This is a genomic window from Microbulbifer variabilis (genome assembly GCF_056232115.1).
Window position 1 is genome coordinate 1557611 of record NZ_CP174325.1, and the last position, 57671, is coordinate 1615281.

Annotated in this window: 49 protein-coding genes (1 of these 49 cut by a window edge); 26 read left to right on the forward strand and 23 right to left on the reverse strand. The window is 50.5% G+C overall.

The annotated features are described in order from the left end of the window. Window positions 1–58 precede the first annotated feature (58 nt). A complete protein-coding gene (gene recF / locus ACJJI7_RS06810; protein ID WP_282952042.1) occupies window positions 59–1165 on the forward strand; it encodes a DNA replication/repair protein RecF in 1107 nt (368 codons plus the stop codon). A gap of 18 nt (window positions 1166–1183) precedes the next feature. Continuing rightward, window positions 1184–3604: a DNA topoisomerase (ATP-hydrolyzing) subunit B gene (gene gyrB, locus ACJJI7_RS06815; protein WP_282952041.1), complete on the forward strand. Its 2421-nt coding sequence runs from the start codon at window positions 1184–1186 to the stop codon at window positions 3602–3604. Between the two features lie 258 nt (window positions 3605–3862). On the opposite strand, the gene ACJJI7_RS06820 is transcribed toward gyrB, so the two are convergent. After that, the gene (locus ACJJI7_RS06820) at window positions 3863–4756 is read right to left on the reverse strand and encodes a LysR family transcriptional regulator (RefSeq protein ID WP_444902426.1); all 894 of its coding nucleotides are present in this window, start codon (window positions 4754–4756) and stop codon (window positions 3863–3865) included. A gap of 97 nt (window positions 4757–4853) precedes the next feature. On the opposite strand from ACJJI7_RS06820, the gene ACJJI7_RS06825 reads away from it, so the two are divergent. Beyond that, window positions 4854–5360, forward strand: coding sequence for an SRPBCC family protein (locus ACJJI7_RS06825; RefSeq protein ID WP_282952039.1), 507 nt, complete (start codon window positions 4854–4856; stop codon window positions 5358–5360). Window positions 5361–5582: 222 nt separating this feature from the next. On the opposite strand, the gene ACJJI7_RS06830 is transcribed toward ACJJI7_RS06825, so the two are convergent. Next, window positions 5583–6263: a phosphoadenosine phosphosulfate reductase domain-containing protein gene (locus tag ACJJI7_RS06830; protein WP_282952038.1), complete on the reverse strand. Its 681-nt coding sequence runs from the start codon at window positions 6261–6263 to the stop codon at window positions 5583–5585. 140 nt (window positions 6264–6403) lie between these two features. Then, window positions 6404–6847, reverse strand: coding sequence for a GNAT family N-acetyltransferase (locus tag ACJJI7_RS06835; protein WP_282952037.1), 444 nt, complete (start codon window positions 6845–6847; stop codon window positions 6404–6406). A 230-nt stretch (window positions 6848–7077) separates the two neighbouring features. On the opposite strand from ACJJI7_RS06835, the gene ACJJI7_RS06840 reads away from it, so the two are divergent. Continuing rightward, window positions 7078–9246 carry a TonB-dependent receptor family protein gene (locus ACJJI7_RS06840; RefSeq protein WP_282952036.1) on the forward strand — a complete coding sequence of 723 codons (2169 nt, stop codon included), beginning with the start codon at window positions 7078–7080 and terminating at the stop codon, window positions 9244–9246. Window positions 9247–9329: 83 nt separating this feature from the next. On the opposite strand, the gene ACJJI7_RS06845 is transcribed toward ACJJI7_RS06840, so the two are convergent. Beyond that, window positions 9330–10514, reverse strand: coding sequence for a class I SAM-dependent rRNA methyltransferase (locus tag ACJJI7_RS06845; RefSeq protein WP_282952035.1), 1185 nt, complete (start codon window positions 10512–10514; stop codon window positions 9330–9332). A 396-nt stretch (window positions 10515–10910) separates the two neighbouring features. Between ACJJI7_RS06845 and ACJJI7_RS06850 the strand changes: the two genes are divergently transcribed. Together ACJJI7_RS06850 and ACJJI7_RS06855 are read left to right on the forward strand one after the other, a co-directional pair. Then, on the forward strand, window positions 10911–11897 hold the full coding sequence (locus tag ACJJI7_RS06850) for a GlxA family transcriptional regulator (RefSeq protein ID WP_020413870.1): 987 nt from the start codon (window positions 10911–10913) through the stop codon (window positions 11895–11897). A 472-nt stretch (window positions 11898–12369) separates the two neighbouring features. Continuing rightward, entirely contained in the window at window positions 12370–13701 is a 1332-nt protein-coding gene (locus tag ACJJI7_RS06855) for a serine hydrolase domain-containing protein (RefSeq protein ID WP_444902425.1), read from the forward strand. Between the two features lie 73 nt (window positions 13702–13774). Here the strand turns inward: ACJJI7_RS06855 and ACJJI7_RS06860 are convergent, their stop codons facing one another. The 5 genes from ACJJI7_RS06860 to glyQ all read right to left on the reverse strand — a co-directional run bounded on the left by ACJJI7_RS06860 (window position 13775) and on the right by glyQ (window position 24805). Continuing rightward, window positions 13775–16756: a S8 family serine peptidase gene (locus ACJJI7_RS06860; protein ID WP_444902424.1), complete on the reverse strand. Its 2982-nt coding sequence runs from the start codon at window positions 16754–16756 to the stop codon at window positions 13775–13777. A 578-nt stretch (window positions 16757–17334) separates the two neighbouring features. Continuing rightward, window positions 17335–20316 carry a S8 family serine peptidase gene (locus ACJJI7_RS06865; protein ID WP_444902423.1) on the reverse strand — a complete coding sequence of 994 codons (2982 nt, stop codon included), beginning with the start codon at window positions 20314–20316 and terminating at the stop codon, window positions 17335–17337. An 847-nt stretch (window positions 20317–21163) separates the two neighbouring features. After that, a complete protein-coding gene (gene gmhB / locus ACJJI7_RS06870; RefSeq protein WP_020413866.1) occupies window positions 21164–21712 on the reverse strand; it encodes a D-glycero-beta-D-manno-heptose 1,7-bisphosphate 7-phosphatase in 549 nt (182 codons plus the stop codon). A gap of 55 nt (window positions 21713–21767) precedes the next feature. Beyond that, window positions 21768–23849 carry a glycine--tRNA ligase subunit beta gene (gene glyS / locus ACJJI7_RS06875; RefSeq protein WP_444902422.1) on the reverse strand — a complete coding sequence of 694 codons (2082 nt, stop codon included), beginning with the start codon at window positions 23847–23849 and terminating at the stop codon, window positions 21768–21770. After that, complete coding sequence (gene glyQ / locus ACJJI7_RS06880; protein ID WP_020413864.1) at window positions 23849–24805, reverse strand: glycine--tRNA ligase subunit alpha; 957 nt, start codon at window positions 24803–24805, stop codon at window positions 23849–23851. Before glyQ ends, glyS begins: the two co-directional genes overlap by 1 nt. 159 nt (window positions 24806–24964) lie before the next feature. On the opposite strand from glyQ, the gene ACJJI7_RS06885 reads away from it, so the two are divergent. Beyond that, window positions 24965–25852, forward strand: coding sequence for a lysophospholipid acyltransferase family protein (locus tag ACJJI7_RS06885; RefSeq protein WP_020413863.1), 888 nt, complete (start codon window positions 24965–24967; stop codon window positions 25850–25852). A gap of 44 nt (window positions 25853–25896) precedes the next feature. On the opposite strand, the gene ACJJI7_RS06890 is transcribed toward ACJJI7_RS06885, so the two are convergent. The 9 genes from ACJJI7_RS06890 to def all read right to left on the reverse strand — a co-directional run bounded on the left by ACJJI7_RS06890 (window position 25897) and on the right by def (window position 35979). After that, window positions 25897–27084 carry an ABC transporter permease gene (locus ACJJI7_RS06890; RefSeq protein WP_444902421.1) on the reverse strand — a complete coding sequence of 396 codons (1188 nt, stop codon included), beginning with the start codon at window positions 27082–27084 and terminating at the stop codon, window positions 25897–25899. 74 nt (window positions 27085–27158) lie between these two features. After that, window positions 27159–28319 (reverse strand): ABC transporter permease, encoded by a 1161-nt coding sequence (locus tag ACJJI7_RS06895; RefSeq protein WP_020413861.1) that lies wholly within the window; start codon window positions 28317–28319, stop codon window positions 27159–27161. Then, window positions 28316–29011, reverse strand: a complete 696-nt coding sequence (locus ACJJI7_RS06900) for an ABC transporter ATP-binding protein (RefSeq protein ID WP_444902420.1) — start codon at window positions 29009–29011, stop codon at window positions 28316–28318. The genes ACJJI7_RS06895 and ACJJI7_RS06900 overlap by 4 nt, the downstream gene beginning before the upstream one ends. Window positions 29012–29059: 48 nt before the next feature. Then, window positions 29060–30094 carry an efflux RND transporter periplasmic adaptor subunit gene (locus tag ACJJI7_RS06905; RefSeq protein ID WP_353375837.1) on the reverse strand — a complete coding sequence of 345 codons (1035 nt, stop codon included), beginning with the start codon at window positions 30092–30094 and terminating at the stop codon, window positions 29060–29062. A 98-nt stretch (window positions 30095–30192) separates the two neighbouring features. Beyond that, the gene (locus ACJJI7_RS06910) at window positions 30193–31644 is read right to left on the reverse strand and encodes a TrkH family potassium uptake protein (RefSeq protein ID WP_020413858.1); all 1452 of its coding nucleotides are present in this window, start codon (window positions 31642–31644) and stop codon (window positions 30193–30195) included. 85 nt (window positions 31645–31729) lie between these two features. After that, window positions 31730–33115: a Trk system potassium transporter TrkA gene (gene trkA / locus ACJJI7_RS06915; protein ID WP_020413857.1), complete on the reverse strand. Its 1386-nt coding sequence runs from the start codon at window positions 33113–33115 to the stop codon at window positions 31730–31732. A gap of 30 nt (window positions 33116–33145) precedes the next feature. Further along, window positions 33146–34453, reverse strand: coding sequence for a 16S rRNA (cytosine(967)-C(5))-methyltransferase RsmB (gene rsmB, locus ACJJI7_RS06920; RefSeq protein ID WP_282952025.1), 1308 nt, complete (start codon window positions 34451–34453; stop codon window positions 33146–33148). Then, window positions 34450–35409 (reverse strand): methionyl-tRNA formyltransferase, encoded by a 960-nt coding sequence (fmt, locus tag ACJJI7_RS06925; protein ID WP_282952024.1) that lies wholly within the window; start codon window positions 35407–35409, stop codon window positions 34450–34452. Before fmt ends, rsmB begins: the two co-directional genes overlap by 4 nt. Window positions 35410–35472: 63 nt before the next feature. Further along, the gene (def, locus tag ACJJI7_RS06930) at window positions 35473–35979 is read right to left on the reverse strand and encodes a peptide deformylase (RefSeq protein WP_020413854.1); all 507 of its coding nucleotides are present in this window, start codon (window positions 35977–35979) and stop codon (window positions 35473–35475) included. A 182-nt stretch (window positions 35980–36161) separates the two neighbouring features. Between def and ACJJI7_RS06935 the strand changes: the two genes are divergently transcribed. The 9 genes from ACJJI7_RS06935 (at window position 36162) to ACJJI7_RS06975 (ending at window position 43831) form a co-directional block, all read left to right on the forward strand. Continuing rightward, window positions 36162–37232 (forward strand): LysM peptidoglycan-binding domain-containing protein, encoded by a 1071-nt coding sequence (locus ACJJI7_RS06935; RefSeq protein WP_020413853.1) that lies wholly within the window; start codon window positions 36162–36164, stop codon window positions 37230–37232. Between the two features lie 70 nt (window positions 37233–37302). Continuing rightward, window positions 37303–38445, forward strand: a complete 1143-nt coding sequence (gene dprA, locus ACJJI7_RS06940) for a DNA-processing protein DprA (protein WP_444902419.1) — start codon at window positions 37303–37305, stop codon at window positions 38443–38445. 250 nt (window positions 38446–38695) lie between these two features. After that, window positions 38696–39916, forward strand: a complete 1221-nt coding sequence (locus ACJJI7_RS06945) for a tetratricopeptide repeat protein (RefSeq protein WP_157533529.1) — start codon at window positions 38696–38698, stop codon at window positions 39914–39916. 169 nt (window positions 39917–40085) lie between these two features. After that, window positions 40086–40601, forward strand: a complete 516-nt coding sequence (purE, locus tag ACJJI7_RS06950) for a 5-(carboxyamino)imidazole ribonucleotide mutase (protein WP_020413850.1) — start codon at window positions 40086–40088, stop codon at window positions 40599–40601. 9 nt (window positions 40602–40610) lie between these two features. Continuing rightward, window positions 40611–41177, forward strand: coding sequence for an L-threonylcarbamoyladenylate synthase (locus ACJJI7_RS06955; RefSeq protein WP_020413849.1), 567 nt, complete (start codon window positions 40611–40613; stop codon window positions 41175–41177). A 28-nt stretch (window positions 41178–41205) separates the two neighbouring features. Then, the gene (hemF, locus tag ACJJI7_RS06960) at window positions 41206–42111 is read left to right on the forward strand and encodes an oxygen-dependent coproporphyrinogen oxidase (protein ID WP_282952021.1); all 906 of its coding nucleotides are present in this window, start codon (window positions 41206–41208) and stop codon (window positions 42109–42111) included. Window positions 42112–42141: 30 nt separating this feature from the next. Further along, window positions 42142–42591, forward strand: coding sequence for a DUF6841 family protein (locus tag ACJJI7_RS06965; RefSeq protein WP_282952020.1), 450 nt, complete (start codon window positions 42142–42144; stop codon window positions 42589–42591). Beyond that, window positions 42588–43418 (forward strand): shikimate dehydrogenase, encoded by an 831-nt coding sequence (gene aroE / locus ACJJI7_RS06970; RefSeq protein WP_282952019.1) that lies wholly within the window; start codon window positions 42588–42590, stop codon window positions 43416–43418. The genes ACJJI7_RS06965 and aroE overlap by 4 nt, the downstream gene beginning before the upstream one ends. An 11-nt stretch (window positions 43419–43429) precedes the next feature. Beyond that, entirely contained in the window at window positions 43430–43831 is a 402-nt protein-coding gene (locus ACJJI7_RS06975; RefSeq protein WP_020413845.1) for a hypothetical protein, read from the forward strand. A 33-nt stretch (window positions 43832–43864) separates the two neighbouring features. Here ACJJI7_RS06975 and ACJJI7_RS06980 read toward each other — a convergent pair whose 3' ends face one another. The 3 genes from ACJJI7_RS06980 to ACJJI7_RS06990 all read right to left on the reverse strand — a co-directional run bounded on the left by ACJJI7_RS06980 (window position 43865) and on the right by ACJJI7_RS06990 (window position 45965). Further along, window positions 43865–44383, reverse strand: coding sequence for a hypothetical protein (locus ACJJI7_RS06980; RefSeq protein ID WP_282952018.1), 519 nt, complete (start codon window positions 44381–44383; stop codon window positions 43865–43867). An 87-nt stretch (window positions 44384–44470) separates the two neighbouring features. Further along, entirely contained in the window at window positions 44471–45385 is a 915-nt protein-coding gene (locus ACJJI7_RS06985; protein ID WP_020413843.1) for a LysR family transcriptional regulator, read from the reverse strand. A gap of 25 nt (window positions 45386–45410) precedes the next feature. Continuing rightward, a complete protein-coding gene (locus tag ACJJI7_RS06990) occupies window positions 45411–45965 on the reverse strand; it encodes a gamma carbonic anhydrase family protein (RefSeq protein WP_282952015.1) in 555 nt (184 codons plus the stop codon). Window positions 45966–46030: 65 nt separating this feature from the next. On the opposite strand from ACJJI7_RS06990, the gene ACJJI7_RS06995 reads away from it, so the two are divergent. Genes ACJJI7_RS06995 through ACJJI7_RS07005 form a run of 3 tightly spaced genes read left to right on the forward strand, consistent with a single transcriptional unit; the run spans window position 46031 to window position 49220 of the window. Continuing rightward, window positions 46031–48079: a M3 family metallopeptidase gene (locus ACJJI7_RS06995; RefSeq protein ID WP_444902418.1), complete on the forward strand. Its 2049-nt coding sequence runs from the start codon at window positions 46031–46033 to the stop codon at window positions 48077–48079. Window positions 48080–48114: 35 nt separating this feature from the next. Beyond that, window positions 48115–48393, forward strand: a complete 279-nt coding sequence (locus tag ACJJI7_RS07000; RefSeq protein WP_020413840.1) for a YheV family putative zinc ribbon protein — start codon at window positions 48115–48117, stop codon at window positions 48391–48393. Then, window positions 48390–49220: a hypothetical protein gene (locus ACJJI7_RS07005; RefSeq protein ID WP_444902417.1), complete on the forward strand. Its 831-nt coding sequence runs from the start codon at window positions 48390–48392 to the stop codon at window positions 49218–49220. Before ACJJI7_RS07000 ends, ACJJI7_RS07005 begins: the two co-directional genes overlap by 4 nt. A 153-nt stretch (window positions 49221–49373) precedes the next feature. Here ACJJI7_RS07005 and ACJJI7_RS07010 read toward each other — a convergent pair whose 3' ends face one another. Continuing rightward, on the reverse strand, window positions 49374–50762 hold the full coding sequence (locus tag ACJJI7_RS07010) for an MATE family efflux transporter (protein WP_444902416.1): 1389 nt from the start codon (window positions 50760–50762) through the stop codon (window positions 49374–49376). A gap of 875 nt (window positions 50763–51637) precedes the next feature. Between ACJJI7_RS07010 and coxB the strand changes: the two genes are divergently transcribed. The 4 genes from coxB to ACJJI7_RS07030 are packed head-to-tail and all read left to right on the forward strand — an operon-like array spanning window position 51638 to window position 55836. Then, window positions 51638–52783 carry a cytochrome c oxidase subunit II gene (gene coxB, locus ACJJI7_RS07015; RefSeq protein ID WP_020413837.1) on the forward strand — a complete coding sequence of 382 codons (1146 nt, stop codon included), beginning with the start codon at window positions 51638–51640 and terminating at the stop codon, window positions 52781–52783. Between the two features lie 20 nt (window positions 52784–52803). Beyond that, on the forward strand, window positions 52804–54354 hold the full coding sequence (ctaD, locus tag ACJJI7_RS07020; protein WP_020413836.1) for a cytochrome c oxidase subunit I: 1551 nt from the start codon (window positions 52804–52806) through the stop codon (window positions 54352–54354). A gap of 14 nt (window positions 54355–54368) precedes the next feature. Beyond that, entirely contained in the window at window positions 54369–54941 is a 573-nt protein-coding gene (locus tag ACJJI7_RS07025) for a cytochrome c oxidase assembly protein (RefSeq protein WP_020413835.1), read from the forward strand. Window positions 54942–54945: 4 nt separating this feature from the next. Beyond that, the gene (locus ACJJI7_RS07030) at window positions 54946–55836 is read left to right on the forward strand and encodes a cytochrome c oxidase subunit 3 (RefSeq protein ID WP_020413834.1); all 891 of its coding nucleotides are present in this window, start codon (window positions 54946–54948) and stop codon (window positions 55834–55836) included. Window positions 55837–55889: 53 nt separating this feature from the next. Here the strand turns inward: ACJJI7_RS07030 and ACJJI7_RS07035 are convergent, their stop codons facing one another. Beyond that, window positions 55890–56114, reverse strand: coding sequence for a DUF2909 domain-containing protein (locus ACJJI7_RS07035; protein WP_020413833.1), 225 nt, complete (start codon window positions 56112–56114; stop codon window positions 55890–55892). Window positions 56115–56146: 32 nt separating this feature from the next. On the opposite strand from ACJJI7_RS07035, the gene ACJJI7_RS07040 reads away from it, so the two are divergent. The 3 genes in view from ACJJI7_RS07040 to ACJJI7_RS07050 are tightly spaced (at most 22 nt apart) and all read left to right on the forward strand, a layout consistent with a single transcriptional unit that may run on beyond the window. Next, window positions 56147–56878 carry an SURF1 family protein gene (locus ACJJI7_RS07040; protein WP_282952009.1) on the forward strand — a complete coding sequence of 244 codons (732 nt, stop codon included), beginning with the start codon at window positions 56147–56149 and terminating at the stop codon, window positions 56876–56878. A 22-nt stretch (window positions 56879–56900) separates the two neighbouring features. Next, complete coding sequence (locus tag ACJJI7_RS07045; protein WP_282952008.1) at window positions 56901–57542, forward strand: redox-active disulfide-containing membrane protein; 642 nt, start codon at window positions 56901–56903, stop codon at window positions 57540–57542. After that, window positions 57532–57671, forward strand: the 5' end (the start) of a protein-coding gene (locus tag ACJJI7_RS07050; RefSeq protein ID WP_020413830.1) for a COX15/CtaA family protein. It continues 985 nt past the right edge of the window; the window shows 140 of its 1125 coding nt (coding positions 1–140); its start codon is at window positions 57532–57534; its stop codon lies off the right edge, out of view. Before ACJJI7_RS07045 ends, ACJJI7_RS07050 begins: the two co-directional genes overlap by 11 nt.

Here is a 57671-nt window from a genome sequence, read left to right on the forward strand (position 1 = left end):
CTTTGTTTTTTCAGAATCTTGCGGCTGGCATTCCCCCGGCTAGCGAGGAGAAGGGTCTATGGCACTGACCCGTCTTCTGATCTCCAATTTTCGTAATATCTCTCAAGCTGACCTGTTTTTGGACGCAGGAGTAAACCTGTTCTGTGGTGTAAATGGGAGTGGCAAAACTTCAGTCCTTGAAACTGTACATATGTTGGCTACAGGTCGCTCCTTTAGATCTCGTCAGCATAAATCTGTTATTCAACATGATCAGCCCGGACTTACGGTTTTTACCCAGCTGGATACGGGGCTCAACCTCGGTGTTGAACGTCTGGCCAACGGTAGTGGTCGTGTGCGTATCAACCAGACGGCAGCTGAGTCCAGTTCACAGCTCGCCAGTTGTCTGCCCTTGCAGTTGATCAATAGTGATAGCTTCTCCGCCCTGGATGGCGGGCCCGGTGTACGTAGGCGACTTCTGGATTGGACAGTGTTCCACGTGGAACATCTTTTTGCGCAGGAATGGAAAAACTACCAAATCGCATTGAAGCAGCGAAATGCCTTGTTGCGACGTGGTAAAATCGACGCTGATGCGATTGGGATTTGGGAGCATCAGTTGGCTCAGAGTGGCGAGAGGGTAGACAGCCTGCGTCAGGGCCAATTCCATGAGCTGCGAGCGGCTGTGACCGCGCTTCTGGTGGGGTTGCCTCTTAGCCTGTTACACAAAGTGGATATAAGCTATCGGCGTGGTTGGCGAAAGGAGGTCGAGCTGGCTGAGGCGCTTAGGGAGTCTCGGGAGGGTGATCTCAGTCAAGGGCATACCCGCACTGGGCCTCACAGGGCAGATCTCCGTTTTACCGTTGCGGGAGAGTCAGCGCACAATGTTTTATCCCGTGGCCAGCAGAAGATGCTGGTATGTGCTGTCCGAACGGCTATGGCGCAATTGGTGTGTCGTCACCGGGAGAAACCGGTATTCCTGGTTGACGATCTGCCAGCGGAGCTGGATGAATACAATCAACAGATTTTTGCGCACTGGGTAGGGCGTTGTGCCAGCCAGGTGCTTGTAACCGGAATTGAGGAGGGCACTACAAGCCGCCCCTGGCGGCAGCTAGATGCCCCTTGGAATTGCCCAAAAGTGTTCCACGTGGAACATGGGAAGATCAGTGCCGAAGCTTCGGCCGCACAATAAGTTGAATGGAGCGAATAAATGTCAGAGCAGCAAAGCTATGACTCAAGCAGTATCAAGGTATTAAAAGGCCTGGATGCGGTGCGCAAGCGCCCCGGAATGTATATTGGTGATACCGATGATGGCACCGGTCTGCACCACATGGTATTCGAGGTGGTTGACAACTCCATCGATGAAGCGCTGGCCGGCCACTGTGATGAGATCCGTGTAACCATCCACCCGGATGAGTCCATTTCTGTATCGGACAATGGCCGTGGTATCCCAACAGAGATTCACCCGGAAGAGGGGGTCTCTGCAGCAGAAGTGATTATGACCGTCCTTCATGCGGGCGGTAAATTTGATGACAACACCTACAAGGTCTCCGGCGGTCTGCACGGGGTAGGGGTATCGGTAGTAAACGCTCTGTCCAAGGAGCTGAAGCTGATTATCCGTCGCGGTGGCAAGATCCACGAGCAGACCTACCACCACGGTGTGCCCCAGGCACCTCTGGAAGTTGTGGGTGACAGCGATACCACCGGCACCACAGTGCACTTCAAACCCTCAGAGGATACCTTCAGCAATATCGAATTCCATTTCGACGTGCTGGCCAAACGCTTGCGCGAGCTGTCCTTCCTGAACTCCGGTGTGCGTATTGTCCTGAAGGACGAGCGCAGTGGTAAGGAAGAGGTCTATGAATACGAAGGTGGTTTGAGTGCCTTTGTGGAGTTCCTCAACCAGAACAAAACCCCGATTAACAAGGTTCTGCACTTCCAGAGCCAGCGTGAAGACGGAATTGCAGTAGAGGTGGCATTACAGTGGAACGATAGCTTCCAGGAAAGCATCTTCTGCTACACCAACAATATTCCCCAGCGCGATGGCGGTACCCACCTGGCGGGCTTCCGTGCAGCCCTGACCCGTGGCCTGAACAGCTATATCGAGCGGGAAGGCCTGGGCAAGAAAGACAAAGTGAACACCACTGGCGATGACGCCAGGGAAGGTCTCACCGCGATTATCTCTGTGAAGGTTCCGGACCCGAAATTCTCCTCCCAGACCAAGGACAAGCTGGTTTCATCCGAAGTGAAACCCGCTGTAGAGCAGGAGATGGGCCACCACTTCACAGATTACCTGATGGAGAACCCACAGGAAGCCAAATCTGTCGTCACCAAGATGATCGACGCGGCCAAAGCCCGTGAGGCGGCCCGCAAGGCCCGCGAAATGACTCGCCGCAAGGGAGCGTTGGATATTGCCGGCCTGCCCGGGAAACTGGCGGACTGCCAGCAAAAAGACCCGGCACTATCTGAAATTTACCTGGTGGAGGGTGACTCCGCTGGTGGTTCTGCCAAGCAGGGCCGCGATCGTCGCACCCAGGCGATCCTGCCGCTGAAGGGTAAGATCCTCAATGTGGAAAAAGCGCGCTTCGACAAAATGCTTTCCAGCGCCGAAGTGGGTACCCTGATTACCGCACTGGGCTGTGGCATCGGCAAGAGCGAATTCAACCCGGACAAGCTGCGTTACCACAGCATCATCATCATGACCGATGCTGACGTGGATGGAGCCCATATCCGTACCCTGTTGCTCACATTCTTCTTCCGCCAGATGCCGGAGCTGATCGAGCGGGGCCATATCTACATCGCCCAGCCGCCGCTGTATAAGATCTCCAAGGGCAAACAGGAACAGTACCTTAAGGATGAGGGCGCTCTAACCCAGTTCCTCACTAACGCCGCCCTGGAAGGCGCCACGCTGTTTGTGAACCAGGATGCCCCTGGGCTTTCTGGTGCCTCCCTGGAAAGCCTGGTAGGCGAGTACCGCAGCGTACTGGCGACAATCGACCGCCTGTCGCGTCTGTACCCTGAGGAAGTGCTGCGCAGCATGATCTACCTGCCCAACTTGTCTCAGGAAGACCTCCAGTCCCAGGAGAAAGTCGCAGCTTGGAGTGAGAAGCTCCAGGAGAAACTCGGTGACGAAGAGAGTGGTGGAACCCGTCGTCACGAAGTGACGGTTCAGGAGAACACCGAGCGCGGCCTATTCCTGCCCCATATCCATATCGTGGCCCACGGTGTTGGCAGTGACTACCTGATTAACCACGAGTTCTTCGATTCCGCTGAGTACGCATCTATCTGCGCTCTGGGTGAGAAAATGGTGGGTCTATTGGAAGAGGGTGCCTTTATCCAGCGCGGCGAGAAGCAGCACCCTGTTGGCAGCTTCCCTGAAGTGATGGACTGGCTGATGGGCGAGAGCCGCAGAGGCTACGGTATCCAGCGCTATAAGGGGCTAGGTGAGATGAACCCGGAGCAGCTTTGGGAAACCACCATGGACCCAGAGAGCCGTCGTATGCTGCAGGTAACCGTTGAAGATGCTATCGCAGCAGATCAGATCTTTACCACCTTGATGGGCGATCAGGTAGAGCCACGCCGTGACTTTATCGAGACCAATGCCCTGGCGGTAGAAAACCTCGACGTGTAATAGGATTCGATAAGCCCACAGTAATTCCTTACGTGAACAACATAAGGAATTACTGTGGAGTATTGTTTTCACCTGAAAAACGACTTCCGATCAATTTGATATTTATAATTTTCTCCCTATCAAAAGCCATGTAAAAGCTTAACAGCTGCCCTCTCAGACAAATTTAGATAATAATAAATAGTTAAAAAATCGAATAGTTCAATAGCGTCAGTCGGTAAAAGAGACTTACTATGTCCGGAAATATACCAATTGCCTCAACTAAAGCTTTCCTACCAGTTTATCTTCCAGCTTCCTAAATAACTCCACGATAAACTCCCTAAAAACCTTAAAACGCATAACATTGCGGTGCTCTGGATTGGAGACTAGCCACAGTTCATGCAGGCTGGATGGAGCAGCCCCAGGGACCCGAATGACTCCTTCAGCACCATCTGCAAGAAAGCAGGGCAGCCTAGCCAGCCCCAGTCCACTCTTAACTGCCTCTAGCTGTATCAAGCCGTGATTAATCTGGTGCTGATAAGGCATCTGTGGATAGGGTGTGTCTTTGGCCCAATTCAATATGGCGTCATCGCCACTCCAGCCGAGCCAGTGACCATCGTCAGGTACAGATTCCTCGATATACCTTGGAGAACCGTAACAGCAACTGGGTAGGTCGGCGAGCTTGCGAGCAACAAGTCGATCCAAAACATTTACGCCGCCTTTGGGGAGAATACGAAGTGCTATGTCGGCTTGGTGACTTTCCAAATCGAGAACGTGGCTAGTAACCAGTAGCTGTACGTTGATCTCTGGATACGCACGTGAGAAGTCATTTAGGTAGGGGATAATTAAGTGCGATGCGACTACATCCGGCATAGTGATGCGAACTTCCCCGGAGAGCTGGTTACTCCCTCCCTGTAAATGCTTTTGCGCGGCATTTAGATACTGCTCCGCCGATTGGGCATAGTCGAGCATCGCTTTGCCATCCTCCGTCAGCTGATAGCCTTTGGAGCTGCGATAAAACAGCTTGGCCTGAAGCTTTTCCTCCAGGGCATCAATACGGCGAGAAACTGTGGAATGGCTGACTTTAAAGTCGTCAGCAACGCTGCGAGCACTCTTACTCCTGGCTACCGCGATAAAGAACTGGATATCTCCCCAATCTATGGACTCTTTATGCAACACACTGTCCTATTTTGCTGTATTCCGTTGCATATAGTGTCCAGTTAATCTGTCTTCCGTCAATAGCACTCCCGTAGAGAAACCCAGGAGATCAGAGATGAAAGAAGCCCAAGTAAACCGAGAAATCGCAATCGACCGCCCAATTGATGAGGTCTGGAAGGTCCTTGCCGTTGATTTTGACACAGCCTCTGAGTGGATGACTTTAATCCCTCACTCCTTCGCTAAGGAAGGAAAACCTGTTGAAAATGCGAGTGTAGAAGGCCGGGTTTGTGTGCTGACAAATAAGGGACCGTCGGGTCTTGTCGCAGATGAAACTATTACAAGGTTTGATGAGAAAAACTATGAACTGGATGTCTCGGTTGAAACAAAAAATACGCCACCGGGATTCCCCGTTAAAAAGAGTTTATCTAAATTTAAATTAAGCCCCTCTGTTGGTGGAGGCACAACAGTGAATTTCACTGCAAATATGGAGTTAAATGCTTTAGGAGGTGTGTTGAGCCCTGTGGTGAAGAAGATGACCGGCTCTCAATTTGAGCAAATGCTGAAGGACCTGAAAATTTACATGGAAAAAGGAGGTCATCTCGCCAAAGGGGCAGTCGCCTAGCCTATCGCATGATAAGTAATTTAAGGACTCTTCTGGATTTATGCAGAAGTAAATAGAAGAGTCTCCTTTTTGAAAAAAATACAGCGAGTCGAGACTCGCCTTTTGTAATAGATTTTTTTATTCGTTAAATACGCAAAAAGTATTTACTTTATTAATGGCTGGGATAGAAGGCCTTGTTAAAGAGATAGGCGAAGCACGCTAGTCCTCACCGAGTATTCCACTCTATTTTTCCAACAGCAATCCGCACTCCCGGTGCTCCTCACCTTTAGTTGGATCAAAGTAAATATCGTTATCGGGAAGGTCATTCTCGTAAACGTACTCTTCAACATCAATTTCTTTTAGGTGGAACATCGGCGCTACGCGAATGGTGCCGTGATTGCCTTGAGTAAACACATCCAGATTTTTGCGATGGGCATTTTGATCGTGGCGGATACCATTCAACCAGACATCGGGTTGTAACTCCTGCATTGCGCGATTAAAGGGTTCAAGCTTTACCGTGCGTGAGAAGAAGTCATGCTCGGGGGTATCCAACTGCGGGATACCACCATAGACCGCATTGTAGTGAGCTGCCGATATCTTGGGTGAATAGGTACGCAGATTCAGGTTCAGCGTCCTCACGACATTTTCGATATGCCGGTAGGTTTCTGGTGTGTTGTATCCATGATCTACCCAAATAACTGGGATATCAGGCTTGGTTTTGGTGACCAGGTGCAGAAAAGCGACCGCAAGTGGGCGGAAGTTTGTAAAAACTACCGGGTTTTGTGCCTTTTCCATGGTGAACCGCATGATCTCGCTGGGCTTGGCCCCAACAAAAGACTTGTTCAGTGATGCCAAATCGGCACCGTGGTGAAAGAAGCGGTCGGAAAAAGACTGCACGGTGTTGGTGGAAGCGTGGTGTCCCATAAGAAATCAGCGCATAGGATAGTTAGGGTAGAACGCATGCTACCCGCTTAATTTGTCGCGTAGAAACAATAAAAAGAAGTGAATCAATAAGCTTCAGTTATAAGTAAAAGCTTTTGACTAGGGCTCATGGCTATAAAGAGCTAATCCAGGGTGCGATCGAAGCGCATCTGGATCAGGTGCTGGCCGTATTCAGCAATATAACGCCGCCCGGTTTCCACAAACCCTTGTTTTTGTAGGAAATAACGTGTGCGGAGGTTTTCCCTCAATACCTCAGTTTGCAGTTGGAGCCTACCTTTACCCGCTGCGGAGAGCAGGCTGGCGCCAATGCCGCAGCCCGAAAATATTGGACTGACACAGAGATAGGCTATGCGGTCCCGGTCAAGAAGAGTAATGAATGCTTCGGCTACGGCATTGTGGCGTCCTGTAAATACGAGGCAGAGACTGGCCTGGCGGCAGTCACGACGAAACTGCGCGACGTGATCGAGCCAGAATTGGCGGGACAAAGAGGGGTGAGAGTTGGCTGTCGCATGGAGCCAGAGTTGCTCCAGCCTGTCCAGTTCTTTGAGTTCTGCCTTTCGAATCATGGGCACCCCCGAGGCGGATACATGGGCCCAATGCTAGTCGGGTCAAAGGTTAGATCCTAGAAAACAACCCCTTATTAGGATAGAAACTATAAAGACAGCCATTTTTTCCTCATGAAGGCATCAAAAGGCAAGAAATAGTTCTGTTATGCCATTGGGTTTATAATGGTAAAATACAATCATTCTTATTAATAACAATAATTACAAAGCTATAACGACTCAATGGAGGGTTCATGAAGAAATTTTTCCTATCGCCATTGGCTATCGCCCTGGCAGCTGTTACAGCTGCACCAACCTTGGCTGAACAGCGCCTGGAGACGGTTACCGTTATTGGCGATTCCGAGTCCATTTCGACGCTACCGGGTTCCGCGCACCTGGTTGATGCTGATGAGCTGGCCGAATTCGAGTATGTAGATATCAACCGCATGATGCGCTCTGTACCGGGTGTCTACATCCTCGAAGAGGATGGCTATGGTCTGCGTCCGAATATTGGTATTCGTGGCGCACAGGGTGGCCGCTCTGCCAAGATCTCACTGATGGAAGATGGCGTATTGGTAGCTCCGGCACCTTACTCGGCACCGGAGGCTTACTATTTCCCGAGTGCAGGCCGTATGGATGCCATTGAAGTGCTCAAAGGCCCCGCCGCATTGCAATACGGTCCATTTACTGTTGGTGGTGCGGTAAATATGTTGAGCACACCAATCCCAACTTCCAGCCAGGGCATGGTGCAGCTAGAAGCCGGTGAATACGGTGAGACCCGTCTGCACGCACACTATGGTACCAGCACAGAAAATACCGGCTGGCTGCTGGAGACCCAGCAACAGTATGCGGACGGCTTCCGCGAAATCGATCGCGGGGACAGCGCGGATATTGCTAAAGAAGATTACCTGCTGAAAGGCCGCCTGCAGTCCGATGCGGATGCGACCTTTCGCCAGCAGTTGGATATCAAGCTGCAGTACTCCGAAGAGGAGTCAGGCATGAGTTATCTAGGCCTGACGGATGCCGACTTTAACGATGATCCTAATCGTCGCTATGGCATCAGTGCCCTGGATGAAATGCAGAATCGCCACAGCACCGTCCAGCTGAACCACAGCATCGAGTTGAGTGACAACTTTACCTTGCATACCCAGGCTTATTACAACAAGTTTAAGCGCGACTGGTTTAAGGTCAGCGAGGGTGAATTGATAGATGCTGTTAATACCGGCGGCGCTGTTGACGGAGTTATAGATCCTCAAGCGGTGTTGGATGGCACTGAGGATTACACCTTTGGTATCAAGCATAACAACCGCGAGTACGAGGCCAAGGGTCTGCAAATCAGTGCCGATTGGCGCTTTAACACTGGTGCTATTGCCCACGAGCTGACATTCGGCCTGCGTCAACATCAGGATGAAGTCGACAGATATCAACCTGTAGAAATTTACAACCAAATTGATGGCCAACTGGTATTTGATAGTGTTGAGCTGCCTAGCGCCAGCAATAACCGTGTCGAAGAAGCTGAGGCTACCTCGTTCTTTATCTACGACGATATCAAGCTGAACGAAAAGCTGACTCTCACTGCTGTTCTTCGCTACGAGGATATAGAGACCGAGCAGCAGCGTTATAACGACGCCGATCGTACTGAGAAGGGCAGCTACCGTTCCAATCAGGTGGATGAGTGGCTGCCCGGTCTGGGGGTTGTTTACCAGGCCAATGAGCAGTGGAGCCTGCTGGCAGGAGTGCACCGTGGCTTTGCTCCTCCCGGTGCAGGCGCAGCCGATGGCCAGGGCCCGGAGTTATCCACAAACTATGAATGGGGTGCGCGCTTTGATAACGGTAGCGTAAGTGCCGAGTTAATTGCCTTCTACAGCGATTATGAAAATGCTGTGCAGAACTGTTCGGTAGCTGTGGAATGCCCCAATGGTGCCGACAGTGGTACCTACCAGCTGGGTGAGGCAGAGATCAAAGGGTTGGAAGCTACCTTCGGCAGTGAGTGGGTACTTGCAAACGGTTGGACGCTGCCAGTAAGAGCTACCTATACCTTCACCGATGCTGAAATTACTGAAGACAGTGACGATGGAGGTCTAGTTGCCGGGGATAATCTTGAATACCTGCCGGAAAATGTATTTGCTGTATCTGCTGGCCTGGATAGTGGCGCTGCCTGGCGTCTAAACCTAACCGCAGCCTATCAGGACGAGATGTGTGTTAATACTAGCTGTAATCAGGGGAATACTGACCGCTTCGATTACACAGAGTCTCTGTGGGTTGTGGATGCGGCTGCGCACTACGACTTTAGCGCCGACCTGACCGGTTACCTGAAAGTGGATAACCTGTTTGATGAGCAGGTGATTATCAGTCGCAGCCCCGATGGTGCTCGTGCTAACCGGCCGCGTACTGCCGCTTTGGGTATGAAGTACACCTTCTGATCCGAGCTTCGGCAAAATCACTGGATAAGGGAAACCCCGGCTAGAACCGGGGTTTTTTATTGGGAGGTGTGAGTAATAGCCTACTAGCGGTCCCCACCCAAGTGCGCAAAATGGGCTTTGAGATAGCTCGTTTCGGGGATTGCCGGGTGTACCGGATGGTCTGCGCCTTGGCCACCACTGGCGAGGATGCGTGCACGTCTCCCCAGCCGATGTGCGGCGCCACGGACACAGTCCAGTAACTCGTCTGATTGCAGGTGCATGGAACAGGAAGCACTTACTAACAGTCCATCTTCGCCAAGCAGCCGCATGGCCAACTCGTTGATATGGCGATAGGCTGAGAGCCCGGCCTTGTGATCCTTGCGTCTCTTTATGAAGGCTGGAGGGTCCAGCACGATGACATCAAACTTTTCCCCTGCAGCAACCATAGCTTTGAGCACGTCCAAGGCCTTGCCATGGACAGTGTTGAGCTTATCCACAAGTCCATTGTGATCTGCGTTGACCTGACACCAGTCCAAGGCCTGTTGTGAGGCATCCACACAAGTTGTGCTGGCAGCACCGCTGGCCAGGGCCTGAATCCCCCAACCGCCGGCGTAGGAAAAGAGATCCAATACCCGCTTTCCCTTAACCCAGCGGTTGAGCAACCTGCGATTCTCGCGGTGATCGTAGAACCAACCCGTTTTCTGTCCCGCATGTATGGGTGCAAGTAGGTGGACGCCATTCTCCTCAAAAGGAACCATCTCGGGAACCTCTCCGAAAACAACTTCTTTGACCGGTGGCATTCCTTCTACGGCGCGCCCCTGGTGATCGTTGCGTAGCAATATGCCTCTTGGTTGGACTAACTCAATTAACTTATCCACAACCTGCTGCTGGAAGTGTTCCATTCCCCAGTTGCTCACCTGAACAGCCAAGTAATCACCAAACCTATCCACAACCAGACCTGGCAGACCATCTGAATCCCCATACACCAACCGGTAACTCGGATGCTCAAAGTAGCGTTGGCGTAGGCTCAAAGAAGATAGTAAGCGCTCACTGATATCGGAATCATCGAAACTGGATTTTCTAGTAACGAGACGTCCACAAATGAGCTGACTTGGGTTTATAAAAGCCGTACCGAGAAGCTTCCCTTGACTGTCGAGAACCTGGCACAGACTGCCGGGTTCGATTCCCTTAAGTGGAGATCGCTTGGTGTCCACTTCATTGCTGTAGATCCACAGGTGGCCACGTTTCAAGCGGCGCTCAGCACCGCGATTCAATATTAATTCCAGCAAAGAGAATCTCCCTGGGGTTGAACAAAATTGGTGGCAATTTTGCTTGGCTAGCCCTTTAGGTCAAGTGATAGTCCGTATGGAGAAGTACCCTGCTAATTGTTAGTAAGGAAAAATTATCCACAAACGCTACGCGAGGACTTAAGAAATCATGGTGATGTGGATAATTTTCGGGAACATGGCAAGAAGAAACAGGGGGAGCTAAAAGGGCTTAAAAAATGAGTCTGTGACCACTTACATTGGGCGCTCCCCTGGCGTATGGTAATACGGGCGCCAGGCAGGCTAAGAGCCGTTTGGATATCTAATGCAGATAAATGATTGGTAAATTATCAATTAGACGGCAGAATTCCCCACCAATATGTCATTTTTGCCTAATTGGTATTGTGGAACACTCCTGCAATGAAATTCCCAAAGGACCATTCTCTAAAAGTCTCCATGGTTATCTATCCCGGAGCTTCGAGTCTCGATGTTACCGGCCCCCTGGAAGTCTTCTCTCTGGCCAATCATCAACTCCGTGCAGAGGGGCGCTATACCTCTGACTTCTACGATACCCAAATTTTGGCTGACAGTGCTGGGCCTATAGTCACGGCTTCTGGAGTAAAGCTCTATGCAGATTATGGCTTCAGGGAAGTCGAGGATATCCACACCCTGTTGCTCAGCGGTGGGCCACCGAAAAGTTATGATATTTTGGGCAGCAATGTCGAGTTTATTCAGTGGCTGATCGATCAGGAGACACAGGTGGAACGACTCGGCTCCATTTGTACCGGAGCCTTGATACTGGCCAAAGCAGGCTTGTTGAATGGTCATCGAGCTACTACCCACTGGGCAAATGTGGCAGCACTACAAGAGTATGCCGACATAGAAGTGGACCCCGATGCCATTTATATACGAGATGGTAATCTCTACACCTCTGCGGGGGTTACAGCAGGTATCGATCTTGCGTTGGCACTGGTCGAGGAGGACCACGGCCGTAGCCTGGCATTGTCGATTGCGAGAATGATGGTGCTCTACTTGAAACGCGATGGCGGGCAACAGCAGTACAGCACCCACCTGATGAATCAGCTGCAAAGTGATCGATTTGCCGGGTTGGTGGAATGGATTTACCAGAATTTAAAGGAGCCACTTACCGTAGAGAGGCTTGCACAGGAGTCCGCCATGAGTCCACGTAATTTTGCTCGATGTTTTTCTCGGGAATTGGGCGTAACTCCGGCACGCTTTATTGAGAGTATCCGGGTGGAGAAGGCCTGTCAGTTGCTCTCAGAGCAAAACTTGTCTCAGGAAAGGGTGGCTTGTCTGTGTGGCTTCCAATCCCAAGAGCAGTTGAGACGAACATTCCGCAGGCACAAGGGAATTCTTCCAAGTGAATTCCGCCGCCGCTTTCATTAAGAGCCAAATTTTACGGATTAAATATTTTAGCGATTGTGACAAAGTAAATTTTTATTATGAACCATATAATTTTTTTATAATAATTAAAAATACCTGTACTTTAATGCGCAATGATTAACTTATCCTGGATAAACATAAAAAATTTAAAAAATATAGAAAGTAAAAATAGATATATCCTAACCTAATAAAAAAGATATTTTTGTAAATCATACTGTTTTTACTTTATCAAGATGCTACTTAATCTACTCATTTTGGAACTATTGATGAATAGTACTTAGGATAGAGTATGTATGTGATTTTCAGATAAAAGATAGCAAAGGTAAAAAGCGGCTAGTGTCAGTTAAAAAGAGTGAAAGTTTACTAAATAGTACCAGCCCCCTGTCCCAAGGTATGTGGTCTTTGCAATGTCAGAATTGGTCGTAACTGAGTCTCTTGATATACGGGTGGCAATATAACATTGAGAGAACCGGGCTTGGAGAGTTTTACTACAACTGTTACAGCCCATCCTTATGAATTTGGGAATAAGCTGATGAGTCATAAAAAATTCCTGCTGGGCAGTCTCGCTATTCTGTTATGCGTTGGTTACCTACTATGGCCTGTTTATCAATTTTATGCATGGTCACTTGACTCCCTGCCACTAAGCCCTTTTGGCTGGCGAGCCTTACCTGATAAGGCACCGTCGACACAGGTACTTTATAACGATGAATATAAATCCGCCGCAGAATATTCCCTAACCGTAATCGAAAAACACCGCGAGAAAATTGGTGCTCCGGCTATTTCTGCGGCAGTTTCAGCCTGCGGCGAGGTGGTCTGGGCTGGTGCATCCGGATGGGTGGATTTAGCAAGGCAAATACCAGTCTCCACTGAGACTCGTTTTCGTATCGGCAGCACCTCCAAGGCTTTGACTGGAACGGCTCTCGCAAGGTTGGTACAGAATGGGAGAGTTGATCTTGATAAATCAATCGCAAATTATTTTGAAGTGATGCCGAACTCGGGATGGGCGGATATAACGCCGCGTCAGTTGGCCGCACATATGTCAGGTTTGCCACATTATAAGAATAATTCTGACTGGCTCGGTTTATATAAAACTCTAGCACTGCGTAGTCATTACGAAAGTATGTACCAAGCCTTGAGGGTTTTTGATGATAGTGAATTGCTTTACAAGCCAGGGACAGAGTTCTACTACAGTAGTTTCGGTACCGTTCTTTTGGGTGCAGTCTTGGCTGAAGCCGAGGGGCAAAATTATCTGGAAGTGATGAGTAGGGAGGTTTTTAGACCCGCCTCAATGAAAAATACAGAGGCATCACCGGCAAATGGAGATCCGACTCGTAATATTGCTCGCTTTTATAAAAGTAATGGTTTAAGTGGAGAGGAGCTTCGTCTACGCGAGTGGCGTCCGGTGGATTTAAGCCATCGATTGCCAGGAGGTGGTTTTATTTCTACGCCAAGTGATTTGGTTAAACTCGGCGCCCTCTATCTCGACGATCGCTACTTAAGCCCTGAAACCAGGGAAATATTTTGGACGCCACAAAAGCTTGCGAATGGAGATGTGAATGAGCAAAACTACGCTTTGGGTTGGCGTGTTCGAGAAATGGAAATTTCTGAGGTGGGTTTTTTGCGTGTTGTCAATCATGGCGGCGTCAGTCGAGGCAGCCAGAGTTGGTTAATGATAATACCGGAATACAAACTATCAATTGCGGTGAATATTAATCGCAAAACAAAAGTTTTCTGGGATTTCGGTAATGTTTCTATGGATATCGCTGCGGCATTTATTCGACAACAAGAAAAACTGGTTTGTAAATAAAAAAACTGGCCGAGGTTTTATGCCTCGGCCAGTTTCTAAAAAATGAATGCCCATTATTAATGAGGATTCATTTTTACTGGGTATTCACCATGATCTCGGTTTCGGCAAATACCTGTTCACCGTTACCGTGGCTGAGGATACCCAGGGCTCGGGTACCGGGGGCGAGACCTATCCACTCTAGCCTGATATCGTCATTGCTGTTCATTTGTGCCTGAGACGGAGCTGTGAGCTGGGTGTTGCCACTGTCACCACTCAGGTTGAAGTTAAACAGGGTAAATGGCGTGGGGCCCTCTGCAGAGGCGTAGTCCACTACGAATACCGCATACTGACCTGCGGCGGGATTGACCAAATCGACAGATTCAGCGGAAGTCGGTGAGCCGCTGGTGCCCACTTCTGGGAAGTCGGGGCCGGGGCCATAGACTTGCAGGTCCAGATCATCGCTGCCACTCCCATCACCTACGTCAGCATCAAACAGAGCTACGCGGGCAAGCTCGGTGCCTTCAGGAATATCGAAGAAAATCAGCTGGTTATCTCCATCTTCAACGCTGCCGGGGAAAGCTACACCTTCAGCCAGGCCCTGAATACCGACTTGATAGTCACCGCTATAACCGAATGCCACGCCCAGGTCTAAGGCACCATCAGTACCTTCAGCTGTGACCAGCTGGGATGTGGATAACGGCACCGGGCGTACGGCAATGGGGCTGCGTACGTCCTGGCGTATACCAACAGATTTCCAGGTAAGATCACCAAACGCCCACTCGTTCATAGCCGCTTCTTCGGTAACCGTGAAAGTAACCTGAAATTCGGCACTTTCTCCTTCGCCCAGGCGCAGGACTTTTGGATTAACGCTAACCTCTACACCCTCAGGAGTGTTTACTGAGGCCCAATACCACTTCTGGCCGCGACCAACACTGGTAACACGTCGCTTGATGGTCTGGGTACCGACCAGATCACCGATGCCGATAGATGGCAGGTTCAGGTCACTGGAATCCAGTGAGTAGCCCTGAGAGACAAGCTCAGTACAGGTAGTTTCTTCGATAACCTCCGGTTGGTTTTCCGCACCACATAGAAATGCCAGGTAGTCGTTGAAACCGGCATCGTAGACTAACCCAGGGCGGAAGGCGGCGGCAGGTACAATTGCACCGGCCCCAATATCAAATGGATCTGCAGCTTCGGGTCCGAAGGACTTCAGCAGGTCAGTTCGCGCTGTGCTCATCAGGGCAGACTTGGCCATTGCCGGGCTCCAGTCAGGGTGAGCCTGCTTCAGTAGAGCCATAATACCGGCAACATGGGGGCTGGCCATGGAGGTGCCACTCTTGGTACCAAACAGGCTGCCACCGCTCAATACTGGAGAGGTACCTGCGAGGATGCCAACGCCCGGCGCGGCCACATCCGGCTTGATAATATCCGGCGCGCCGACGTTGTGGCCCCGAGAGGAGAAGCTGGCGATGCGGTCTTCGCGAGATATTTTCAACTCTGGATCCAGAATGCCAGCGGCCCCGGTATTTTCGACCAGCATGGCGCCGTCGGCATAGCGAATCATCACTCCGGGAATTGTGGTATCGGGGGCTGACATTACGATTGGATCCATACGATCCACGGCGGTGCCGTCGTTGTATACGACAATTGCTACAGCGCCGGCATCGGCCGCATTATTGTACTTCTCTGTGAAGGAGCAGCCGCCACGTTTTACCAGGGCAATTTTCCCTGCCATCTCCCCGGGGTTAGTGAGTTGGGAACAGGCTTCCAGTGGAGCACCGGCAACCAGGGCAGCAGACAGCAGACCGGTGTCCTCCATAGTTACCGGGCCACCCCCTTCACGGGCATCGTAAGTGCCGGAGACAGCTTCTGGTGCGTTTACTTGCAGGGCTGTGCCAAAACTCTGGTCATCTTCTGCGGCTGCTACCGCAGTGATCCAGGGTACGCCAGAGGGAGTTCCCATGGTCTCCGGAGCAGGTCCGCTGTTGCCAGCAGAAGTGGCGACAAATACGCCAGCGTCAGCAGCGAACAGGAAAGCGATATCGTCCGCGCCAGTGAAAACGGTACTGGAGCCGCCCACCGAGTAATTGATCACGTCGACGCCATCGGCTACGGCCTCGTCAATGGCCGCCATGGAGTCAGCTGATGAGCAGCCACTGTCATCGGGGTCTGGCGCATCCCAGCAGACTTTGTACGCCGCAACCCGGGCACGCGGTGCCATGCCGGTAAGGGTCTCACCTTCCGGTGTCACTACGCCGTAGTTACCGGCGGCAGTGGTAGCAGTGTGAGTACCGTGTCCGTCTGCATCGCGCGCAGACAGGAACTCATAATCGGCTAGGGTATTATTTGTGAGGAAGGCATCGGAGAACGATTTGGCCTTAATCAGCTTGTTGTTACAGGTAAAGGCGACGTCTTCCGGATTGAATTCGGTATTGCCAAATTCACAACCCTCGCCGATAAAGGATGCAGGTACGGGACCATAGGCAATATTTCGGCCGCGATTCCCCTGACGTGGGGTCGGGATATCGGCGAGACTTGGGTGCTCAGGATGGATACCGGAATCAATGACACCTACTATCACATCCTCACCTGTGATACCCCACAGCCAGGGGCTGGGGATACGGGTCAGGCCGAGAAAGTCCGCGGTGGAATCCGTGTGCATCTTAAGCAGGCGGTCCTCCCAAACACCCTTCACATCTTTGTGGCTACGAAGCGCTTCAGCTTCCTTCTCGCTCATCACTGCTGCGAAGCCGTTAAAGGCGGCTTCGTACTCATGCACCCTACGCGCGTCTGGAATAGATGAGAGCACTCGCTCGCGGCGGCTTTTAAGGAAGTTGGCGTAATGACGATAACTGCTGCTGCGAGGGTCCAGCTTGCGACGCACCTCCGATTTGGTGGCAGATAGTCCTGGAATGGTTCCGCTATAGGAAGAAAGTGGCTCGCCGTCCAACTGGACGATAAACACTTTCCTTTGTTTTTCCAGGCTGGGTACGAGTGTGTGTTTGGGTGTTTCTGCAAAGCTACTGGCCGAGGCCAGTATCCCTGCCAGAAGCGTGAAAATTATTTTTCTTTTCATCGATGTGTCCCGTTTTTATTTTTAGTGGCAGGCGGGATTTAGCATGAAGTAGGGACTATCCGCAGGTATAAACAAAATATATCTTGTTATATGCGGTACTGCAAAGTATTGCCTCCAAGCAGTGTGCACTTTTGGTTTGATGGTATTCCCCCAAGCCAAGATGGACAGAACCGCCCAGCTATATGCTTTTAAAGGAATATGTCGCGTAACTCAATGAGTGAACACTGAATTTAATACTTCACTCAAATTTGAACACAAAAGGATGAGAAATAAATACAGTTAAGTCATTTATGCCTGTTGGACTCTTTAATATTTGAGCGAGCTAAACCTGCCTATGGTACCGGTTCTTTTTAAATTCAGTTTTTAAAAGAAGTTTAGAGAACTCAGATAAATTATAGAATGCTGCTGTATTCATCTGGCACGGGGGAATGGTGGATATCTTTGTATTATGAATATAACAGGTGTTTTTGTTTATCAGGTGGGGTAGATAGCTTCCGTGTCAATAAAAAACCGACCAAAGCACAAGGCTTTGACCGGTTCCTAAAAGCATAATTCTTACCGCTTCTCAGCGAAGCGAATTATTGAGTATTAACCATAACCTCGGTCTCAGCAAAAACCTGTTCTCCGTTACCGTAGCTAAGGATTCCCAGAGCGCGAGTACCAGATGCAAGACCCATCCACTCTAGTTTGACGTTATCATTGCTGCCCACTTGTGCCTGGGAGGGAGCTGTCAACTGAGTATTGCCGTTGTCGCCGCTTAGATTGAAGTTGAACAGGGTAAATGGCGTGGGGCCCGCGGCGGAGGAATAGTCCACCACATGCACTTCATATTGACCTGAGGTAGGATTCATCATATTGACAGACTCGTTAGAAGTCGAAGATGTGCTGTCGCCTACTTCTGGACCATTAGGGCCGGGACCGTAAACTGTTATATCAAGATCGTCGCTGCCGCTACCGTCACCAACATCCGTATCAAAGAGGGCTATACGTGCCATCTTGGTACCCTCTGGGATATCGAAATAAATCACTTGACTAGCTTGGTCTTCAATACTGCTGGCTACTGTCTCAGCCTCAGCCAAGCCGCTTATGCTGACTTGGAAGTTGCCGCTATAGCCAAACACCACTCCCAAGTCATGGACACCATCAGTACCCTGTACATTCACTAGTTCGGAAGTAGATAGGGGGACAGGTCGCACAGCGATTGGGCTGCGTACTTCCTGGCGGGCACCTACGGATTTCCAAGTTAAATCGCCGAAGACCCACTTGTTTATAGCGGCAGTGTCAGTGGCACTAAAAGTAACCTTGAATTCTGCGCTCTCTCCTTCCCTAAGGCGTAGGATTTTTGGGTGGACATCCACTTCAATACCTTCTGGTGCATTTACCGATGCCCAGTACCACCTCTTTCCTGGGGCCACGCTGGTCACTCGGCGTTTCACTGTCTGGGTCCCGACTAATTCACCTATGCCGATTGACGGCAGATTGAGGTCGCTGGAGTCCAGGGAGTAATCCATGGATACCAATTCCTCACAGGTTGCAGGCTCTAGAATCTGCTCCTGGAACTCGGCACCACATAGAAATGCCAAATAATCATTAAGCCCTGCATCGTAGACTAGACCGGGACGGAAAGCTGCGGAAGGTACGATCGCGCCAGCACCAAAATCAAATGGGTCTGCGGCTTCAGGACCGAAGGACTTCAGCAGGTCGGTGCGTGCAGTGGTCATCAGTGCGGACTTGGCCATTGCTGAGGACCACTCAGGGCGGGCTTGCTTAAGAAGAGCCATAATGCCGGCTACATGAGGGCTGGCCATGGAGGTACCGTTTAATGATTCAAATAGGCTACCACCACTCAATACCGGTGAGGTACCTGCGAGGATACCGACCCCCGGTGCTGCGACATCCGGTTTAATAATATCTGGTGCACCAACGTTATGGCCGCGGGAGGAGAATTCGGCAATTCGATCCTCGCGGGATACTTGTAGCTCCGGATCAAGAATTCCGCTAACACCAGCGGTAGCGGCAATAAGCTCACCGTCTTTGTAGCGGATCATGACACCTGGGATAGTGGTATCTGGAGCAGACATTGAGAGTGGATCCATACGCCCATCGTCAGCCCCATCGTTGTACACTACGATAGCCACAGCCCCCGCATCAGCGACATTGTTGTATTTACTTGTGAAAGAGCAGCTGCCGCGTTTTACCAGGGCAATTTTACCTTCCATTACTTCGGGGTTTTCCAGCGCGGTACAGGCTTCCAAGGGCTCGCTTACAACGATAGGTCCTGACAAAAGGCCACTATCCTCAAGGGAGACAGGTCCACCACCTTCCATCAGTTCATAGGTACCAGCAATAGCCTTGGGTGCATCGACTTGGAGCACAGTTGCGAAGCTTTGGTCATCCTCAGATGCTGCTACTGCAGTGATCCATGGAACGCCGGAGGGTGTACCCATAGTACGTGGGCCGGGGCCGTCATTGCCTGCGGAAGTGGCGACAAAGACGCCTGCATCGGCGGCAAATAGGAAGGACATATCACGACCACGAGTAAATACAGTGCTTTCTCCACCCACAGAGAAATTGATTACGTCGACTCCATCAGCGACAGCCTCGTCAATGGCCGCCATAGAATCAGATGAGTAACAGCCGCTTCTGTCTGGATCTGATGCGTCCCAGCAAACTTTATATGCAGCAATTCGTGCTCTGGGAGCCATACCGGTGAGGGTTTGGCCATCTGGAGTTGCTACCCCATAGTTACCGCCGGCGGTGGTGGCAGTATGAGTGCCGTGCCCATCAGCATCTCGGGCGGACATAAACTCATAGTCTGCCAGAGTGTTGTTGGTAAGGAAGGAGGTGTTGAAGGCTTTGGCCTTGATCAATTTATTATTACAGGTAAAGGCAGCATCGCCCGGGTTGAATTCGGTATTACCAAAGTCACAGCCTTCGCCGGTGAAGGATTCTGGAATTGGCCCGTAGGGAATATCAACTCCTCGATTGCCCCGACGTGGCGTTGGTGTATCGGCAAGACTTGGATGCTCGGGGTGAATCCCTGAGTCAATTACACCAATAACAATATCTTCACCAGTGATGCCCCAGAGCCAGGGACTGGGTATTTGGGTCAATCCGAGAAAGTCCGCAGTGGAATCTGTGTGCATCTTGAGCAACTCATCTTCCCAAACACCCTTTACATCTTTATGAGCGCGCAGAGCCTCAGCTTCTTTCTCACTCATTACTGCGGCAAATCCATTAAAGGCTGCTTCATACTCATGTACTTTGCGGGCCCTGGGAACTGCGGAGAGTACCCGTTGGCGACGTGTTTTCAAGAAATTGGCGTAGTGGCGGTAACTGCTACTACGCGGATCCAGTTTGCGCTTTAGGGCCGGCTTAGTAGCAGAGAGGCCTGGAATAGTGCCACGGTATGCAGATAGAGGCTCTCCATCCAGCTGAACAATAAAAACTTTTTTTCGTTTTTCCAGATTGGGAGAGGGTGTATCGCTAGGGGCATCAGCGAAGCTGCCAGCTGAGGCCAACATTCCCGCAAGAAGCGAAGAAATAATTTTTCTTTTCATTGTAATTACCGTTTTATTTTTCTATCAGGAAGGATCTTTTTTTGAATAAAAAATTTTCTTCAGCTGCTTAATTTAAAAAATATTTTTTTAAATTGAGGTGGTGGAAGTTGCTCTTTCAAACTACGTCCATTTCTGATCTGCTGAATATTTAAAAAACCAGAAGAGAAATACCCGTCCTGCTATCAGCTTTTAAAGGAAAATGGCGTGTAATTCAATGCGGAGGTTCTGAATTTAGTACTCCAACTATATTTAAATGCGAAGTGGTGTGATAGAAAGACAGTAAAGGTATTAAGGTCCAGTAAATAACTCTAATTTTTATAATAAATAATTAGCAACAATGTTGTATTTAAAATTCACTCCTAAAAATAGGAAGCAACATTAAATTTACTAACACGGCAGCTGTTATCTCACAGGAAATTGCTACACGCTTTGCATGCCATGTGAACTGGTTGCTAAAAGTATAATTCTGATCCCTTCTCAGCGAAGAGAATTATTTTCTTTTGTGTATCTGCCATAACCTCGGCCTAAAAAAACCTGTTCGCTGTCGCCAAGATGCTCAGAGTACGGGTGTAGGGGGCGGGGTCCTTGCAGTCAAGGTTACTGTGCCCAGATTGTTAATTTGAGCCCGAGAGAGAGGGGGCGGTAGGTTGGGTATTACCCTCTTTACCGGTGAGGTCCAAAGTAAATAGTTTGGAGCCTTATACTAAGCGAAATCTTCGACAAATACGGTATATTGGCTCGTTGTAGGACTGTGATGGGGTTAGCACCCAGCTTACGAAAAACTAGTGTTTACAAAAGCGGCTGGGGAAAGCTTATAGTTAGGCAAAGCTCATAGATAGCGACACATTTAAACCAGCACAAATTGACTGAACTGTTTTAGGTCCCTGAAAACTTTAGTATCAGCCAGTCTAGGGTCCGGCTTTTCCACCAACTGTTGAAGAGTGAGTATACCTTCGCCGGATTGTACCAGTACTGGTTGGCAGCCTTTTTCCAGCGCCAACTGTAAATCCGCCAGCTTGTCGCCAATCAGATAGCAACCGTGCAGGCTGGTATCGAATTCCGCTTCGATTGCATCAAGCAGGCCCGTCAGGGGTTTGCGGCAACGACAGTTATCTTCAGGGCTGTGGGGACAGTAGAAAATCGCGGCGATCTCACCGCTGGCATCCTCTACCAGAGTACGCATTTTGGAATGCATCGCCTCTAGATCATCCAGATCAAATTGGCCCAGTGCCAAGCCGCTTTGATTAGTGGCAACTACCAGTTGATGGCCGGCCTGACTGAGCGCTGCCAGCGCCTCAATACTGCCGGGCAAGGGTTGCCATTCGTCGGCGGATTTGACGAATTTATCTGGATTTTCGTTGATCACCCCGTCGCGGCCGAGAATGATAATTGCCATATTCGTATCTCCCTAATCTGCGAGGCGGGGCTTAATGCCCCGCCTCAGCAAGTCATTACTTGGCAGGAACCAGCAGGGAAATATCGGCAACTTCGAGGAACAGTGCACGCAGCTGGGCCAGCAGCGCCAAGCGGTTGTTGCGCAGTTGCTCGTCGTCGCTCATCACCATCACATGGTCGAAGAAGTTGTCCACGGTTTCACGCAGCCCGGCCAGACCGGCGAGGCCTTCGGCGAAGAGTGCATCGCTATACAGCGGTTCAACTTCTGTGCGGGCAACCTGTACGGCGGCGAATAGGGCCCTCTCCGCCTCCTCCTGCAGTAGGGCTTCATCGACATTGCTGGGCACGGCGCCATCCAGTTTGGCGAGAATATTGGAGACGCGCTTGTTCGCTGCTGCGAGGGCACCGGACTCCGGCAGCTGGCTGAAGGCGTTGACCGCGTGCACACGATTGTCGATATCCAGCGGTCGTGACAATTTTCGCGCGGCAACCGACATAAAGACCTCGGCGGCAATGCCCTGATCCTCGTAGCGGGCGCGGAAGCGCTCAAGTACATATTGCAGAGTCTGCTCTACCACCTTGTCGTATTCACCCAGGGCGGTGCGCGGATAGTTGTCACGGGCCAGTTCCAGTAACTCGCGCAGGTCCAGATCGAGGCGCTTCTCTACGAGAATGCGGATAATGCCCAGGCTGGCGCGGCGCAGGGCGAAGGGGTCGCGGGAGCCGCTGGGAGGCTGGCCAATGCCAAAGATACCCACCAAGGTATCGAGTCGGTCTGCCAGGGCGATTACAGTACCGGTGTCGCTGACGGGCAGCTCGTCACCGGCAAACTTGGGCATGTACTGCTCGTACATGGCCTTGGCTACATCCAACGGCTCGCCATCATTTTCGGCGTAGTAGTAACCGGCGATGCCCTGCATATCGGCAAACTCGAACACCATCTCGGTAACCAGGTCTGACTTACACAGGCGGCCGGCGCGCTCGGCCCAGTCGCCGTTACTACCGGTTTTCTCGGCGATAGTGCGGGCCAAAGCGGAGACCCGCTCGGTTTTGTCGTAGACGCTACCCAAATGCTGCTGGAAAACGATCTGGCGCAGTTTTTCGCGGCGTGATTCCAGGCTGGTTTTCTTGTCAGTTTCGAAGAAGAAGGCGGCATCTGCCAGGCGTGGGCGGATTACCCGCTCGTTGCCGTGGATAACCTGGGCGGCATCCTGACTCTCGATATTGGACACGGTGATAAAGAAAGGCAGCAATTGGCCGTCTTCATCCACCACGTGGAAATACTTCTGGTGCTCCTTCATGGAGGAGATCAGGGCCTCGGCGGGCACTTCCAGGAAGCGCTCTTCGAAGCGGCCAGTAAGGGCGACAGGCCATTCCACCAGTGCAGTCACTTCGTCGAGCAGATCGTCGTCGATGACCGCTTCACCATTGACGTTGTTGGCTTCGGCAATCACCTGGGCACGAATGGCTTCACGGCGTTCGGCGAAGTCCGCCATGACGTAGCCGGGTTCGCGCAGAACCTGTGCATAGTCGTGGGCGGAGTGGATCTCCAGCTCCCGATTGCAGTGGAAGCGATGACCACGGCTGATGTTACCGGCTTTTAAGCCGAGTACTTCACCATCTACCACCTTGTTGCCGAACAGCATGACGAGCCAGTGTACCGGGCGCACGAACTCCTCGCGGCGTGCACCCCAGCGCATACGCTTGGGAATGGGAAGCTGGGCCAGGGCTTTCTCGACAATACCAGCCAACAGGGATTCAGTTTCAGCGCCTTTTTGCTCGCTGATAAAGGCCAGGCGCTCGCCTTTGTCGGTCTCTTTGCGCCCGAGTTCTTCAATGGTTACGCCATTGCTGCGGGCGAAACCCTCAGCGGCTTTACTGGGCTTACCCTCTTTATCGAAGGCGGCTTTGACGGCCGGGCCCAGCTTTTCAATTTGCTTGTCCTGCTGTTTGTCTGCCAAGCCAAACACCGCTACTGCCAGGCGGCGGGGGGCTGCGTAGGCTTTAACTTCACCAAAAGACAACTCGGCGCCTTTGAGGCCCTGGGTAATACCATCGGCGAAAGCGCTCATTAATTTGTGTAACGCTTTTGGTGGCAGCTCTTCAGTGCCCAGCTCTACCAGAAAATCCTGAGCCATTACTGCTTCTCCTCTTGCTCGATGTCTTCCACCAAAATATCTGCCCGCAGTGCTTCATCTGCCAGGGGGAAGCCTAAGGCGCGGCGCGCATCGTAGTAAGCCTGTGCCACGGCGCGGGCCAGGGTGCGTACACGCAGGATATAGCGCTGGCGCTCGGTCACTGAGATGGCGTGGCGCGCATCCAGCAGGTTGAAGGCGTGGGAGGCCTTCATGACTTGCTCGTAAGCGGGTAGTGGCAGGCCCAGCTCGATCAGGCGCGTGCTCTCGCGTTCGCAATGATCGAAGGTAGCGAACAGGAATTCCACATCGGCGTGTTCAAAGTTGTAGTGGGACATCTCCACTTCATTCTGGTGGAAAACGTCGCCATAGGTGACGGGGCTGCCATCCGGGTTGCGGGTCCAGACCAGATCGTAGATGGACTCGACACCTTGCAGGTACATGGCGATACGCTCCAGACCATAGGTGATCTCGCCGGTAACCGGGTAGCACTCGAGGCCACCGACCTGCTGAAAGTAGGTAAACTGGGTGACTTCCATACCGTTCAGCCAGACTTCCCAGCCGAGGCCCCAGGCACCCAGGGTTGGGGATTCCCAGTTGTCTTCTACGAAGCGAATATCGTGAATAGCCGGGTCCACGCCCATGGCGCGCAGGCTGTCGAGGTACAATTCCTGAATATTGTCCGGGGACGGCTTCATTACTACCTGGTATTGGTAATAGTGCTGAAGGCGGTTGGGGTTCTCTCCATAGCGGCCATCGGTGGGGCGGCGGCAGGGCTGTACATAAGCCGCATTCCAGTTTTCCGGGCCTATGGCGCGCAGGAAGGTCGCCGGATGAAAGGTGCCGGCGCCCACTTCCATATCCAGAGGCTGTAGAATGACGCACCCTTGGCGCGCCCAATAATCCTGCAGGGCAAAAATGAGTCCCTGAAAGGTACTGAGATCGTATTGCTTGGACACCGCTATCTCCGGATCAGTATCTGCTGTGGGCAAAGGGACGCAATTATAGCGGTAGCGGCTGCTGCGCTTAAAGCGTTGTGGTCACGCTGATGGTTTAAACCGCCATACTTGGCTTTAGGGCCGCCAAACGGCGGTATTTTTGTATAGGAAGTTGTTGCATTGGATATTAAGGGGCACCTGGCTGCAGGTGCACTGAAACTGATTGGCAGATTACCGCTGTCCTGGTCGAGGTGCCTAGGGCGCTTGGCTGGCAAGACGGCGGTGTTGTTGCGTACCGAAGGTCTGCGCCTGAGTAGAATTAATCTGGCGCAGTGTTACCCGGCGATGAACCCTAAGCAGCGGGAGAAGCTGGCCCGGGAAAGTGTGGTTAATACCGCTGTCACTGGATTCGAGATGGCGAGTATTTGGCACCATCCCTGGGCGGTCAATGAAAAGACCATAGTGTCGGTACGCAATCAACACTTGTTGTCTTTAGGAGAAGAGGGTGGTCGCGGCACCCTGGTATTAATGCCGCACACAGGCAACTGGGAAATTTTTGGTATGTACCTGGCGGCTATGGGGCCGTCTATGGCATTGTACCAACCGCCCAAAATTGCTGAGTTGGACCCGGTGATTCGCGGTGGCCGCGAGAAGACCGGCGCACAAATGGTACCCACCAATATCCATGGTGTGCGCTCCCTGCTCAAATGCTTGAAAGCCGGTCATGTCGCGATGGTATTGCCGGACCAGGAGCCCGATATGGGTGGGGATTTTGCCCCTTTCTTTGGGCGGCCGGCATTGACCATGACACTGGCTCACAATCTACTGCAACGCACTAAATGCCACGTGGTATTCGGTTTTGGCAAGCGTGTGGAAGGGGGGTTTGAATTGGTGTTTCTGCCCGCCGAGAACGCAATTTACAGTGAAGAGCAGAAGGTCTCCCTGGCGGCGATGAACCGTGGTGTAGAGGCCTGTATCGCCCAGGCACCGGAACAGTACCAGTGGGAGTACAAGCGCTTCCGCAAGCAACCGGAAGGCAAAAGCAAAATTTATCGCAAGAATAGATAGCGCTGCCGTGTGGCAGCCCTATCTAAGTGATTGTCGGACTGGTTTCAGGCAGCGTGACGAAATGCCACTATCACTGGCATACGCGCTGCGCGCCAAGCAGGGAAAAAGCCGCTGACAAAGCCGATCGCCAGAGCCAGTATGGCGCCCTGCAGGAACAGGTCCGGCGACATCTCAAAGCTGAATACCACTTGAGTGAAGCTACCACCCAAGGTTGAGGTATTCAGCCCATCGAAGAAGACAAATGCAGCTAGTGAGCCCAGAAGTCCACCCGTTACTGCCAGTACCATGGCCTCGGCGATGGTGCCGCAAAAAGCTGAAAAGTTGCTAAAACCCAAAGCGCGTAGTGTGGCAATCTCCTTTGCGCGATCTGCAACAGATGTATACATGGTATTAAGGGCCCCGGCGAGGGCACCGAGAGCCATTACCGCGCTGATAATCCAACCGAAAGTGGCTATGTACTGCAGTTGTTTGCCCTGGCTGGCAAAGTACTCCTGCTCTGTCTGCACCTCCAGATTTAAGCGTGGCTCTCGCTCAATACTATCCTGCAATGGCTTTATGTCGCTGTCATTTTGCAGCTTTGCTCGGATTGACTGGTAGCTATTTCCGCGATTGTAGTGGCTCTGAATAGTTTTTATGTCCGCCCAGAGTTCGCTCTCAAAAATATTACCTCCTGTGGAAAAAACACCAACGACTTTCCACAGGTTCTTGCCAAAACGTACTTCCTTTCCTATTTCGAAGCCATTGAACTCCCGCAGCACGCCTGCTCCCACAACCATCTCGTTGGTTCCAGGAGTAAACATGCGTCCCTCTACCAATTGCATATTCGTGCGCATATCCATGCCGGTCTTGTTGAGTCCGCGCAAAGGAATATTCGCCTCGGTACCACTGGATTTCTTAATACCATCGACAATCACATAGAGCTCTGGTGAAACCAGTGGACCATTGGCATCGCGGGCTACTCCAGCTGATTCCCCGATAAGATTGACCTGATCCTGCAAGATTACTGAATTGAGCTCGGTTGATGAGCCCTCCCGCATAAGGATAGCGATCTGGCTTGAGCCAGCTCCGCGCATGGTCTCCTCAAAGCCTTTGGCCATGGCGAGAAATGCCAGCAATATGGCTACTACAACTGCCGAGGCCAGTACCATGGCTAAAGACATCCACAGGCGCCGGCGCAGGCTGCCAAGATTCATGAGGGTCACTGAGACTATTTGTGCAATAAGAGAACCCATTATTTTCCCTCCATATAGGAGTTTTGCTGCGATTCGTAAAAAAGAAAAGACAGCGAAGCCGAGTATCAGCTGATTTATTGTTGACGGTTAAATGCCGTGACGATGTTTAGGCGCAGAGCATTAAATGCTGGCAGTAACCCGGTAATTAACCCTAGTAAAAGCATAAATACCAGCGCTTGCAGGGCGATATTTCCGTCCAGAATCAGGTTGGGTAGAAACCTGGCAAGGAAAGTTTTAACACCCTCGACCAGCAACCAGGCTGCGGCAAGACCCGAGAGTCCACCGACCAGCGCGACCAGCATGGATTCCGAAAGCACCATACGGAAAATTCTGCTACTGGAAAAACCTAAAGTTTTCAACACAGCAATCTCCCCGGTGCGTTCGCGAATAGCCAGTGCCATGGTGTTGCCGACCACAACCAGAATGGTGAAGAAAGCGGTAAATACAACTGAGAAAATGATCAGTCCAATATTTCCGATTTGTTCAATAAAAGCCTTATTAAAGGCCTTTTCAGTGCTGGTATCCGTTTCATTTTGAGAGTTGGCAAAAGTATCATCAATAGTTTTCGCCACTTTTTCATTGAGGGAAGAATCTTCAGTGGTAAGGGCCATCCAGCCGATCCAGTCACCACCAAATGTTTGGGTTTCCATAAAATACTTATAGTGGAAAAGCATCTGACGTGTATCGTATTGTTCAGTATCCCCTTTAAAAATTCCGGATACTACAAACTCCCAGGTGTAGCCACCGTCTTTGTGGGTGAAAATATTGGAGGAAATTGGAATCCGATCACCAATTTTCCAACCATAAATTTGCGCGAGTTTTTCACCGACTAAAACGCCCTGACGATTGTTGAACCAGGCCCTCTTTTGGTCTTCGGGAACAACAACTTCCTTGTAAACCCTTAGGTAAGATTCTGGTTCCACTGCCATAGAGACTACTTGTCTTGCCGGTTCCTGGTAATAGCCGCCAAACCAATTAAGATGGGTAACGTCCTTTACCCCCTCTACTGCGGCAACTTTTTGGTAGTACGCAATGGGTAGCGACTTGGTAAAATTTATACGATTAAAAACCACTAAACGATTGTCTGCAGAAAGTTCCACACTGGAATTTAGTGCAGTTTTTAAACTGGTAACCGCGCCAAAAATCAGAAAGGCAATAAATATGGCAAAACATGTGAGGAAAAGCCGTAGAGGCTTTCTCGTCATGTTTTTATAAATTAAATAAAATTCGTTCATGCCACTATTTCCCCCTGCACAAATTGCCCTTTATCGAGATGCAGGGTGCGTTTGGCGTATTTGGCTGCAGCGGGGTCGTGGGTGACCATGACGATAGTTTTTCCATGGTCGCGATTTAGCAACTGCAACATTTCCAGGATTTCATCGGCAGTAGCACGGTCCAGATCTCCTGTGGGTTCGTCACACAATATCAGTTTGGGATCGGAGACAATTGCGCGGGCGATGGCCACTCGTTGCTGTTGACCACCGGACATCTCGCTAGACATGTGTTTGGCGCGATCGCTCAACCCCACAAGAGCGAGTGCTGTTTCCACATTTTTACGTCGTTGCGCTTTAGATAGCTTGGTCAGCATTAGTGGCAGCTCCACATTGCGCTGCGCATTCAGCATTGGCATTAAATTGTAGAACTGGAAAATAAAACCAATATTTTCCGCTCTCCAGCGAGTCAGGGCACCTTCGCTAAGAGAATCAATACGTGTACCGTCAAACCAGACCTCGCCACCACTGGGTTGATCAACACCGCCTAACATGTTTAGCAGAGTGGTTTTACCTGAGCCGGATGGCCCCATGATAGCGACAAAATCCCCCCGATCTATGGTCATGTTGAGGTCGTCAAAGATAGAAATTTTCTCTTTGCCTTTGACAAAATTTTTACTGACGTTCTTTAATTGAAACAACACATCTTCTGACATCTAAAAATCCCTCTTAATATAAAATGAATGGTGATGTCGCCTGTGCCGCTAGATAGCCAATTCCTCCCCGGCCAGGAACCCAACTTTGACACCCATATCCGGCAGGATACGAGGGTCTTTGTCATCAATACCAATACGTACCCGCACAGTGGCCTTGGCGCGATCGGCGGTTGGAATAATGGCAATTACTGTTGCTGGAATATTCCATTCCGGGTAGGCGTCCAGATTGGCATTTACCCGCTGTCCAGTAGATACGCGGCCGATAAATGCTTCATTGACGTCTACTTCGATCTCCAGTGAGTTCATGTCCACGATGGTACAGATGCCTGTGCGGGTGAAGCCACCGCCAGCAGAGCTGGGGGCGACAATTTCACCAGGCTGCGCATTTTTTTGTGTGACGATCCCGGTGAAGGGGGCGCGAATAGTGTGATCTTCCAGCCGTTCGCGCTGACGTTCGGCTTCGAGTTTAGCGACCTCAATGTTGGCTCGGGCACTTCTTAAGTCGGCCCTGAGGCCCTCCGCACTTGCCTGGCTCTGGGTAAGCTGCGCTTTGCTCGAATAGTTCTTATCGCGCAGTCCCGCAAAGCGCTGATACTGTCGTTCGGCTTCTTTTAGTTTGGCGCTGATACTGGCTTCCTGGGCTTGCAGCACCTCTATCTGGGCTAAGGCAAAATCCAAGCTGACCCGTGCTTTTACATCATCGAGACGTGCCAGCACCTGGCCCTCACTGACTTGCATTCCCTCCTCGACATCCACACTGCTGATCAGGCCCATCACTTCTGCAGATACTGTGGCCATGCGCCGTGCTGTAATGTAGCCGGACGCATTGAGGACGGTTTCCATCCTTGCGGGGGAATTGTGTGTAGGTGCTGATGCAGTGGAGTTTTCTGGTCGAGCTTGCACTGGTGACTCAGGGGGCTGCTCTTCCGTCAGTAAGTTACCAGCGGCAAATCCTATTACCAGGCCGGCAATGGTGCCAATAGAGGCCGCCAAAAGGGTTTTCCGCGGTGATGAAGGTATTTCTTGAGCCGCATCCCGGTCAATTTTTAACTGACCGAGCAACTCACTGGTGTTTCTGCTCATACAGCCATGTTCTTATTCGTTACTTCCTGTAGAAGATAACTTTGGCAGAAACTAAAAAATATTGCTATGCGTCAAGCGTCCAAGGAGACGGGGCAGTTTTAATGGCGCCAGAAAGCCGGAGTCAGTAGTACCAGCAAGGTGAAAATTTCCAGGCGGCCCATCAACATGGCGAGGATCAGGAACCACTTCGCCACCTCATTGACGGAGCCATAATGGGAGGCCGCATCCCCGAGCGCGGGTCCGATATTACTGAGGCAGGAGGCTACGGTGGTCACAGAGGTAACAAAATCCTCGCCGGTGGCGATCACAATAATTGAGAGAATAAAAAACGACAGCACATAGACGGCAAAGAAACCCCATACGGCATCGGTTACGCGGTCGGGTACGATTTTGCGGTTGATCTTAATGGGGATCACCGCATTGGCATGTACCAGGCGGTTTAGCTCGCGCATGCCGGATTTCATGATCAACATGCCGCGCACGGCCTTGATACCACCAGAGGTGGAGCCGGCACAGGCGCCGAGAATCCCTAGGAGTAGCAACGCATAGGGAAGGAATACCGGCCAGGCTGAGAAGTTTTCAGAGGCAAAACCCGCAGTAGTACTGATTGAGACCACCTGGAAAAAGCCGTGTAGCAGGCTGTTTCCGGGCGAGAAAATATTCAATATCCACAGGTAGCAACTGATCAGCAAGCCGGCGCCCAAAATAAGCATCACGTAAAAGCGAAATTCGGAGTCGCGCCAGTAGTGCTTTATGGTTTTGTTACGAAAGGCGTAAAAGTGCAAGCCGAAGTTGATCGCTGCGGTAAACATGAAAATGATACAGATCACCATGATCGCGCGGTTGTGGGCGTAAAAGCCCATACTGGCATCATGGGTGGAGAAGCCGCCGTTGGCTACGGTTGAAAAGGCATGGCCAACGGCGTCGAAAACGGTCATGCCGGCCCACCAGTAACCGATACCACACAGGATAGTGAGGATTACATAAATCACGATCAACGCTCGCGCCGTTTCGGCGATACGCGGTGTTAATTTGGTGTCTTTCACCGGTCCGGGAATTTCCGCTTTGTATAACTGCATGCCACCAATACCGAGCATGGGCAGGATAGCCAGCGCAATAACAATTACGCCGATGCCACCAAACCACTGCAATTGCTGGCGGTAGTAAAGGATTGCTGGAGGCAGAGTGTCCAGGCCGGTAATTACCGTGGCACCAGTGGTTGTCAGTCCGGAAATCGATTCGAAAATCGAATCGGTAATACTCAGGTCTGGCTGTGGGCTGATAATGAAGGGCAGGGAACCAAAACTACCAAGGATCAGCCAAAATAGCGAAGTCACCACAAAGCCATCCCGTGTACGTAGATCCTGGCGCAGGTCATGCACAGGTAGCCACATAAACAGACCGGTAATCAGGGTAATAGCAAAAGCGGCAATAAAGGCACTGTGGGTGTCGTCGCTATACCATAGGGACACCACGATAGGCGGCAGCAGTGTCAGGCTGAACACCGTCAGTAGAATTCCAAAAACTCGCGCAATTACCGCTATTCGCATTGGCGCCTATTAGCCTGTTATCTGTAGTTTCTTTATGTGGACGAAAGGAGTAGTGATCGCCGGAGTTATAAATCGAATTCTGGCTTTAGAAAAAGCCGAAACCCACCTGGAACAGTTGTTCCACATGGCGTGTCTGGCGGCGATCTACCAGAAACACAATTACATGATCGTCACTTTGCACAATCACATCATCATGGGCCATCAAAACTTCACTGCCATTTTCTGTCTCACGCACAATGGCTCCGATAGAAGCGCCATCGGGAAGGTCGATGTCCTCGATTTTTTTACCAACCACCTTAGAGGTGCGTTCATCACCATGGGCGACAACCTCAATGGCTTCAGCTGCACCGCGGCGCAGGGAGTGGACATTAACCATGTCACCACGACGCACATGGGTAAGCAGGCTACCGATCGTATTTTGCTGTGGTGAAATAGCAATATCGATCTCACCACCTTGTACCAGGTCGACATAAGCACGGTTATTGATGAGGGTCATTACCTTGCGCGCGCCGAGCCGTTTAGCCAGTAGTGATGACATGATGTTAGCTTCGTCATCATTGGTGAGGGCGAGGAACACATCCGTATCCTCGATATTTTCCTCCAGCAACAGTTCCTGGTCAGAGGCACTACCGTGCAAAATAATGGTGTGGGAAAGCTCTTCGGACAGGAAGATACAGCGCTCGTGGCTCTGCTCAATAATCTTGACTGAATAGCGGTTTTCCAGCTTGGTGGCGAGACGCAGGCCGATATTGCCGCCACCGGCAATGACTACGCGTTTGTAGCCGTGCTCCAGACGGCGCAATTCGCTCATTACTGCACGAATATCAGCGCGCGCAGCGATAAAGAATACTTCGTCACCGGCTTCGATAACTGTGTCACCCTGAGGAATTATGGGACGGTTGCGGCGGTAGATGGCTGCCACCCGGGTATCCACCTTCGGCATATGTTCGCGCAGGTAGCGCAATTGGTGCCCCACCAGAGGGCCGCCCTGTACCGCTAATACCGTAACAAGCTGTACTCGGCCATCGGCGAAGTCCAGCACCTGCAGTGCGCCGGGGTGTTCCATCAAGCGTGCAATATATTCTGATACCAGTTGCTCCGGACTAATCAGGACATCAATAGGAATGGCCTGGTTATCGAACAGCTCTGGGTGACGCAGGTAGGAAGAGGCGCGAACCCGTGCAATTTTAGTGGGTACGCGAAACAGTGAGTGTGCAATCTGGCAGGCCGCCATATTGGTTTCATCGTTGTTGGTCACCGCCACCAGGATATCGGCATCTTCAATACCTGCATCCATCAGTACGTCAGGATGAGAGGCGTGGCCGATAACCACGCCGATATCGATACGATCACGAAGCTCGCGCAAGGTTTTCTCGTCGCTGTCCACCAGGACAATATCGTTGCGTTCTGAGGCCAGGGCCTCCGCCAGTGAGCCGCCCACCTGGCCGGCGCCGAGAATGACAATTTTCATATCGGATGAGACTCGCGGCCCGCGCCGCTGTTATTCGGCTTTGCTCAGCAGAGCGTAGTAGAAACCGTCGCCGCCACTGTTCTGGGGCAGAAGCTGTATCCCCACAGGCTGCTTTTCTCCCCAGGACTTGCCGTTTAGCAGTTCAGGAGTATTGTCGCTCGCATCTACAGTCTCCGCAATGAAAGCCGCGACAACTTCACTATTTTCCGTTGGTAGTACTGAGCAGGTAGCATAAACCAGGCTGCCACCGGGTTTCAGCAGACCCCAGCTGGAGCGTAATATCTCACCCTGCAGCCGAGCCAGTTCGGCAATATCTTCATCGCGTCGTAATAATTTGATATCTGGGTTGCGGCGGATCACACCAGTGGCGGAGCAGGGGGCGTCGAGCAGGATACGATCAAATTGCTGCCCATCCCACCAGGCCTCTGGTGCGCTCGCATCAGCACAGATTAACTGCGCACTCAGCCCACAGCGGTCGAGGTTCTCCCGCACACGATCAAGGCGATTTTCCTCGATATCCAGTGCACTTAGCTCAATAGTGGGCTGTTGTTCCAGCAGGTGGCAACTTTTGCCGCCCGGTGCCGCACAGGCGTCAAGCACCTTCTCGCCAGGTAGAGGATTGAGCAGTAGCGCCGCCAATTGAGCAGATTCATCCTGCACGCTAACCAGCCCTTCTGTGAAGCCCGGCAAAGCGCCCACCGATACCGGCTCAACCAGGGTGATACCAACTGGTGATACCGGGCAGGGTTCTGCGGATAGGCCGGTTTCAGCAAGCTCCTGCAAATAATCCGCACGGGAAATTTTGCACGTATTTACCCTCAGGGTCATAGGAGGGTTGGCGTTGTTGGCACGGAAAATTCCTGATGCCCGATCTGGCCAAGCGGCTTTGATACGTTGTTGTAGCCATGCAGGGTGTATGGAGCTGAATTGGGGGTTGCCGGATAGTTTGCGCTGTAGTTGTTCGCTGTTGCGTAGTGCATTGCGCAATACGCCGTTAATCACCCCGGTAGCTCGATCCAAGCCCAGACTGCGCGCGGCGTTTACCGTAGCTGAAATAGCCGCATGATCGGGAATACGAGTGTATTCCAGTTGATATAGGCCCAACAGAATCAAAGCGCTGACCAGGGTGTCTCCGGGCTTCCTGCGCAGCAGCTTGGCCGCGATTAATTGCAGTCGCGGTGCGTAGCGGGCGCTGCCGTAACAGAGTTCGCGTAGGAGTGCGCGGTCGCGCTCCTCTACCTTGTCTTCGGCCTTTGGTAACAGGCGTGCCAGCGAACCCTGCTCTTCCAGTAGGGCGGCGATAATTCGAGCGGCTTCGGCGCGTACATCTCTACTCATCGTATTGTTTCACCCAGCAGCGTGCCTGGGGCGAACTGCTCTCGATAGCCTTTCAGGATTTCTGCTGCCGGTAGGGCCTTTTTGCCAGGCAGTTGCAGGAGTTGTAGGCGCAGGGCCTCGCGGCCACAGGCAACCAGGATACCTTCATCATCGCTGGCGAGGATAGTGCCGGGTGCCTGATCGTGACAGCCGCGCTCTAGTGCGGCACTGTAAATACGTAACCGCTGCTCGCCTTTTTTATCGAGGTAGGTAGTCCAGGAAACCGGGAAGGGGTTAAAGGCGCGGATCTGTCGTTGCAGCTCCTCTGCGGATCGCCGCCAATCTAGACGTGCCTCTTCCTTGGAAATTTTATTAGCGTAGTTGGCCTGGTTTTCATCCTGGATTTCTGGCTTGGCTGTGCCGGAAGCCATTTTTGTCAGGGCTTCAATCAGGGCAGGACCGCCGAGCTCTGCCAACTTGTCGTGCAGACTTCCGCCAGTCTCATCCTGTTCAATGGCACAACGGCGTTCCACTATAACCGGCCCTGTATCAAGGCCAGCCTCCATTTGCATAATGGCCACGCCACTCTTGAGGTCCCCAGCTTCTACCGCGCGCTGTATGGGCGCGGCACCGCGCCAACGTGGCAATAAAGAAGCGTGTACATTGACACAGCCCAAACGGGGAGTATCCAGAACCGCCTGGGGAAGAATCAGGCCATAGGCCACCACCACCATTATATCTGCGCGTAAAGATGCAAGTTCGGCCTGGGCATCTTTGTCGCGCAGGTTCAGTGGTTGGTACACTGGAATATCGTAGGAAAGGGCTAATTGCTTGACCGGGCTGGACAGCAGCTTCTTGCCCCGACCCGCCGGCCTGTCCGGTTGGGTGTATACGGCAATGACATTGTGCTCACTATCTAGTAGCGCTTGCAGATGCACGGCGGCAAAGTCCGGCGTGCCGGCAAAAATGATATTCACTGGCTGATTCTCAAATCGGAGGAAATAGCTGGCGCCGGATATGCCGGCGGCCAGCCTTCTTTATCAGGCGCGTCGGCGCTGGGATTTTTCCAGCTTGGAGCGAATGCGGTTGCGCTTGAGTGGGGAGATGTAATCCACGAACAGTTTGCCATCCAGATGGTCGACTTCATGCTGGATACATACTGCCAATAGTCCCTCTGCTTCAATGGCAAAGGGTTCACCATTGCGATCCAGGGCCTTGATCCGCACTTTACGCGGGCGCTCCACGGTCTCGTAGAAGCCTGGCACGGATAGACAACCCTCATCGTACTGGTGGATTTCCTCTTCCAGTACTTCGATTTCCGGGTTGATAAAGCCGAGTGGCTCGCTTCCATCCTCGGATATATCCACCACCACAATGCGCTCCTGCACATTGACCTGGATAGCGGCGAGGCCGATGCCGGGTGCGGCATACATGGTTTCAAACATGTCGTCCAGCAACTGGCGATGTGCATCGGTCACTTCAGCGACCGGTTTTGCGACCTCGCGTAGACGAGGATCGGGAAATTCCAGTATCTCGAGTTTAGCCATAACACCTGTGACAAACTTCTAGTATTCGTTGAACGTGCGCTGATAACATTATGATCGCGCTCAATATTTACCGAGTGGACCCCTGATTTTCGCTGGCGCTTTGCGCCCGGGTCCGGCTACTTTCCACCAGAGAGTAGCCCGGCGCTGAGAATTATAGCGATAAAGAGCATAGGAATGCTTCCATGAAAAAAATAATCCTGGCCGCTGTTTCGATGCTGGCGGTTGCCCTGGGCACTGAAGCCCAGGATCAGGTACGCCTGAACCCCAGTCATCCCGATGCTTATGTAGTGCAGAAGGGCGATACCCTGTGGGATATCTCCAGTGAGTTTCTGGTACAGCCATGGTATTGGCCCGAGATCTGGCAGGTGAATCCTCAAGTGGAAAACCCGCACTTAATTTACCCCGGCGACAGCTTGCGCCTGGTCTATGTGGATGGACAGCCTCAGTTACAGCTCCAGCGCGGTCCACGGGCTTACCAGCTGTCACCAGGAGTGGATGGCAGTCGCCTGACGCCCCAGATCCGCCGTGAAGCGGTAGAAAATGCTATCCCTGCGATTCCTCTTGATGCAATAAATGCTTTTCTCTCGCGTACCCGTATCGTTGAACCCAACGCTTTTGAAGGTACGCCCTATGTGGTGTCCGGTTCCGATAACCATATCCTGATGGGCGCTGGAGATACCATTTATGCACGCGGTGACTTCGAGGCCCCCTTGGCCTCTTATGGTCTATACCGTCCCGGACCGGTTTATGCCGATCCTGTCAGTAATGAAACCCTTGGTCGCCAAGCGTTGGGTATCGGGGAAGTTGACCTGCTGCAGTTGGACCCGGATAGCCTGCCTGGATTCTCAGTAGCCACTTTGGGAGTGGCCAATACGGCTCGCGAGATTCGCCTGGAAGATCGCTTGATGCCGGTAGAGGAACGCTCAATCGAAGCATTATTTCATCCCAGTGCTCCAGCTCTTCCCATAGATGGATTGATTGTCGGAGTGGATGAAGGAGTTACCCAGATCGGTAAGTTCGATGTGGTTATCCTCAATCTGGGAGACCGCGATGGCATAGAGCCGGGTAATGTTATGGCTGTTTACAAGCGCGGCTCCGTTGTTCGCGATCGTATTGTCGGTGACAGTGTGAAATTGCCTGATGAACGCGCTGGTGAGATGATGGTATTTCGCACCTTTGAAAAGATGAGTCTCGCCCTGGTGCTTGAGGCAGAGCGCCCCCTGGCTGTGATGGATCTGGTGCGCAACCCTTAACGTAGCCCTATTCTCTGCGGCGGATCTTGCTGTTTGGACCGCCGCTCAACCAAAAAACAGAGTAAACGGCATGGATGCGTTAACCGCAAGCATGGCCCTACTACGCCTAGAGGGCATAGGCCCCGCCCGATATTGGCAATTGCTCGAGCACTTCGGTTGCCCGCTTCAAGCCTTGCAGCAACTCCCCAATACCCTGTTATCTAAACTCCCAGCACGAGCCCGATCCCAGTGGTATGAGTTCACCCGATTGCAGGCCCAGAGTGCCCTAATCAGTTGGGTTGAAGAAGAGCGTGCTCGCTGCGTAGAGAATGGGATTCATTTAATGTGTTATGGGGATACTGATTATCCAGTTCTATTAAGTGAAACTTCCCGACCACCTCCGGTACTTTATCTTCGCGGCAGGACAGAAAACCTTTGCTTGCCACAGATTGCTATTGTGGGTGCCCGCCGCGCTACCAGCGCCGGCTTGGATAATGCTCGCGCGTTTGCCGCAGAGCTCGCCACTGCCGGTTTCGCAATCACCTCTGGACTTGCCCTGGGGGTAGATGCGGCGGCGCATCTCGGAGCCCTGTATGGAAGGGGGGCAACTATTGCAGTGTTGGGAAGCGGTGTGGACCGAATCTACCCTCGTCATAACCAGAGGCTGGCAGGGGATATTCTCGAAAGGGGCGGAACGATTCTCAGTGAGCTGCCTTTGGGTAGTAGTGCCGAGGCCAAAAACTTCCCTCGCCGCAACCGTATTATTAGTGGGCTTTCTATGGGGGTGTTATTAGTTGAAGCTGCGTTGCGTTCCGGCTCCCTAATTACGGCGCGCTTGGCACTGGAGCAAAACCGAGAAGTGTTTGCCATTCCTGGCTCGATTCACAATCCGATGGCTCAAGGCTGCCACCACCTGATCAGGCAGGGCGCGACTTTGGTTGAGACCAGTGGCGACATCGCCTCCCAGTTGGGGGGGCTACTGTCAGAGCCTGTTTCAGCGGAAAAAAACCGTGAAGTATTAGAGGGGCGCCAACAGGTTATTGTGGATGCCCTCGCTGGCGGCCCCCGCAGTATTGAGCAACTGGCTATGGATAGTGGGGAAGGTTCGGGGGAGTTGATGGGGTTGTTGTTACAGTTGGAACTGGAGGGGCTTTTAGAAGAATTACCCAGTGGTTATCAGCTAACTGCCCGCGGTTCTGCTTGCTGTAGGTTGGCTGAGAAAGATCTAACTTAAAATGAAGTTGCTTGCCGATGCAGTGTAGCCATTTATTCAACAGGTAAAGTGCGAAATTGAACACTTGCAATGAATACGTTGGGTGGGTGCTGGACTGTACAAATAGTCATGGTCTTTTCTGCCGCAGGTTGGTCCAGCTGTGGTGAGTAAATGTAATTAATCTGATATTAACAATAAATTATCCTGACTTTTATGATAAAAATGTATTTCATGTTTTATGTATTTTGAAAATACGTAGAAGGACAAAACTATGAAAATACAATTTATAAGAATAATTATCCTTCTAATAATGATGCTGGGCTTGGCTGCATGTGCAGTGCAGCCCTCGATCACCGATTCTTTGCCACCACAAAACTTCACAAAAGAAAATTTACTCTCAGGTGCTGTTCTTTTGGGGCACCCGGTATCAGATACCGATCTTCCCGATATAGATATTTTGGCAGTGAATGATGAGATGCGGTTGCTTTTGGGGTCGGTCGATGGTGTAACCGATAGTGATCGCCTTAATACCCTGGTTGGAAGTTTACAAGGTAACAATTTCTCAATTTATTATGATGCTGATGCCACCCTAGAAGCTTCTAAAGTATTTGAAGAGCAGCGGGGTAACTGTATGGCGTTTAGTGCCTTTATGGTTGCTATGGCTCGAGAACTGGATATAGACATAAAATTTAATGAGGTGTTTATACCAGAAACTCGGTATTTTGAAGGTCAGCATACTTTTGTTTACCAACACATCAATGTCATTGCCGATGTTGGAAATGAGCACCGTGTCTTGGATTTCAATTTTGTTGATTACACTCCAGCCTATCGCCAAAAAACACTTGGAGATGATGAAGCATTTGCCAGATTTTATAGTAATCTGGCGATGGACTTTCTTTCTAAGCGAGATATAAATCGGGCATTTATTTACTTACGCAAAGCCTTATCCTTGTCTCCCGATGCGTCAGACCTTTGGAATAATTTGGGTGCAATCTATCGCTCTGCGGGGTATTCAGACCAAGCTGTCGATGCCTACGGGGTATCTCTTGGACTGGATAATACTAATTTGATTGCCCTGAGTAATTTGGAGAGAGCACTCAGAAACCGCAGTGATTTTGATTTGGCGAATATTCTCTCTGAGCGGCTACAGGGGTATCGAGAACAAAATCCCTACTACTGGTATGGCATGGCCTTGGCTGCCTATAAACAAGAGCACTTTGAATTGGCACTCAAGCGGGCCAAGGACGCGATCTCTCTGGAAAGAGCTGATCACCGTTTTCATTTTCTCCTGGGGATGGCCCGCTTCAAGGTTGGTGATGGTGGCTACCGGAAGAGTTTCAGGCAAGCGTTGACCCTTTCGGTAACTGATGGGGATCAAGAACGTTACAGGAAAAAACTGGATACTCTCGGAATAAGAGATATAAAGCCAGTATCTTCGATTGGAAGGGTCAGACATCCAGAAACCACACGCCCATGGTGGTGGAACCCGTGAGTCAGGCGTGGCTCTAACCAGGTAAAACTGGAAGAGACTCATCTCGGCAAAACAAGGATGTTCAAATATTAACCAGAAGGAGTTGTTGGTAGCGGCAACACCTTGTGCCCAACTGCACAATCGGCTAGATTGCCGCGCTTCCCCCGCTTCGACAGTAAAGAGAGTTGAAATGAGCAAGCCTTTTGTAGCAATCCTGATGGGTTCCGACTCCGATCTGCCAGTCATGGAAGCCGCCTTTGGTGTGTTGGAAAAGTTCGATATTCCTTTTGAGGTAAAAGTCACTTCCGCCCACCGCACCCCGGAAGCCACACATAATTACGTTACCGATGCCGACAAGCGCGGCTGTGCAGCCTTTATCTGTGCCGCGGGTATGGCTGCGCACTTGGCTGGTGCAGTGTCTGCCACCACCCTGAAGCCGGTGATAGGTGTGCCGATTAACGCTTCCCTGGATGGCCTGGATGCCCTGTTATCCACCGTACAAATGCCTGGTGGCATCCCGGTGGCAACTGTGGCGATTGGCAAGGCTGGTGCCAAGAACGCAGCCTATCTGGCTGCACAGATTATCGGTTCTTCTGATGCTGAAATGCACCAGAAGCTGGTAGATGAACGTCGTGCCAATGCCGAAGCGATTATTGCCAAGGATGAGCAGCTGCAAAAAGACCTGCAGCAGCGCAAAACCAAGTAATTCGTCGCTATGTTGTATTCACCGCTCGCTGTAAAGCAGGCCGCCCGAGCCCTGGCGGCGGGCGGTGTTATTGCCCACCCTACCGAATCTGTGTGGGGGCTCGCCTGTGACCCAAATAATTTACAGGCGGTTCGGCGTTTGTTGCAATTGAAGAACCGTCCACTGGAGAAGGGCCTGATCCTGGTTTCCGGAGAGGAGGCGAGTTTTAGCGAATTACTCGACCCCCTCAGTGATGAGCAGCGCCAGCAATTGCATGCAACCTGGCCTGGTCCGGTTACCTGGTTGGTTCCCCATTTGGGCCGCATCCCCTACTGGGTCTGTGGCGCCCATCCGTCAGTGGCCTTGCGTTGCACTGACCACTCATTCACCGCAGCGTTAACACGCGCTTTTGGCGGTGCTATTGTATCCACTTCTGCCAACCCGGCGGGATGTCAGCCCGCTCGCTATAAGTACCAGGTATTGCGATATTTCGGCGATGCGCTCGACTTTGTCGGTGGAGGCTCCACCGGCGGCCGCAATTCACCAAGTGAAATCCGCGATCTGCTCAGCGGAAAATTGATGCGCGCGGGTGGTTGATTTCTGATAAGCAAAAGCAGTGTTCCCCATGAATGATATAGATACCAAGGAAGTAAAAGCCTACCTGCTGAATCTGCAGGATCGCATCTGCGATGCCCTGGGCGCCGAGGATGGGCGGAAATTTCATGAGGATGCCTGGGAGAGACCTGGCGGTGGCGGCGGGAGAACCCGAGTGCTGGAAGAGGGCAACCTGATAGAGAAGGGCGGTGTGAATTTTTCCCACGTCTACGGCGATGGCCTGCCGCCCTCTGCTACAGCGAGCCGTCCTGAACTGGCCGGTTGTTCATTTGAGGCCATGGGTGTCTCCCTAGTAATTCACCCTCGTAACCCGTATGTGCCCACCAGCCATGCCAATGTACGTCTATTTGTCGCTAAAAAGCCCGGTGCCGAACCAATATGGTGGTTCGGAGGGGGATATGACCTTACCCCTTACTACGGTTTTGAAGAGGATGTTGTGCACTGGCACAGCACAGCCAGGCAGGCATGTGCCCCGTTTGGCGAGGATACCTACCCACGCTTCAAGCAATGGTGTGACAAGTATTTTTACCTGAAGCATCGCGATGAGGCTCGCGGAGTGGGTGGCCTGTTTTTTGACGATTTTAACGAGGGGGGATTCGACAATGCTTTTGCCTTTACCCGTGCCGTGGGCGACAGCTACTTGGATGCTTATCTGCCCATAGTGCAAAAGCGAAAAGACACTGATTTTGGCGAGCGCGAACGCGAATTTCAACTGTACCGTCGTGGCCGTTATGTGGAGTTCAATCTGGTGTTCGATCGCGGCACTTTGTTTGGTTTACAAAGCGGTGGGCGTACCGAGTCGATCCTGATGTCCCTGCCATCATTGGTCAGTTGGAAGTACGACTGGCACCCCGAGCCGGGCTCAGCAGAGGAAAAACTCTATACAGATTTTCTGCCACATCGGGACTGGCTATAGCCGGGGAATTTGTCACAACGGAGGTATGCCGTGCATCAATCGCGACTGGAAGGCATCAATTCACTGTTTCTTGACTACCGACGCCACTTTGAAACAGGGGATGCTGAGCAGATTGCCGACTTTTACCGTTTTCCCCTACATTACTACCATGAGGACGGCAGTAAATCGGCAATTGATCGCGAGGCTTTTGTAAAGCAAGTAAGCAAGCTACTAAACGCCTATCGTCGTTTAGAGGTTTGTCAGATCCTTGGCACAGTAACAGAGGTTATCGAGTTGAATGAATTCAGTAGCCTGGCCAGTGTGCGCTGGACATTGCTACACCCCAAGGGAGAAGAAAAAGCAGTTGAGCTTTACAGCTCCCAAACCCGCTATTTGCTCACCGAGACAGAATCGGGGCTTAAGATAGACGGTCTGATTATTGTCGATGAAAGCGCCAAAATTCGCGAAGCGGTAAGGGCGCGCAAGAGGTCACTTTCATGAGTGATCGCTATGGAGTTGTGGGCAATCCTATTGCCCATTCCCTCTCCCCAGAAATTCACATCGCTTTTGCCAAGCAAACCGGCCAGGATCTTACCTATAGCAAATTGCTTGCACCTCTGGATGGATTCGCCCATAGCGTGCGTACTTTCTTTGCGGAGGGTGGCCGTGGTTTGAATGTTACAGTGCCATTTAAACTGAAGGCATGCGAGTTAGCGGACGAACTCACCGAGCGCGCTGCCGCTGCCGGAGCAGTGAATACTCTGATACTTCGACGAGATGGGCGGCTACTGGGTGACAATACCGACGGTGCCGGCTTGGTGGCCGATATCCGTGACAACCTGGGATGGTCAATTCGTGACAAGCGAGTTCTGCTGCTGGGCGCTGGCGGTGCTGCGCGCGGAGCCCTTTTACCACTGCTGGCAGAGCAGCCGGCTCATTTGCATGTGGCTAATCGCACCGCAGACCGGGCTGAACAATTGGCAGATGAATTCTCCCATTATGGCGCCCTCAGCGGAGGTGGTTTGCAGGGGTTGTGTGGTAGTTTTGACCTGGTGATCAATGCCAGCTCCGCCAGCCTGGACAATGAGCTGCCGCCATTGCCGGATCACCTGTTCGCTCAGGGGGGCAAAGCCTACGACATGGTGTATGCCACCGGAGCCACTCCTTTTGTGCATTGGGCTCATGGTTTGGGTATCGAGGCTGCAGATGGGTTAGGTATGTTGGTGGGGCAGGCAGCGGAATCATTTTTCTTATGGCGTGGTGTACGCCCACTGGTGACCCCCGTGATGGCCAGGCTGCGCCGGGAATTGAATAACAACAATAATTAGAGGAACTGGCTGTGCGTGAGTTGGTACGCAAATTATCCGTGTGTTTTGCTGTTGGTTGTTTTGGCGGGCTTTGTTATGCGCTTGGCCTTTGGGCTATGGGGCAATACGGTTTTACTCAGTGGCTGGGAGTGGATCTGGCTCCTCGGCTAAGCAACGCCTATTTATACCAGCGTATTGTTTGGGGTGGCCTTTGTGGGCTGTTGTTCCTGTTACCCTGGCGAAATACCTGGCTTTTGCGTGGCGCACTGCTCTCATTGGTGCCAGCTGGCTTAATGTTGCTCTACCTGCTGCCCCAGCGCGGTTACGACTACGGCGCCTTTATGCTGGGGCAACTGACTCCGTTAGTTATAATCCTGGCTTGTGCCATTGGCGGTATAGCTGCTTCCGGCTTACTGCGACTCCAGGGCAAGTAAAAAAATTGCCGGCAGACATGGCCGGCAATGTATTCAGGCTTCGAATTCGATCTCGATAAGACTGCAACTTTGGGTGTGGCCCATGGCGCGTTTGATGGTTGGATAGACTGAAGCAGTTGCCACGCTCACGCCCAGTTCAATCCGCTGTTTCATATCGAGCTGGACACCGATGCGCTCATCCAGCACCGGATCGATATTCTTGTAACTCGCCAGTGCGGTGGAGAAGTCATAAATATCTTTTAGCGCTTCAGGCAGGTTGCTGCCGCCCTGGATACAGGCTTTGACCACTGCCGGATCTATTTCCGCTTCCAGCGCCATACGCACATTGAGCTGCAGGCAGGCACCGCAGTCGGCCACCTGCATGGCTGCCAGCTTACTGACCCAGAATATATCCAGTGGCAGGAATTCCCTATGCATGGATAGCGGTTGGAAATTGGCGAACTTTTCATAACCCTGCGGAGAGCTTCGCAAAAACTCCCTGAGGTAGTCCATGTCGTAGCGGTATCTACGGGAGAAAGTGTCCATTTCCTCTAGACGCTGCTGTTCATTCATATCGTAGGCTCCTGGTTGCCGATACTAGAAAGTTGGGCTCAATAGGCCCTGCAGCTAAGTTTTATTGTTATTTCCGTTAGGAAGAAATTAGCTTCTATCGGTAATTTCGATAGGTGGGCTGTAGTAGTTGCCGTATAGGCGCCTAGCCTCGCGTGCGAACCAAAGTCCAGCCTGGCCCTGGGCTGTTCTGGCCGACCAGAGCAGGTCGACATCCAGGCTCCAGGCACTGAGCGCGCTGGTTAAGTTTAGCTCTACTAATTTTCCGCTCTTTAGGAAGGGGCGTGCCAGCTCATATGGAGCGTTTACCCAGCCGACGCCTTTACAAGCTAGATCCAGAGCTTGCAGTAGGGAGTCACAGATCCAGATTTGAGCCGAGAGTTGCCAGCGGTGCTGGCTGGTCACTGATGCGGTGATAATCTGCCGGTACTGGGCAGCCTCACTGAGGCTGGCACTACTCTCTTGCGCCAGGGCGTGATCAGGGCTGGCGAGACAGAGCACAGGCTGTCGACCGAGGGTACTGAAATCCAATGCATCAGGGTAATTTTCCCGAGCATTTACAAAGGCGAAGTCTACGGTACCTTGGGCCACACTGCCCACAGCATGCTCGCCGTCGGCGCTGCTCAACTGCAATGTAGTGTGGGGAAAATGCTTACTGAATGTCGCCAGCATGTCGTTGAGGCGGTCAGGCATAACCAGCTCTTCAAACTGGACTCGCAACAGTGGCTCCTCTCCGCATTGGTAGGAGTCCGCAGCCTGCTGGAAACGATGCAGCTGTCCCAGGGCCTGACGGGCCAGAGGCAGCAGGGCCTGGGCTGCTGCAGTGGGCTGGGGATACTTTCCACTGCGATCGAACAGAACTAGCCCCAGGTCGAGTTCCAGGTTTTGAATGGAGCTACTCACTGAAGACTGTGCGCGGCCCATTCCCCTGGCGACAGCAGAAAAGGATTTCTCTTCGCACGCGCGCACGAAAGTGTGCAGTTGATCGGTATTGAGGTTGAGCATGGGCACTCTTTAAATCAGTGAGTGTTTAGTACTGTTCCTGCAACAGGTACTGTTCTTTGAGGTTCACATAGTTCTCAGCAGAATAACGGAAGAAAGCCCTTTCTTTTTCGGATAGAGGGCGAGCTTTCTTGCAAGGGGCACCTACATAGAGGTAGCCACTTTCCAGGGTTTTGCCCGGTGGCACCAAGGCTCCTGCAGCTAGCACCACTTCATCCTCAATCGTTGCACCATCCAACACAATGGCACCGATACCGATGAGCACTCGATTGCCAATGGTGCAGCCGTGCAGGCAGGCCTTATGTCCGATAGTGACATCTTCGCCAATTGTCAGGGGCCAGCCGTCAGTATTGAAAGGGCCGGCATGAGTGATATGTAATACAGCCCCATCCTGTACACTGGTCCGCGCACCTATTTGAATACGGTGCATATCGCCGCGTACCACGGCCATTGGCCATACGGAGCAATCATCCCCGAGAGTGACATCGCCGATCACAGCCGACTGTGGATCGATATAAACACCATTACCGATTTGCGGGACTTTCTCGCCGGCAGAGTCGTTGTGGCTGCGCAGTGGGGACATAAAGAAGCTCCTGTACAATGAATCCTCTATCATAGCTGTATCCTATTTCGAGCACAGGGTCCTGTATGTCCAATCCATTACTGAATATCCCGCTACTTCCGGCATTTGACCAATTGCAGCCGACACAGGTCGAGCCGGCAATCTCCGAGCTGATCGCCCATTGTCAGCAACAGTTACAGCAGGGCTTGGATAATCCGGGCTGGGAAAATACGCTGGTACCCCTAGAGCAGGCCCAGGACGAACTGAACCGCGCCTTCTCTCCGGTGAGCCACCTAAACAGTGTATTGAGTGGTGAGTGGCGCTCGCCCTATGAAGCTGCACTAGCGCAAGTGACTGCTTATTGGACCGAACTGGGTCAAAATCGTGAGCTGTATGAGGTTTACCAAGAGCTGGCTGCCGCTCAGGGATTCGATAGTTGGCAACAAGCTCGTAAAAAGTCGGTGGAATTGGGCCTGCGGGATTTCGAGCTCAGTGGTGTTGGGTTACAGGGGGGTGCCCGTGAACAATTCGCAGCCAACAGTCGCCGTTTGGCAGAGCTTTCCAGCCAGTTTGCCAATAACGTGCTGGATGCCACAAATGCCTGGACTTGGCACACTGAAGATGAAGCAGAGTTAGCGGGCTTGCCGCAGACTGCGTTAGCGGCTGCAAGCAGCGCCGCGCAGGGCAAAGGTAAAAACGGTTGGTTGGTCACACTGGAGGGCCCCTGCTATCTGGCAGTAATGACCCATGCGGATAATCGCGAATTACGTCGTCAGGTGCACTTGGCTTTTGTCAGTAGGGCTTCTGAAGTTGGTCCGAATGCTGGTGAATTTGATAATTCCGAGGTGATGGAATCCATTTTGGCTCTGCGTGCGGACCAGGCTCGACTATTGGGTTTGGACAGTTATTCTCAGCTATCCCTGGCCAGCAAAATGGCGCCAAATACTGAGCGTGTACTGGAATTTCTTAACGACTTGGCAAAGCGGGCAAGGCCGGCTGCTGAGCAGGAGATGAAGGAACTCAGTGAATTCGCCAAAATAGAATTCGAATTGGATGAATTACAACCCTGGGATATTGCCTGGGTAGCGGAGAAGCTTAAGCAAAAACGCTATGCCATCAGCCAGGAAGAACTACGCCCCTATTTCCCCTACGCAAAAGTCGTCGATGGATTGTTTGCGGTCGTTGAGAAGCTTTTTGGAATTACTGTCGAGGAGGATACCTCAGTTGCTACCTGGCATGACGATGTGCAATTTTTCTGGCTACTGAGGGGCGGTGAACGTATTGCCGGCTTCTACCTGGACGCGTTCGCCAGGGAGAAAAAGCGTGGCGGCGCCTGGATGGATACCGTGGCAACCCGTCGCCAGACTGAGCAAGGAATACAGTTGCCCATTGCATATCTCGTTTGTAATTTCAGTCCAGCTGCTGGTGATATGCCCTCTCTATTAACACATTACGAGGTGACCACGCTGTTCCATGAGTTTGGTCATGGTTTGCACCACATGCTCACGAAAATTGATGTGGCAGCTGTTTCCGGGATTAATGGTGTTGCCTGGGATGCTGTTGAGATGCCCAGCCAATTCCTGGAGAACTGGTGTTGGCAACCACAGGCGATAACCATGCTCTCTGCACATTTTGAAACCAGTGATCCTCTGCCGAAGGAACTGCTGGATAAGATGCTTGCGGCAAAGAACTTCCAGTCCGCCATGTTTACTGTGCGTCAGCTGGAATTTGCATTATTTGACTTCCGCTTGCATTGCTGTGAAGAGGAATTGTCCGCCGAGAAGATCCAGCATCTGCTTACTGAGGTACGCTCTGAAGTTGCCGTGGTGCCTGTGTCGGCACAAAATCGTTTCCAGCATGCATTTAGCCATATTTTTGCCGGCGGCTATGCGGCAGGGTATTACAGTTATAAGTGGGCGGAGGTGCTGTCTGCTGATGCTTTTTCCCTGTTTGAGGAGAAAGGCATTTTTGATGAAACCACTGGCAAGCGATTCTTGCATAGCATTCTAGAGCAGGGAGGTAGTCGTGATGCACTTGAACTGTTTACTGAGTTCCGTGGTCGAGAACCCCAGATTGATGCACTGTTGCGCCACTCTGGTATCGAGCAGCAAGAACTGAACATCAGCCCGGCTTGAGAAGCCTCCATATCATGAAAGATTGAGCAGTAGTCATGATCAGTACAGAAAAGCCTGATGGGAAAAAGAAATCGCAGAAAAAACGTTTCATTGCAGGTGCAGTCTGTCCGCGCTGCAGTGAAATGGATCGGATTGTAAATTACCAGGAGGAGGGTAAAAATTATCGGGAATGTGTTTCCTGTGGGTTTAAGGATGAAATCCGCTTGCAATCTGCGCCAACGGAATTGCTAACAAGAGTCAGTTCCACGCAAAGGAAAGAAGTACGTGAGGAACCTGTCAAACTTATTCAGCCGCCCCAAAAAAATAAAAAGTGAAAAAGATATATTTGTTATTGACCCTGTTGGTAGTCGTTTTTGTAGTAGGTTTGTACGGCCTTGATCGTTACCGTGAGATCAAGAGGCATCAGCAAGAGCAGACAGCTCACTTGCTGGCTAGCTGTGTTAACCAGGGAATTCTGAGCTTATTTCGCTTGCAGGCAAATGACTGGAAAAAACACCCGAATTTCTATCGTGAGCAGCAGCAAGTACTGAATGCAGATATTGAAGCATTGCCAAAAAAAATTTTGGACGGAAAACCGTTTGAATCCTGGCGGTATGCTGTGGAGATCTGTGAGAAATTGACCAGGAATACCAATCTGCAACATATCACTATTTTTCGGCCTCTCGGCGAACTGGCTTCCGCAGAAATGTCAGATGCCAGAACTTTCAAGAGAAAGGAATCGCTGCGTAAGCGTAAAAAAATCATCGGAGGGCTTAAGGAATCCGCCCGTGCTGCAGACAGATATCTGAGAGATCTGCAGAGTGATATTAATATTAAGCTGCAGGCCTACCGGTTCTCAGATCAAGAGAAGGAGAACATCTGGAACCGAATTAATTCTGAAGTGCTCGATTATTATCAGAAGGGTAGTTTCTCCCTTAAAAGAGCAGAGATCTATCTTGAGCGGGTTTCTAGTTTCTATCGGCTGATGGCTGAAAATACCAGAGGGTATACTGTGCGAAATGGTAGCCTGTATTTTTACGACTCCAAACTCCGGTCAGAGGTAGAAGGACTGAATCGTGCGATGCTACAGGGGGAGGGTGAGTTTTTTGCCAACTATACCCAGATCGTTGCCCGGAAGCAGATACCGGTATCTGTCCACTAAAAAAATGGTGAGCGGGTTTTAATGCATTATTATGCCCGCTCAGTATTTACCATCCTGAAATTATAGTTTTTATAGTTTTCATTTCTCTGCATTGATTCGTTCACTCTGTCTGTACTAATTTCTTTTTGAGAATAACCGGAATGAATATTCCGCTTATTCTGAATAGTTTGTTGTATCGGTGTATTTATTTTGTTGGCATGCTCCTTTTTGTATCCAGGAGTCGGTTACAGTGTAGTATCGATAATAAACTATGAGCCCCACAGAACGTGCACTAATCCACAAAAATAAGCTGAACCATATGCCATGGTTGCCCCAACTCTGGGTTAACCACCAACTAGGGAAGAAAACTACAATAGTGGCAATAAACATTGTATCGCGCATTTTTCGACTTCTACCGGCACCAATAAAAACTCCATCGAGTTGATAGCTCCATACCGCTATTAGCGGTAAGGCACAAAGCCACCAGTACACGTGATTGGCCTGTTCTATAACAGTACCGATATCAGTAAACAGAGAGAGAATAACTGGCTGTGCCACAACCAGAAGTATGGTAAGGCCTATAGCGCTGCCGAGAGCCCAGATTCCAGCACTGTGAACGGTTGCCTGGAAGAGCTTGCTTGATTTTTTAGCAATGGACTCTCCTACCAGCGCCTCAGTGGCATGTGCAAAGCCATCAAGGGCATAAGAAGTAATCATCAAAAGCTGGAGCAGAATTGCGTTGGCAGCCAAAACAGAGTCGCCTTGAGACGCCCCCTGGGCCGTGAAAAAAGTCAGTGTCAAAAGTAAAAGACATGTTCTAATAAATAGGTCTGTATTAATGTGGAGTAATTCGATCCAGGGCTTTGGATTTGCCCAGGGAAGAAGCTGACGCTTACATAACAGGTTAACGATGTCAGACCAGATATCGCCATCTATCCGGCGAAGTAAATAAAAACCGAGTACAAAGGCAAATAGATCAGCGCTTACGGTAGCAACTGCGGCACCCTTTGCGCCAAGGCCAAGGCCGAGTATCAGTAGAAAATCCAGGCCAATATTAAGAATATTGGCGGCGAGTAATATATATAAAGGAGCGCGGCTATCCTGCCTGCCAATAAAAAATCCGAGTATGGCAAAGTTGGCTAGCGCGATAGGGGCGCTTATCAGGCGTATTTGTAAGTAAGATAATGCATGAGGGCCAGCTTCAACACTGGCATTCATCCAACCGACTATGTGGCTTAGTAAGGGAAAGGCAATTATTTGAAGTAAAATCCCGAGGCAGAGAGCCAGTAGCAGTGCGCGTAATAGCCAATCAACTCCTCCCTTATCACTTCGGGCTACTAGGCCGGTAGTGCCCATGCGAAGAAAACCGAAGGCCCAAAGTAGCATGGACATGACGCTCGCACCTACAGCCACTCCAGATAGATACTCTGGCGAGGGTAGGTGTCCCAGAATTGCGGTATCCACAGCCCCCAATAAAGGGACAGAGATATTGCTCAGAATCATGGGCCAAGCAAGGTTCCATACCCTTCGCAGTGGTTGTTTGTCGAGTTGTGAATGCTGCATAGGAAAAACCACAGAAAATATATTTTTGCCGGCTAGGCATAAGTATCGGACTGAGGTGTACTAACTCAGTTGAAGTAAGTCGATTGCATAGTGCAGTTAACAGACTTTCGGCATGATTTGTTAGAGCTTGAAATAATCACACGGCATAAATGAAGAGATTGGTACCAGTTTTACCTGTGGTGCCAATGCCAACCCGTCGGCTAGATGGCGGATTGATGATATCGCGGATTATCCTGGCGTAAAAATCGTTTGTTGCTAAGCTGTCGATTATGCCATATTTGCATGGTAAATCTTGGCCGAAAAAATATTGAAATATTTATCTTTGATTTAAACAGAGGTTGATTGAATTTTGCTTAATGAACCTCGGTTTATGGGACTTTAAAATAGTAGTCATATTTATCCAAAAAAATCGTCTTGTTACAAAGTATCTGTAAATAAGCTCATATTTAGTAAGAGCATCTCAAAATAGTGATGAAATTTATTTGTAATTCCCTAACAAGTTGGAGCACACGAGCATAATTTTTCGCTATAAGCGTCGATTGACTTTTCGGTAGCAATATGTTCCCGTTGTACCTGCAGTAGTTGCGACAAATAAGAAACACAGGTTGTTGGTTGTACCTTCCGGACGACGACATCTGAAGTAAAAAAATCTTTTACTAAGAATAACAAGTTGCACTGACGGCAGTAATGCGGAGTTATCTCTCCGCCCAGTGTATGTAGTCTTGTGTTACTACAGTATGTCCACAATTTTTGTGTGGAATTAACCCTGTATCGCCATATGGTACTGGGAGATTTCAGTTATCCGTGAAGGCCAGCGGCCAAAATAAAATTTCGGGTTTCCCTGTGAAGCCCGCAACCACGGAGATCTGTAGGCGATGTTGAGAGGCTTCGATCGGCTGTTCGCCTTGCTGGCTGCTTCGCTGACCGCCCACTCTACAGTGGCGGAAGAGCAAGCTGTTGAGCGCTGGGGGGTCAATATGCCCAAAGGGGTAACGGAAGTTGCCCAAACCACCTATGAACTGCACATGCTCATTTTTTGGATTTGTGTGGCCATAGGTGTCCTGGTTTTTGGCGTCATGTTCTATAGCATGTGGCGGCATAGAAAGAGTAAAGGGCACCAGGCTGCACAATTCCATGAGAGCACCGCAGTCGAGTTGGTGTGGACAATTATTCCCACCGTTATCCTGATCCTGATGGCAATCCCTGCCACAAAAACGCTGTACGATATCTACGACACAGATAAGGCTGATCTGGATATCATGATTACCGGGTATCAGTGGAAGTGGAAGTACGAATACCTGGGCTCTGATGTTTCCTTCTTCTCTAACCTCTCCACGCCCCGGGCACAGATTAATAATCAACAGCCCAAAGGGCCCAACTACTTGCTGGAAGTGGATGAACCCTTAGTTGTTCCTATTAAGAAAAAAATTCGCTTCCTGATTACAGCCAATGATGTAATCCATGCCTGGTGGGTACCAGATCTCGCTGTTAAAAAAGATGCAATACCGGGTTTTATAAACGAATCCTGGACACGCATCGAGGAGCCTGGAATTTACCGCGGTCAGTGCGCAGAACTTTGTGGCAAAGACCACGGGTTCATGCCAATTGTTATCAAGGCGGTCCCAGAAGAAGAATATACTGCCTGGTTGGGTGGCCGGGCTGAATCCGCTGCGAAGATACGCAAATTGACTGAGAAAAATTTTACCTTTGATGAGCTTTTCGCCCAGGGGGAAAAAGTTTACAACCGTGCTTGTGCTGCCTGCCATCAAGCAAATGGCAAAGGTGTACCCGGGGTTTTCCCGGCTATAGCTGGATCGAAAATAGCCACCGGGCCACTGGATACTCACCTGGATATCGTCATTGATGGCTCCCAGGTAAACCCTGCCATGCAGGCATTTGGAGAGCAATTGTCTGAAGTAGATCTCGCTGCGGTAATTACCTACCAACGCAATGCCTTCGGCAACGAAATGGGCGACACAGTTCAGCCTATTGATATCCTCAATTTCAAGAATAAGCAGTAAATGCCCGGAGGAAATTTAGCATGGCACATGGTCCTCAAGCTGGATTAAAGCGGTGGCTTTACACCACAAATCATAAAGACATAGGTACCCTTTACCTATGGTTTAGTTTTGCAATGTTTTTCTTGGGCGGGTGTATGGCGCTGGTGATTCGCGCCGAGCTGTTTGAACCGGGCCTGCAGATTGTGCAACCCGAGTTTTTTAACCAAATGACCACGATGCATGGGCTTATCATGGTATTCGGTGCAGTTATGCCGGCTTTTGTAGGCCTTGCCAACTGGATGATCCCGATGATGATCGGCGCTCCGGATATGGCTTTGCCACGTATGAATAACTGGAGCTTCTGGATATTACCTTTTGGGTTCGCGATGCTCGCATCCACACTCTTTATGGAGGGCGGTGCCCCTAATTTTGGCTGGACTTTTTATGCGCCTCTCTCCACTGAGTACGCACCACCCAGCGTAACCTTCTTTATTTTTTCTGTGCATATCCTTGGTGCCTCCTCGATCATGGGAGCTATTAATATTATTGCCACCATCTTGAATATGCGCGCACCTGGCATGACATTGATGAAAATGCCGCTATTTGTTTGGACTTGGCTGATCACTGCATACCTTTTAATTGCCGTGATGCCTGTTCTCGCAGGTGTGGTAACTATGATGTTGATGGATATTCACTTTGGAACCAGCTTTTTTAGTGCTGCTGGCGGTGGAGATCCTGTGTTATTCCAGCATGTATTCTGGTTCTTTGGGCATCCTGAGGTTTACATTATGATTTTGCCGGCATTCGGCATTATCTCGGCAATTATCCCTACTTTTGCCCGCAAGCCGCTATTTGGCTATAGCTCCATGGTATACGCCACTGCGGCGATCGCTTTTTTGAGCCTTATTGTATGGGCGCATCATATGTTCACTGTGGGTATGCCAATCGCCGGTGAACTTTTCTTTATGTACGCAACGATGCTGATCTCAGTACCTACTGGTGTAAAGATATTTAACTGGGTATCCACTATGTTCCGTGGATCAATGACTTTTGAGACCCCGATGCTGTTTGCAATCGCATTTATTATCCTGTTTGCGATTGGTGGATTTTCAGGATTGATGTTGGCGATCGCTCCAGCAGATTTTCAGTATCACGACACCTACTTTGTAGTAGCTCACTTCCACTATGTTCTTGTCCCAGGAGCTATATTCTCCATTACCGCGGCTGTTTATTATTGGCTGCCTAAGTGGACGGGCAATATGTACAACGAGACCATGGGTAAAGTGCACTTCTGGCTGGCTTTTATCGGTTTGAATCTCACGTTTTTCCCTATGCACTTTGTTGGTCTCGCCGGTATGCCAAGACGAATCCCGGATTACGCATTGCAATTTGCCGACTTTAACCAGATGGCCAGTATAGGAGCCTTCCTCTTTGGTGCGGCACAGGTGGTATTTCTGTTTAATGTGGTACGCACTGTAATGGGGGGTAAAAAGGCTACCGAGCAGGTTTGGGATAACCCACAGGGGTTGGAGTGGACTGTACCTTCACCGGCTCCATACCATACTTTCAGTACGCCGCCGGTTGTTCGTTAATCTTTGGATAGCTAATGAGAATCAGCAAAAATAGCAAAGTTACTGCGAAATTGCTGGCGCTAGCCGCCAGCATGCTGGTATTCGCTATATTTGTTATGCCGCCTCTCTACGACGCTTTTTGTGAAATTACTGGTTTAAACGGTAAAACAGGAGGGCGTTACGAGGCCGTGCCTGCAGCCATAGATACCAGCAGGTCAATCACAGTCCAGTTTGTAGCGAGTAATAATGACAATATGCCATGGAAATTCTCTCCCAGTGTTATGTCGATAGAAGTACACCCGGGTGAGATCATGGATACTGTGTTTCTCGCATTTAACCCTACCAAAGTGGATATGATCGGCCAGGCTATTCCAAGCTTGGTACCGTTTAAGGCAGCGCAATATTTCCATAAAACCGAGTGCTTCTGTTTTAATCAGCAAAAGCTAAAAGCAGGGGAGAAAGCGGAGCTACCTCTTAGATTTATTGTCGATCCAGATATACCTAAAAATGTGAAAACCATAACCCTTTCCTACACGCTGTTCGATGTTACGGAAAGAATTTCTAAAAATGTCGATAAAAATAATACCAAGTCCGCGCGAGAGGGATAAAAATATGGCTACTGAAAGCAGTTACTATGTACCCGAACAGTCTAGGCTGCCAATATTTGCCACCATTGGTTTGTTTTTGATTGCTTTTGGTGCTGCAAATTGGATCAATGGTGGCAGTTCTTATGTTTTCTTTACTGGTGCGCTAACCCTGGCGACTGTGCTGTGGTTCTGGTTTGCTGCTGTCATTAAGGAAAATATGGCAGGTTTGAATAGTGAACAATTGAAGCGATCTTATGTATGGGGGATGGGTTGGTTTATTTTCTCTGAAGTTATGTTCTTTGCGGCATTTTTTGGAGCATTGTATTACATAAGAAATTTTTCTGTCCCCTGGCTCGCAGGAGAGGGAGAAAATGGTATTTCCAATATGTTGTGGGAAGGTTTTGAAAATACCTGGCCACTCTATGTGACTCCAGATGCAGCAGCCCATGGTGATACTGCAAAATTTATAGGGCCAAAAGATGTTATTGATCCTTGGCACCTTCCATTGTGGAATACACTCATTCTGCTGACTTCCAGCGTCACAGTTCACTTCGCTCATGTTTTTCTTAAAAAAGGTGAGCGTGGAAAGTTCAATGCATGGTTGGGAATTACAGTAATTCTTGGAGCCGTATTTTTGTACCTACAGGCGAAAGAATACTATGAAGCATATCAGCACTTAGGGCTTACGTTAGAATCCGGAATTTATGGCACTACATTTTTTATGTTGACCGGATTTCATGGTGCCCATGTGACCCTGGGGACCATCATGTTATTAATTATGTTGTTGCGATCTGTAATTGCTCAGCACTTTAAACCTAATGATCACTTTGGTTTTGAAGCTGCGAGCTGGTACTGGCATTTTGTAGATGTTGTTTGGGTTGGCCTCTTTATCTTTGTCTATGTTCTTGGAGCTTAGAATCGTTGTATCTTTGATTCCCCCTTTACAGAAGTAGAAGGGGAATCAAAGAATTAATATTTGTCTGCCCAAGGTGCGCTCTTAGCGAGAATTCCACTCTCGAAACCGTACCAAATAGCTAATAAGAGTAAAGCGGCAAGGGAAATTCTGATTCCCAATGCATACAGCGTACGCTTTGATTGGGGGGCTCCCATATCCCGTAGTAGAAAAAACAAAGCACTGGAAAGGCTGACCAGTACCGCAAGAAATAGAACCACAATAACTATCTTCAGCCACATATTATTATTTTCCATCAGTGATGTAGTAACGTATGAGAGTAGAGATACCATCAGTTCCTACGAAAAATACCAGTGTAACACTGATTCGTAACTGGCCTATAACCCTCTTCTCAATAGGCTTGTTTCCAATTTTAGTCTCATTGGGATTTTGGCAATTGGAGCGAGCAGAATATAAAGAAACCATTCGCGAAGAGATTGATGCGAGGTTGTCCTTACAACCGGCAAGACCTGATGCAAATTTAGATTTAAGAAGATTTACTCCAGTAAGTTTGTCGGGGCAGTACACCGGAGAATACTTCTTATTGGATAACCGGACTCGAAGTGGACGGGCAGGTTATGAAGTCTTACAGGTTTTTATATCCGCCGACCAAAGGTGGTTGATAAACCGTGGATGGATACCCTTATCAATGAACCGAGATGTACTTCCAAAAGTTTTTTATCCAAAGAACCCTATAAAAATTATAGGTTTTCTCTATCCTGTTGCAAAAAAAACTTTAAATAATCTGTCTGCTCAAGAAAAAAATCGGCGAATACAGTTACTCGATAAAAATCTGATGAAAAAACTAGATCTATATGATGCATCTTGGGTGATCAGACTTAGTGCCGATTCAAATTCTGCATTAGTAACTGACTGGAATTTCATTAAAAATAGTGCAGAGCGTCATAGAGCATACTCCGTACAATGGTTCTGTATGGCAATAGCTTTGGTAATTTTATGGGTGTTCGCGGCTACCAATTTTGGTAGGCTCTTTGGATATAAATAGAAATAAATGAAGGGTTGCTGGAGTGGAAAATAAAGAACAAGTCTCTACCTCTGAATATGCTAGTAAAACTACCAGCTATTTTTCTTCCAGAAAGTTGCAAGGGATATCAATTGTTGCATCTGTCCTGTTGCCCATGATTGCAGCATATATTGTTTTCTATACCGGACTTGGTATACCCAACAAAACTACTAATCAGGGAGAATTAATTCAACCTCCAATAAAAATTAATAATCTCAAAGTGTCTTATCAAGGTGAAGAAGAGATATTTCCATTAGATGCGTCTCCAAAATGGCGGTACCTGATTATTGGAGGCTCAAAGTGTAGCAATGAGTGTGAACAACTTCTGTATACCAGTCGTCAGGTGCATATACGCCTTGGTGAAAAAGCACACCGAGTGGAGCGGCTTCTAGTAACTGGTGCACCAATATCTCTTGAAAAACAAGAATATTTTAGGGTTGAACATCCACGTCTGAAAATTCTGCAATTGAACGAGAATAGTATCCGAACTTTACAGGAATTGGCAGCCCTTCAGAATGTAGATGAAGTCAAAGCGCTTCTCATTGACCAGGAAGGCTTCGCTATGATGGCTTATGACAACCATCATAGCGGCAATCAGTTGTTGAAAGATATTAAACGATTATTGAAGTACTCCTATGAGAAATAAAAAGGATCAGGGGATGGAGTCGACAACTAATAGGAATAGTAATGCACGTCCGAATTTTGGGTTACGTTCAAAAGTGGCGTTAGCGGGCTGTATTTTGGCAGTAGTAGTGGTCGTTTTAGGTGCATTTAC

Coding starts and splice junctions, on each gene's coding strand:
- dprA (WP_444902419.1), top strand. CDS start 37,303: ATGGATGCGTTAACCGCAAGCATGGCCCTACTACGCCTAGAGGGCATA.
- glyS (WP_444902422.1), bottom strand. CDS start 23,849: ATGGCTCAGGATTTTCTGGTAGAGCTGGGCACTGAAGAGCTGCCACCA.
- coxB (WP_020413837.1), top strand. CDS start 51,638: ATGTTGAGAGGCTTCGATCGGCTGTTCGCCTTGCTGGCTGCTTCGCTG.
- ACJJI7_RS07010 (WP_444902416.1), bottom strand. CDS start 50,762: ATGCAGCATTCACAACTCGACAAACAACCACTGCGAAGGGTATGGAAC.
- ACJJI7_RS06860 (WP_444902424.1), bottom strand. CDS start 16,756: ATGAAAAGAAAAATAATTTTCACGCTTCTGGCAGGGATACTGGCCTCG.
- ACJJI7_RS06830 (WP_282952038.1), bottom strand. CDS start 6,263: ATGGGACACCACGCTTCCACCAACACCGTGCAGTCTTTTTCCGACCGC.
- ACJJI7_RS06910 (WP_020413858.1), bottom strand. CDS start 31,644: ATGCGAATAGCGGTAATTGCGCGAGTTTTTGGAATTCTACTGACGGTG.
- ACJJI7_RS06825 (WP_282952039.1), top strand. CDS start 4,854: ATGAAAGAAGCCCAAGTAAACCGAGAAATCGCAATCGACCGCCCAATT.
- ctaD (WP_020413836.1), top strand. CDS start 52,804: ATGGCACATGGTCCTCAAGCTGGATTAAAGCGGTGGCTTTACACCACA.
- aroE (WP_282952019.1), top strand. CDS start 42,588: ATGAGTGATCGCTATGGAGTTGTGGGCAATCCTATTGCCCATTCCCTC.
- ACJJI7_RS06840 (WP_282952036.1), top strand. CDS start 7,078: ATGAAGAAATTTTTCCTATCGCCATTGGCTATCGCCCTGGCAGCTGTT.
- ACJJI7_RS07025 (WP_020413835.1), top strand. CDS start 54,369: ATGAGAATCAGCAAAAATAGCAAAGTTACTGCGAAATTGCTGGCGCTA.
- purE (WP_020413850.1), top strand. CDS start 40,086: ATGAGCAAGCCTTTTGTAGCAATCCTGATGGGTTCCGACTCCGATCTG.
- ACJJI7_RS06980 (WP_282952018.1), bottom strand. CDS start 44,383: ATGAATGAACAGCAGCGTCTAGAGGAAATGGACACTTTCTCCCGTAGA.
- ACJJI7_RS07030 (WP_020413834.1), top strand. CDS start 54,946: ATGGCTACTGAAAGCAGTTACTATGTACCCGAACAGTCTAGGCTGCCA.
- ACJJI7_RS06955 (WP_020413849.1), top strand. CDS start 40,611: ATGTTGTATTCACCGCTCGCTGTAAAGCAGGCCGCCCGAGCCCTGGCG.
- hemF (WP_282952021.1), top strand. CDS start 41,206: ATGAATGATATAGATACCAAGGAAGTAAAAGCCTACCTGCTGAATCTG.
- ACJJI7_RS06850 (WP_020413870.1), top strand. CDS start 10,911: ATGAAATTCCCAAAGGACCATTCTCTAAAAGTCTCCATGGTTATCTAT.
- ACJJI7_RS06890 (WP_444902421.1), bottom strand. CDS start 27,084: ATGGGTTCTCTTATTGCACAAATAGTCTCAGTGACCCTCATGAATCTT.
- ACJJI7_RS06990 (WP_282952015.1), bottom strand. CDS start 45,965: ATGTCCCCACTGCGCAGCCACAACGACTCTGCCGGCGAGAAAGTCCCG.
- gmhB (WP_020413866.1), bottom strand. CDS start 21,712: ATGGCAATTATCATTCTCGGCCGCGACGGGGTGATCAACGAAAATCCA.
- ACJJI7_RS07040 (WP_282952009.1), top strand. CDS start 56,147: ATGAGAGTAGAGATACCATCAGTTCCTACGAAAAATACCAGTGTAACA.
- ACJJI7_RS06995 (WP_444902418.1), top strand. CDS start 46,031: ATGTCCAATCCATTACTGAATATCCCGCTACTTCCGGCATTTGACCAA.
- ACJJI7_RS06895 (WP_020413861.1), bottom strand. CDS start 28,319: ATGAACGAATTTTATTTAATTTATAAAAACATGACGAGAAAGCCTCTA.
- recF (WP_282952042.1), top strand. CDS start 59: ATGGCACTGACCCGTCTTCTGATCTCCAATTTTCGTAATATCTCTCAA.
- def (WP_020413854.1), bottom strand. CDS start 35,979: ATGGCTAAACTCGAGATACTGGAATTTCCCGATCCTCGTCTACGCGAG.
- ACJJI7_RS07035 (WP_020413833.1), bottom strand. CDS start 56,114: ATGTGGCTGAAGATAGTTATTGTGGTTCTATTTCTTGCGGTACTGGTC.
- rsmB (WP_282952025.1), bottom strand. CDS start 34,453: ATGAGTAGAGATGTACGCGCCGAAGCCGCTCGAATTATCGCCGCCCTA.
- ACJJI7_RS06945 (WP_157533529.1), top strand. CDS start 38,696: ATGAAAATACAATTTATAAGAATAATTATCCTTCTAATAATGATGCTG.
- ACJJI7_RS06835 (WP_282952037.1), bottom strand. CDS start 6,847: ATGATTCGAAAGGCAGAACTCAAAGAACTGGACAGGCTGGAGCAACTC.
- gyrB (WP_282952041.1), top strand. CDS start 1,184: ATGTCAGAGCAGCAAAGCTATGACTCAAGCAGTATCAAGGTATTAAAA.
- ACJJI7_RS06985 (WP_020413843.1), bottom strand. CDS start 45,385: ATGCTCAACCTCAATACCGATCAACTGCACACTTTCGTGCGCGCGTGC.
- ACJJI7_RS07000 (WP_020413840.1), top strand. CDS start 48,115: ATGATCAGTACAGAAAAGCCTGATGGGAAAAAGAAATCGCAGAAAAAA.
- ACJJI7_RS06935 (WP_020413853.1), top strand. CDS start 36,162: ATGAAAAAAATAATCCTGGCCGCTGTTTCGATGCTGGCGGTTGCCCTG.
- ACJJI7_RS06865 (WP_444902423.1), bottom strand. CDS start 20,316: ATGAAAAGAAAAATTATTTCTTCGCTTCTTGCGGGAATGTTGGCCTCA.
- ACJJI7_RS06900 (WP_444902420.1), bottom strand. CDS start 29,011: ATGTCAGAAGATGTGTTGTTTCAATTAAAGAACGTCAGTAAAAATTTT.
- trkA (WP_020413857.1), bottom strand. CDS start 33,115: ATGAAAATTGTCATTCTCGGCGCCGGCCAGGTGGGCGGCTCACTGGCG.
- ACJJI7_RS06905 (WP_353375837.1), bottom strand. CDS start 30,094: ATGAGCAGAAACACCAGTGAGTTGCTCGGTCAGTTAAAAATTGACCGG.